General features: G+C 69.7%; 53 protein-coding genes, 4 tRNA genes, 1 other RNA gene and 1 pseudogene (1 of these 59 only partly in view). 25 read left to right on the plus strand and 34 right to left on the minus strand.

What is annotated here, in order from left to right:
- Nucleotides 1-322: 322 nt before the first annotated feature.
- From ACWD0A_RS22765 to ACWD0A_RS22775, 3 genes are all read right to left on the minus strand, one after another.
- Nucleotides 323-511, minus strand: coding sequence for a hypothetical protein (locus ACWD0A_RS22765; RefSeq protein ID WP_451300781.1), 189 nt, complete (start codon nt 509-511; stop codon nt 323-325).
- A 70-nt stretch (nt 512-581) separates the two neighbouring features.
- On the minus strand, nt 582-1,241 hold the full coding sequence (locus tag ACWD0A_RS22770) for an Eco29kI family restriction endonuclease (protein ID WP_451300783.1): 660 nt from the start codon (nt 1,239-1,241) through the stop codon (nt 582-584).
- A gap of 97 nt (nt 1,242-1,338) precedes the next feature.
- Nucleotides 1,339-2,178 carry a GIY-YIG nuclease family protein gene (locus tag ACWD0A_RS22775; protein WP_451300785.1) on the minus strand — a complete coding sequence of 280 codons (840 nt, stop codon included), beginning with the start codon at nt 2,176-2,178 and terminating at the stop codon, nt 1,339-1,341.
- A gap of 116 nt (nt 2,179-2,294) precedes the next feature.
- On the opposite strand from ACWD0A_RS22775, the gene ACWD0A_RS22780 reads away from it, so the two are divergent.
- From ACWD0A_RS22780 to ACWD0A_RS22795, 4 genes are all read left to right on the plus strand, one after another.
- On the plus strand, nt 2,295-3,611 hold the full coding sequence (locus ACWD0A_RS22780; protein ID WP_451300787.1) for a DNA cytosine methyltransferase: 1,317 nt from the start codon (nt 2,295-2,297) through the stop codon (nt 3,609-3,611).
- 215 nt (nt 3,612-3,826) lie between these two features.
- Nucleotides 3,827-4,402 (plus strand): very short patch repair endonuclease, encoded by a 576-nt coding sequence (locus ACWD0A_RS22785; RefSeq protein WP_451300789.1) that lies wholly within the window; start codon nt 3,827-3,829, stop codon nt 4,400-4,402.
- 119 nt (nt 4,403-4,521) lie between these two features.
- A complete protein-coding gene (locus ACWD0A_RS22790; RefSeq protein WP_451300791.1) occupies nt 4,522-5,364 on the plus strand; it encodes an Eco29kI family restriction endonuclease in 843 nt (280 codons plus the stop codon).
- A gap of 266 nt (nt 5,365-5,630) precedes the next feature.
- Entirely contained in the window at nt 5,631-6,473 is an 843-nt protein-coding gene (locus tag ACWD0A_RS22795; RefSeq protein WP_451300792.1) for a PE-PGRS family protein, read from the plus strand.
- On the opposite strand, the gene ACWD0A_RS22800 is transcribed toward ACWD0A_RS22795, so the two are convergent.
- The 12 genes from ACWD0A_RS22800 to ACWD0A_RS22855 form a co-directional block, all read right to left on the minus strand.
- Nucleotides 6,403-8,082: a PE-PGRS family protein gene (locus tag ACWD0A_RS22800; RefSeq protein WP_451300794.1), complete on the minus strand. Its 1,680-nt coding sequence runs from the start codon at nt 8,080-8,082 to the stop codon at nt 6,403-6,405. The genes ACWD0A_RS22795 and ACWD0A_RS22800 overlap by 71 nt on opposite strands.
- 156 nt (nt 8,083-8,238) lie before the next feature.
- Nucleotides 8,239-9,141: an aKG-HExxH-type peptide beta-hydroxylase gene (locus ACWD0A_RS22805; RefSeq protein ID WP_451300796.1), complete on the minus strand. Its 903-nt coding sequence runs from the start codon at nt 9,139-9,141 to the stop codon at nt 8,239-8,241.
- A gap of 56 nt (nt 9,142-9,197) precedes the next feature.
- A complete protein-coding gene (locus ACWD0A_RS22810; protein ID WP_362112289.1) occupies nt 9,198-9,359 on the minus strand; it encodes a hypothetical protein in 162 nt (53 codons plus the stop codon).
- 89 nt (nt 9,360-9,448) lie between these two features.
- Nucleotides 9,449-10,168 carry a 2OG-Fe(II) oxygenase gene (locus ACWD0A_RS22815; RefSeq protein WP_451300799.1) on the minus strand — a complete coding sequence of 240 codons (720 nt, stop codon included), beginning with the start codon at nt 10,166-10,168 and terminating at the stop codon, nt 9,449-9,451.
- On the minus strand, nt 10,165-12,024 hold the full coding sequence (locus ACWD0A_RS22820) for a radical SAM protein (protein WP_451300801.1): 1,860 nt from the start codon (nt 12,022-12,024) through the stop codon (nt 10,165-10,167). Before ACWD0A_RS22820 ends, ACWD0A_RS22815 begins: the two co-directional genes overlap by 4 nt.
- Nucleotides 12,025-12,054: 30 nt before the next feature.
- Entirely contained in the window at nt 12,055-12,921 is an 867-nt protein-coding gene (locus ACWD0A_RS22825; protein ID WP_451300803.1) for a hypothetical protein, read from the minus strand.
- Nucleotides 12,918-13,841 carry an NAD(P)-dependent oxidoreductase gene (locus ACWD0A_RS22830; RefSeq protein WP_451300805.1) on the minus strand — a complete coding sequence of 308 codons (924 nt, stop codon included), beginning with the start codon at nt 13,839-13,841 and terminating at the stop codon, nt 12,918-12,920. Before ACWD0A_RS22830 ends, ACWD0A_RS22825 begins: the two co-directional genes overlap by 4 nt.
- A complete protein-coding gene (locus ACWD0A_RS22835; RefSeq protein ID WP_451300807.1) occupies nt 13,838-14,503 on the minus strand; it encodes a TylF/MycF/NovP-related O-methyltransferase in 666 nt (221 codons plus the stop codon). Before ACWD0A_RS22835 ends, ACWD0A_RS22830 begins: the two co-directional genes overlap by 4 nt.
- A gap of 5 nt (nt 14,504-14,508) precedes the next feature.
- Nucleotides 14,509-14,979, minus strand: a complete 471-nt coding sequence (locus tag ACWD0A_RS22840) for an NUDIX domain-containing protein (RefSeq protein WP_451300809.1) — start codon at nt 14,977-14,979, stop codon at nt 14,509-14,511.
- The gene (locus ACWD0A_RS22845) at nt 14,970-15,839 is read right to left on the minus strand and encodes an isocitrate lyase/phosphoenolpyruvate mutase family protein (RefSeq protein ID WP_451300811.1); all 870 of its coding nucleotides are present in this window, start codon (nt 15,837-15,839) and stop codon (nt 14,970-14,972) included. Before ACWD0A_RS22845 ends, ACWD0A_RS22840 begins: the two co-directional genes overlap by 10 nt.
- Entirely contained in the window at nt 15,832-16,518 is a 687-nt protein-coding gene (locus tag ACWD0A_RS22850) for a dTMP kinase (RefSeq protein WP_451300812.1), read from the minus strand. The genes ACWD0A_RS22845 and ACWD0A_RS22850 overlap by 8 nt, the downstream gene beginning before the upstream one ends.
- Complete coding sequence (locus ACWD0A_RS22855) at nt 16,515-17,276, minus strand: hypothetical protein (protein WP_451300814.1); 762 nt, start codon at nt 17,274-17,276, stop codon at nt 16,515-16,517. The genes ACWD0A_RS22850 and ACWD0A_RS22855 overlap by 4 nt, the downstream gene beginning before the upstream one ends.
- A 306-nt stretch (nt 17,277-17,582) precedes the next feature.
- Between ACWD0A_RS22855 and ACWD0A_RS22860 the strand changes: the two genes are divergently transcribed.
- The 3 genes from ACWD0A_RS22860 to ACWD0A_RS22870 are packed head-to-tail and all read left to right on the plus strand — an operon-like array spanning nt 17,583 to nt 20,542.
- A complete protein-coding gene (locus tag ACWD0A_RS22860; protein WP_451300816.1) occupies nt 17,583-18,995 on the plus strand; it encodes a helix-turn-helix domain-containing protein in 1,413 nt (470 codons plus the stop codon).
- A gap of 59 nt (nt 18,996-19,054) precedes the next feature.
- Nucleotides 19,055-20,056, plus strand: a complete 1,002-nt coding sequence (locus ACWD0A_RS22865) for an asparaginase (RefSeq protein ID WP_451300818.1) — start codon at nt 19,055-19,057, stop codon at nt 20,054-20,056.
- A 27-nt stretch (nt 20,057-20,083) separates the two neighbouring features.
- A complete protein-coding gene (locus tag ACWD0A_RS22870) occupies nt 20,084-20,542 on the plus strand; it encodes a PPC domain-containing DNA-binding protein (protein WP_451300820.1) in 459 nt (152 codons plus the stop codon).
- On the opposite strand, the gene ACWD0A_RS22875 is transcribed toward ACWD0A_RS22870, so the two are convergent.
- Nucleotides 20,529-21,152 (minus strand): nucleotidyltransferase domain-containing protein, encoded by a 624-nt coding sequence (locus tag ACWD0A_RS22875; protein WP_451300822.1) that lies wholly within the window; start codon nt 21,150-21,152, stop codon nt 20,529-20,531. The two genes, ACWD0A_RS22870 and ACWD0A_RS22875, sit on opposite strands and share 14 nt — an antisense overlap.
- Nucleotides 21,153-21,479: 327 nt before the next feature.
- On the opposite strand from ACWD0A_RS22875, the gene ACWD0A_RS22880 reads away from it, so the two are divergent.
- Nucleotides 21,480-21,917, plus strand: coding sequence for an ATP-binding protein (locus tag ACWD0A_RS22880; RefSeq protein ID WP_451300824.1), 438 nt, complete (start codon nt 21,480-21,482; stop codon nt 21,915-21,917).
- 137 nt (nt 21,918-22,054) lie between these two features.
- Nucleotides 22,055-22,461: pseudogene (locus ACWD0A_RS22885) on the plus strand (NUDIX hydrolase).
- A gap of 205 nt (nt 22,462-22,666) precedes the next feature.
- Here ACWD0A_RS22885 and ACWD0A_RS22890 read toward each other — a convergent pair.
- Nucleotides 22,667-23,371, minus strand: a complete 705-nt coding sequence (locus ACWD0A_RS22890; RefSeq protein WP_451300826.1) for a nucleotidyltransferase domain-containing protein — start codon at nt 23,369-23,371, stop codon at nt 22,667-22,669.
- 190 nt (nt 23,372-23,561) lie between these two features.
- On the opposite strand from ACWD0A_RS22890, the gene ACWD0A_RS22895 reads away from it, so the two are divergent.
- Nucleotides 23,562-23,915 (plus strand): DUF317 domain-containing protein, encoded by a 354-nt coding sequence (locus tag ACWD0A_RS22895; protein WP_451300828.1) that lies wholly within the window; start codon nt 23,562-23,564, stop codon nt 23,913-23,915.
- Between the two features lie 180 nt (nt 23,916-24,095).
- Nucleotides 24,096-24,905, plus strand: coding sequence for a DUF317 domain-containing protein (locus tag ACWD0A_RS22900; protein WP_451300939.1), 810 nt, complete (start codon nt 24,096-24,098; stop codon nt 24,903-24,905).
- Between the two features lie 249 nt (nt 24,906-25,154).
- On the opposite strand, the gene ACWD0A_RS22905 is transcribed toward ACWD0A_RS22900, so the two are convergent.
- The 6 genes from ACWD0A_RS22905 to ACWD0A_RS22930 form a co-directional block, all read right to left on the minus strand.
- Nucleotides 25,155-25,541, minus strand: a complete 387-nt coding sequence (locus tag ACWD0A_RS22905) for a hypothetical protein (protein WP_451300830.1) — start codon at nt 25,539-25,541, stop codon at nt 25,155-25,157.
- A gap of 107 nt (nt 25,542-25,648) precedes the next feature.
- The gene (locus ACWD0A_RS22910; RefSeq protein WP_451300832.1) at nt 25,649-27,388 is read right to left on the minus strand and encodes a relaxase/mobilization nuclease domain-containing protein; all 1,740 of its coding nucleotides are present in this window, start codon (nt 27,386-27,388) and stop codon (nt 25,649-25,651) included.
- Nucleotides 27,385-27,726, minus strand: a complete 342-nt coding sequence (locus tag ACWD0A_RS22915) for a plasmid mobilization relaxosome protein MobC (protein WP_451300834.1) — start codon at nt 27,724-27,726, stop codon at nt 27,385-27,387. Before ACWD0A_RS22915 ends, ACWD0A_RS22910 begins: the two co-directional genes overlap by 4 nt.
- Nucleotides 27,727-28,017: 291 nt before the next feature.
- Nucleotides 28,018-29,232, minus strand: coding sequence for a hypothetical protein (locus ACWD0A_RS22920; RefSeq protein WP_451300836.1), 1,215 nt, complete (start codon nt 29,230-29,232; stop codon nt 28,018-28,020).
- A 316-nt stretch (nt 29,233-29,548) separates the two neighbouring features.
- The gene (locus ACWD0A_RS22925) at nt 29,549-30,247 is read right to left on the minus strand and encodes an ATP-binding protein (protein ID WP_451300941.1); all 699 of its coding nucleotides are present in this window, start codon (nt 30,245-30,247) and stop codon (nt 29,549-29,551) included.
- Nucleotides 30,244-31,173 (minus strand): hypothetical protein, encoded by a 930-nt coding sequence (locus ACWD0A_RS22930; protein WP_451300838.1) that lies wholly within the window; start codon nt 31,171-31,173, stop codon nt 30,244-30,246. Before ACWD0A_RS22930 ends, ACWD0A_RS22925 begins: the two co-directional genes overlap by 4 nt.
- An 865-nt stretch (nt 31,174-32,038) precedes the next feature.
- Here ACWD0A_RS22930 and ACWD0A_RS22935 point away from each other — a divergent pair.
- Both ACWD0A_RS22935 and ACWD0A_RS22940 read left to right on the plus strand, forming a co-directional pair.
- Entirely contained in the window at nt 32,039-32,338 is a 300-nt protein-coding gene (locus ACWD0A_RS22935) for a helix-turn-helix domain-containing protein (protein WP_451300840.1), read from the plus strand.
- Complete coding sequence (locus ACWD0A_RS22940) at nt 32,335-34,101, plus strand: tyrosine-type recombinase/integrase (protein ID WP_451300842.1); 1,767 nt, start codon at nt 32,335-32,337, stop codon at nt 34,099-34,101. Before ACWD0A_RS22935 ends, ACWD0A_RS22940 begins: the two co-directional genes overlap by 4 nt.
- Nucleotides 34,102-34,144: 43 nt before the next feature.
- On the opposite strand, the gene ACWD0A_RS22945 is transcribed toward ACWD0A_RS22940, so the two are convergent.
- The 7 genes from ACWD0A_RS22945 to ACWD0A_RS22975 form a co-directional block, all read right to left on the minus strand.
- Entirely contained in the window at nt 34,145-34,666 is a 522-nt protein-coding gene (locus ACWD0A_RS22945) for a hypothetical protein (RefSeq protein WP_451300844.1), read from the minus strand.
- Complete coding sequence (locus tag ACWD0A_RS22950) at nt 34,663-35,208, minus strand: hypothetical protein (protein ID WP_451300846.1); 546 nt, start codon at nt 35,206-35,208, stop codon at nt 34,663-34,665. Before ACWD0A_RS22950 ends, ACWD0A_RS22945 begins: the two co-directional genes overlap by 4 nt.
- A complete protein-coding gene (locus tag ACWD0A_RS22955; RefSeq protein WP_451300848.1) occupies nt 35,193-36,197 on the minus strand; it encodes an SMODS domain-containing nucleotidyltransferase in 1,005 nt (334 codons plus the stop codon). The genes ACWD0A_RS22950 and ACWD0A_RS22955 overlap by 16 nt, the downstream gene beginning before the upstream one ends.
- A 151-nt stretch (nt 36,198-36,348) precedes the next feature.
- Nucleotides 36,349-37,326, minus strand: a complete 978-nt coding sequence (locus tag ACWD0A_RS22960; RefSeq protein ID WP_451300850.1) for an ImmA/IrrE family metallo-endopeptidase — start codon at nt 37,324-37,326, stop codon at nt 36,349-36,351.
- Between the two features lie 44 nt (nt 37,327-37,370).
- Entirely contained in the window at nt 37,371-38,297 is a 927-nt protein-coding gene (locus ACWD0A_RS22965; RefSeq protein WP_451300852.1) for a hypothetical protein, read from the minus strand.
- Between the two features lie 67 nt (nt 38,298-38,364).
- Nucleotides 38,365-39,138: a hypothetical protein gene (locus ACWD0A_RS22970; protein ID WP_451300854.1), complete on the minus strand. Its 774-nt coding sequence runs from the start codon at nt 39,136-39,138 to the stop codon at nt 38,365-38,367.
- Between the two features lie 388 nt (nt 39,139-39,526).
- A tRNA-Ser gene (locus tag ACWD0A_RS22975) sits at nt 39,527-39,614 on the minus strand.
- A 97-nt stretch (nt 39,615-39,711) separates the two neighbouring features.
- On the opposite strand from ACWD0A_RS22975, the gene ffs reads away from it, so the two are divergent.
- The 6 genes from ffs (at nt 39,712) to ACWD0A_RS23005 (ending at nt 48,177) form a co-directional block, all read left to right on the plus strand.
- An RNA gene (gene ffs, locus ACWD0A_RS22980) (signal recognition particle sRNA small type) lies at nt 39,712-39,810 on the plus strand.
- Nucleotides 39,811-39,874: 64 nt separating this feature from the next.
- Nucleotides 39,875-42,145 (plus strand): DNA polymerase III subunit gamma and tau, encoded by a 2,271-nt coding sequence (locus ACWD0A_RS22985; RefSeq protein ID WP_451300856.1) that lies wholly within the window; start codon nt 39,875-39,877, stop codon nt 42,143-42,145.
- 61 nt (nt 42,146-42,206) lie between these two features.
- A complete protein-coding gene (purD, locus tag ACWD0A_RS22990; RefSeq protein WP_451300858.1) occupies nt 42,207-43,457 on the plus strand; it encodes a phosphoribosylamine--glycine ligase in 1,251 nt (416 codons plus the stop codon).
- A 416-nt stretch (nt 43,458-43,873) separates the two neighbouring features.
- Nucleotides 43,874-45,532 (plus strand): hypothetical protein, encoded by a 1,659-nt coding sequence (locus tag ACWD0A_RS22995; RefSeq protein ID WP_451300860.1) that lies wholly within the window; start codon nt 43,874-43,876, stop codon nt 45,530-45,532.
- Between the two features lie 191 nt (nt 45,533-45,723).
- Nucleotides 45,724-47,184, plus strand: a complete 1,461-nt coding sequence (locus tag ACWD0A_RS23000; protein WP_451300862.1) for a N,N-dimethylformamidase beta subunit family domain-containing protein — start codon at nt 45,724-45,726, stop codon at nt 47,182-47,184.
- A gap of 93 nt (nt 47,185-47,277) precedes the next feature.
- Nucleotides 47,278-48,177 (plus strand): phosphoribosylaminoimidazolesuccinocarboxamide synthase, encoded by a 900-nt coding sequence (locus ACWD0A_RS23005; RefSeq protein ID WP_451300864.1) that lies wholly within the window; start codon nt 47,278-47,280, stop codon nt 48,175-48,177.
- A 49-nt stretch (nt 48,178-48,226) separates the two neighbouring features.
- Here ACWD0A_RS23005 and ACWD0A_RS23010 read toward each other — a convergent pair.
- From ACWD0A_RS23010 to ACWD0A_RS23025, 4 genes are all read right to left on the minus strand, one after another.
- Nucleotides 48,227-48,299: transfer RNA gene (locus ACWD0A_RS23010), tRNA-Gly, on the minus strand.
- A 317-nt stretch (nt 48,300-48,616) separates the two neighbouring features.
- A tRNA-Gly gene (locus ACWD0A_RS23015) sits at nt 48,617-48,689 on the minus strand.
- Between the two features lie 81 nt (nt 48,690-48,770).
- A tRNA-Gly gene (locus ACWD0A_RS23020) sits at nt 48,771-48,842 on the minus strand.
- Between the two features lie 130 nt (nt 48,843-48,972).
- Nucleotides 48,973-49,308, minus strand: a complete 336-nt coding sequence (locus ACWD0A_RS23025; RefSeq protein ID WP_451300866.1) for a histone-like nucleoid-structuring protein Lsr2 — start codon at nt 49,306-49,308, stop codon at nt 48,973-48,975.
- Between the two features lie 279 nt (nt 49,309-49,587).
- On the opposite strand from ACWD0A_RS23025, the gene purS reads away from it, so the two are divergent.
- From purS to purF, 6 genes are all read left to right on the plus strand, one after another.
- Nucleotides 49,588-49,833 (plus strand): phosphoribosylformylglycinamidine synthase subunit PurS, encoded by a 246-nt coding sequence (purS, locus tag ACWD0A_RS23030; RefSeq protein WP_147987130.1) that lies wholly within the window; start codon nt 49,588-49,590, stop codon nt 49,831-49,833.
- Entirely contained in the window at nt 49,830-50,510 is a 681-nt protein-coding gene (gene purQ, locus ACWD0A_RS23035; RefSeq protein ID WP_451300869.1) for a phosphoribosylformylglycinamidine synthase subunit PurQ, read from the plus strand. The genes purS and purQ overlap by 4 nt, the downstream gene beginning before the upstream one ends.
- Nucleotides 50,507-52,756 carry a phosphoribosylformylglycinamidine synthase subunit PurL gene (gene purL / locus ACWD0A_RS23040; protein WP_451300871.1) on the plus strand — a complete coding sequence of 750 codons (2,250 nt, stop codon included), beginning with the start codon at nt 50,507-50,509 and terminating at the stop codon, nt 52,754-52,756. The genes purQ and purL overlap by 4 nt, the downstream gene beginning before the upstream one ends.
- A gap of 169 nt (nt 52,757-52,925) precedes the next feature.
- Entirely contained in the window at nt 52,926-53,714 is a 789-nt protein-coding gene (locus ACWD0A_RS23045) for a sterol carrier family protein (RefSeq protein WP_451300873.1), read from the plus strand.
- Nucleotides 53,715-53,761: 47 nt separating this feature from the next.
- Nucleotides 53,762-54,568: an META domain-containing protein gene (locus ACWD0A_RS23050; protein ID WP_451300875.1), complete on the plus strand. Its 807-nt coding sequence runs from the start codon at nt 53,762-53,764 to the stop codon at nt 54,566-54,568.
- A gap of 467 nt (nt 54,569-55,035) precedes the next feature.
- Nucleotides 55,036-55,824: the 5' portion of an amidophosphoribosyltransferase gene (gene purF / locus ACWD0A_RS23055; RefSeq protein WP_177153798.1), read on the plus strand. Its footprint extends 729 nt past the window's final position; only the first 789 of its 1,518 coding nucleotides appear in the window; it begins with the start codon at nt 55,036-55,038; its stop codon lies off the right edge, out of view.

Genomic DNA, 55,824 nt, shown 5'->3' on the forward strand with positions numbered 1-55,824 from the left:
GACGCTCGGCTGGGACACCCCAGCCGAGCGCTTCACCGGGCTACTGACGAACGACCCCAACACACCCCGTGTTGCGACGATTTGTTGAATCCGCCGAGCGGTGGGGCCCTTCGACATCGTGCCCGGTGAGGCACTGGCGGAGGATACGAGATTCGAACTCGTGAGGGGTTGCCCCCAACACGCTTTCCAAATGTTCGTATGGGGGTCCGGCGCGGGCCGTACCCGTCCTGACCTGCGGCGGAGGGTTCGGGGTGGCCCCGCCCGGATGGGGCTGGACGGGGGCGAATGCAACCAGAACTGCAACCACGCGGCCGCCGTTAGATCACAGCGAACCGTTCTCCAGCAGGTTGCGGATAGCGTCGTCCTTCCGACGGACAACGATGCGCCCGTCGCCGTCGCTGTACACGACGACTGCGGCTCCTGGCGACAGTCCGGCCTCCGCGAGTACCCCCAAGGGGATCTCGACGGTGCCCGCTTCGGAGACGGTGGTCTCGGCTGGTTCCCTGATCATTCGACCAGTGTGGCACCGGAGCTTTACGATCTACGCCCACCTGCGGGGGTGCGTATGAGAACAACCGTGATCAGATCACTCCGGGTGGCCGCCCGGACGCGCTCGACGGAGGCTTTCCGTGCAGCTTCAGGTGCTCCCGGACCGCTTCCCGGAGTGGCACGGGCCCCGAGGGTTGGGGTCGCATACCGTCGGCCCACGGAACGCCGGTGTGGACCTCATGCCACTTCGGCCGCATCTGCTCGGCCTGGCGGGGCCCTCCCTGGGGGTTTACGCCGAAGCCCTCGAGTATCACGTTCCAGACAGGCTGGAGATCTCTGATCATCAAGCGCTCGGCCATCGGCGTGAAGAGGTCGTCGGCCGGGAGGTAACGGACGTAGAACTCCTCCAGCTCGAAATCAGCGGCCGCTTTGAGCTTCCGCCGGTGGGTCGAGAGCCGCTTCCAGAGCGGCGTTCCCTCCCACGCTTCCGCCACCCCAACGCCCTTGCGGCCGCCCTCGGGGTCGGACTTGCCCACATAGATGGGCACCTCGAACGATCCGGAGATCGGAGCGTACAGCTCGTGGTCCCCCGCGTAGTAGATCGCGTAGATCCCACAGCCGTTGAACGACTGGACCTTGTCCATCCGAACCGGTTCCCCGGAGGTGAGTGCCCAGAGCACACTGCGTCCGAGGTTTTCCCGTCGAAGCGGGTCGTAGATGCTGTCGGCACCAGCCCTTGGTGGCTCTTCCACGGCGTCATCGAAGGGAAGTTGGGCTGGCACTGGGCTTCTCCGCTTCTTGCTCGGAATGGTTGGCTACGGGCTGTGGTGCTGGTCCGCGTTGGCTGGGTCAGTCATCTGCCGTTGGCGGATCGACTTCGATGTCCCCCGCCGGCTCAGCCTCGGGCACGGCGTTGACGCGTTGACCGGCGCGGTAGTACCGCCAAGCGCTCCTGTAGGTGTTGGGGCTGTCGTCGTACATGATCACGTAGCCCATGAGGGCCGTGACCTGCCACTTGGCCGGTATCTCCGCAGAGACCAGCTGGAAGACCTCGTCGGCCGTCATCTCAGCCGATGGCACATTGACGTTCCGGGCTTTGAACTCTGCCGACTTTCCGTACCTGAAGTTGTACGGGAGGCCGGTCTTGATCGTTTCCAGGAGTTCATGCAGCGTCGTCTCGCCAGCCTGCAGACCCTCGATCGGCCGGTCCAGGTCGATCGGGAACAGGACGTCGAAGTGGTTCCGCTTTAGGACCGTGCTGTCCCGCTGACGGCCGGGGTCCTTGTTGCCGAAGCCGTTGTTGTTCCAGGGGATGTCGCCCATGCCCTTGTGGTGCGTGATGAGCAGCTGTTCAGGGGCGAGGGCGGAGAAGTCCTCTGCCACGTACAGACACGAGAAGGCCATCTCGTCGAGGGATATGTTGCGACGCCCAGAGATCTTGCCGAGGTGGTTGCGGAGGCGGACCGGCAGCGACTTGTCGGCCTTGCCGACGTAGACGAACTTGCCGTTCAGGTAGAGCTGGTAGACCCCGGGCTTCTCTTTGAGTCGCGCGATGCTCTCATCGGCGAGAGGTGCCCGGTCCAGCTTCTTCAGCGCGTCCGCCAGCTGGTCGCCGAGCGCTTTGGTGATGCTCAGGGTGAAGTCCTCGTGGTACTGCGTCCCGTCCTCGGAGCCCACCACCGGCGCCATCCGTCCACTCCCTTGGTCGACATGATCTCGGAAACCCTATCGGCGACCTGTACACGTGGCCGAACCTTCACCTCGAAATGGCTTGAAGATCTGTAACTCCGCGGTATGCTTTTGGAATGGCTGAACTGCAAGAAGAATCAAAGAAGGACCGCACGGGCGTCGAACTCTTCGCTGGCGCTGGCGGTCTGGCCATGGCCGTCCACCGCGCCGGCTTCCGTCCTCTGCTCTTCAACGAGTTCGCCAAGCGGGCCTGCGAGACCCTCGAGGCCAACGGGGCCCAGCGGCTGCCCGACGGGCAGAAGCCGAACCGAGTCCCCGGACCCGACGAGAAGGTGCCCCTCGTCGCGGGCGATGTCCAAGACCTCGATCTGGACTACCTGGCGGGCAAGGTGGACGTGCTTGCTGGTGGTCCTCCCTGCCAGCCGTTCAGCCTCGGCGGCGTCGCCAAGGGCGACGAGGACAAGCGGAACATGTTCCCGCAGATGTTCAGGGCCGTTCGGCAGATCCAGCCTAAGGCCGTGATCTGTGAGAACGTGCGCGGCCTACTCAGGCCCTCGTTCCGCCGTTACTTCGACTACATCCAGCGCGAGCTGGAGCTGCCCTTCGAGGAGCGAGCCGAAGGTACTGATTGGGAGCAGCACTACGAGTACCTGTTGGAGCGGCGCGAGAAGGAGCCGGTCGACCCCAGGAAGCGGTACGACATCGTCATGATGCCGGTGAATGCCGCCGACTACGGTGTTCCTCAGATCCGCAACCGCGTGATCATCGTCGCGTTCCGCCGCGACTTGAACGTCGACATGGAGCTGTTCAAGAAGCTCGTGAAGCCGACGCACTCCGAGACCGCACTTTTCCGGTCCATGGAGGACGGGAGCTACTGGGAGCGGCACTCGACGGTGCCCAACCATGTGCGCGAGTGGGTCATGGCCCGCCTCCCGAAGACCATGCCCATGGAAGACGGCCTGCTCCCTTGGTACACCCTGCGCGACGCGATCGCCGGCATCGGCGACAACAAGCCGCTGCCGGACGTGCCGGACGAGTGGCTGGACCGCACTGAGCACTTTCTCGGCGGCTTCACTGAGCACATCGGCTGGCCCGGAGCGCGGATCTACGACGGTCACACGCCCAACGAACTCGACCGCCCGGCGAAGACTGTCAAGGCTGGCGTTCATGGTGTGCCCGGCGGCGAGTCGGTCATGCTCCTGGACGAGTTGGTGGCCGACAAGGCCGCTCAGGGCGGCGTCCGGTACAAGTACCGGTACATGACGGTCCGCGAAACCGCCCGCGTCATGACCTTCCCCGACACATGGGAGCTCAAAGGGCCGCGAGGGGAAAAGATGCGACAGCTCGGCAACGCCGTACCCGTCGTCCTGGGGGAGGTCTTCGCCAAGGCCGTCGCCACCGTCCTGGACGAGGCGGAGGAGCGTCAGAAATGACCGGGCCAACCAGCAGGGCGCAGAGTGGCTGGAAGCACGACTCACCGCCGGACCGAGCGTGGAAGGGGCGGCCCGGTAGGACCCGGGCGGCCATCGCGGCCGAACAGGACCGGGCCGCCGGCGGGCGCCACAGGCGCTCCGTAGATCTCGGCGAGGGGCGGTTCGCCCGGGCGTCGGTGGAGCTGAAGGTACTTCCCGACACACGACGCATTCGCGTGTACCTGCGCTGGTCCGACGGCGGTAAGTCTCCGGCCCGCTACCTCGGACAGGTCGAGCACGAAACCCGGGCAGCGAACCTCGCCGAGGGCTGGAAGATGGCCTGGGAGAAGGGCCTTCTCACCGAGGAACCGCCGACAGAGGGCTCCTGGGCTTCCTCGCCGTCGGTACGCGCGGTGATGCGGGCCAATCGGAGCAAGGACACCCGACCCGAGCTGAGGCTCCGTTCCCTGCTGCACAAGCAGGGGCTCCGCTATCGCGTGGCGGCACGGCCGTTGCCCGACCTGCGGCGAACCGCCGACCTGGTCTTTCCCAAGCCGAAGATCGCGGTCTTCGTCGACGGCTGCTATTGGCACGGGTGCCCGGAGCACCTTCGGGAGTCACACAAGAACGCCGAGTTCTGGCGAAGCAAGATCGAGGGCAACCAAATCAGGGACGCAGAGACGGATCGCCTCCTGCGAGAGGCAGGTTGGACGGTCGTCCGTATCTGGGAGCACGAGGACCCTGACGCGGCAGCCGCGAGGGTGATAAGTGCTGTGCGGGGTCTTTCGGTAAGTCATCCCGAATCGGGATGATGCGGCGCTTATTACGCATGGCTTGCCCGGATCGGCGGCGCTCGGCGTGGGGCCCGAACCTGACAGGCTGTCGGGCCCTGGAGCCCGGGGTGTCTTCGGCCGTGGGTAGGATCCCGCCCATGGCTCTCAGCCCGGTATCCCCACAGTTCAATCCGTTGGGCCTTGATTTGCTCGGCCGTAATCTCCGGGAGGAGATGGACGGGCGCCCAAGGGTGCCCCTGGACGAGGTAGAGCCGTTCCCGGGTGCCGGGCTCTATGCGCTCTACTACAAGGGCGACCTTGCGATCTACAAGGGTCTGAAGGGCGCCGATATTCCAATTTACGTAGGGAAGGCTTCGGCTGGTGATAGCAGCTACGGGGATCCGCCGAACCTGACTCAACGGAAACTGTTCGACCGGATAGCTGATCACCGTAGAAGCATCAAAGAGCCTTCCAATCTCCAAGCTTCGGATTTTGACGTCAGGTATCTGACCCTTGATGATATCTGGATCGTTTTGGGTGAACGGGCCCTTCTGCGCGCCTACAGCCCGGTCCTCTGGAATACCGTGATGACCGGATTTGGGGGGAACCCGCCAGGCCAGGGGCGGAGGAATGCTCGCTCGGTCTGGGACTCGGTCCATCCGGGGCGGAAGCGGGCAGCCGGGCTTCTCTGCAACCGCAGTTACAGCGATGCCGAAATGGAAAAGCTCATCCTAGACGGCATCGAAATCTCGCAGATGGATGCGGGTGAGCAGCGTGATGCGAAGCTGAAAGAGTTTCGGAGTCGTCCCGCTGAGATCATCTGGCAGGAAGCTAAAGGCCCTGGGAAGGGGCCCAAGCCTGTTCTGGTGTTCCGTAAGGATGTGTTCCTGGAGGAAAACAGCCGATTCGGGGTCGACCTCAGCGATATCGAATGGAAGTCGACTGACATCCCAGAGCAGAAAACTGTGGAGGAAGTTTTGCTCGACGCTCCCGAGGGATGACTTCGCGGTTCCGATTCCGCCAGGGGCTTCTGCTCCCCGGCGCTGTGCTTCGTAGCAGTCGGACCTGCTTCCCCATGAATCCCCATGGTCAAGCCCCGCCGGACTGAGCCGCAAACTTGCCAGGCTTCCTGCTCGTGCGGTTCGGCTGGCGGACTGACTTCCTGACGACCCGCGCACAGGTGGGCGGAGAGGAGGAGCGCAGTTCCATCAGCCTTGTTTCAGTGATGGCCGCTCCGTGAGGGCAACAGACCTGGCTCAATGGACACATGGAGTTGGGTGAGCACTGGGGCTTCCGAGCGAGGCCCAAGGAACTGAGCAGCACGGTTCGCCGGGTCGAGATCGTGCGCGTGGGTGGGCATGGCAGGACTGGTTGGCTTCATGTCCGGTTCCTCGAAGGCGATGACGCAGGGCTGCAGGAGTGGGTCAACCCAAGCTGCCTTGTGGCGCGTTGGGAGGACGTTGAGGCGTTTTGGGCGGACGATGCGAGTGAGCTCGCGCTGGCCGTAGCGTCGCGGGATGCACGGGGGAGCGCAGCCTTCGAAGCTGCCCGGATGGTCCTCGGATTCGTCCGTCCGAAGAACAAGCTGAGACTGCGCCGAGGTGTCTCGGACGCAGGGATCCTTGAACTGAGCCGCCTCGAAGAGGGGGCCCGGCTTGTTGGGATGGATGCTGCGGAGCTGCGAGGCGACCCGATGGTCTACGAGAACCGCGACGGCCTGTGCCTAGCCGGGTGGCCGGTCACTGAGCGCATCGCGCGCCTCGTGGCCGGGCGTCTTGCCGAGGACATCCTTCCGGAGGTGGACCGCAGGCAGCAGGCCATCGGCCAGGAGCGCACGCAGTCCTCCTGGTACTCCTACAGCCGCCGGGACGACCGCAAGCTGGACGCGGAGGCGGCCGTCCTGCGGACCGTCCGTGAGTGGTGTGGTCAGGACAAGGCCGAGCGTTACGACGAGCTGGTCGCCTTGCGCGAGGAGGTCGTCCGGCTCGGGAAGCTCGTGGAGAAGTCGGTGAAGGCCCTACGTGACCGCGGGCACGGCGTCATCGCCTCCACCATTGAGCGCGACCTTGGGGTCCATATCTCCAGCCTTGGTCCAGACGTTCGTCGGTGAAGCCGCGCCACCGCTCGGGTTCCTGCTTGGGCGGTTCGGCTTCCGCCTTAGGTTCTTCCTTCTTCGGTGGCTTCTCCTTCTCCGGCCGCTGCGGATGCCATCCGTCGAGGAAGGGCCGTAGCTGGTCGCCCGTGGGTTCCGCGTGGAGGCTGTGGGCGGTCAGGCTCCTGCCGGCCACGGTCGGGTCGATCTGGTCGGCCTCCGCCTTCCCCCACGCTGACCACTCGCGCAGTCGTCCGGCTTCGTGGGCGTCGTCCGAGGCGGAGGCGGCCTCATCGAGCGCGGCGCAGAAAGCCCGCATCTCCCCTGCGGCCCGCCACTGCGCCAAGGCGGTGCCGAACCGGTCAACCCGTACAGCGTCCACCGCCTTGATCGTCGCGACGCTGACCGCAGCTTCCCACTCCCGCCGCGTACGCTCCTTTTTCTCAGCCTCCCGCCGGCGGTGCTCCTCTTCTTCCTGGGCCTCTCGGAGGCGGCGTTCCTCCTCCTGCCGTTCCCGCCCCTCCCGCTGACGCCGCTGTTCCGCCTCCCACGCCAGCCGGGCCTGCTCCACTTGCTCCGCGTGGGCCTTCAGGGCTCGGAGGACGGCGTCGATCTGGTCCTCCAACGGCTTCTTTGCGCCGTCGGCCCATTCCTTCTTCCAGCCGTACCCCGAGCCTTGGCTCACGTGCAGTTCCAGCTCGCCGGATGGCTCGAACCGGTGCGCAGGGGTGACCCGCTGCCAGTCGTACCTCCGCCGGCCCGGCTGCGTGGGCACGTACCGGACCTGCTTCTGCCGTTCCTTGAAGCTGATCTCGTATGTCCTGCCGTGGACCTTGAGCAGCGGCCTCGGCTGCCTGCGCTTCTTCGACACCGCGATGTCGCCGTGCAGTGCCCGGGCCTGCTCGGCGAGGAGCCGAACGAGGGAGAGCACTCGTGGGAGTACTTCGTCTGAGATCTCGAAGGCGCTGTGGTCTGCGGTGACCGCCGTGATCACGTCCTCGATGTCGGTGATCACTCGGCTGCGGGCCAGGCGGATCCGGTTCCACTCGGTGTCATCCTCGCCTGTCACCCGGAGCAGGCCGAGGAAGAAGTCTCCCTTCGCCCGCCCGCTGTACTTCAGATGGAAGCCATCCGGAGCACACTGCCTCGCGGCGTCAAACGCCCGGCGATAGCGGGCCCGCTCCTCGTCGCTCGGGTCCGGGATCCGAAGGAATCGGTCGGCCTTCTGCACCTCCGCGATCAAGGCCGCGCCGATTTCCGCCGGCGACTGCCGTGGCGGCTTCGCAGGGTGCGCTGGCGCAGGCTTGGCCTCGAGCGGGGGCGTCGCCCGCTGGCGGGGAGGTGCCGCAGCCTCCGGCTTTGGTTCGGCAGTTACCGGTCGCTGCTTTCGCGAGGTCGGTTCAGGCCGGTCCGGATGATGGCCGTGTTCCAGGTAGAAGCGACCGTCATCGGTGATCTCCGCCTGCCACTTCCCACCATGCCTGGGCATGGTGATGAGGCCCCGGCTTTTGAGGGCGCGGGCGGTGTGGGCGAGTTCCGGGCTCGCGGAGGTGACGGGATCCGTTCCCGCTCCGATGCGGGTGAGCAAGGCCAGCTGTCGATCGTTGAGCGGCGACCATCGGTACATGGTGACCGTCGTACCGGTCCCGCCGAGCGCCTACAACCAGAATGGTGATGTTCCCGCATTCTTCTGCCCGAGCGTCTTTACGGCCGGACAGGAAGGTTGCCGCTCCCCGTGCTCGCCCCATGTTGGAGGGGCGTGCCCTGCGCCTCCCCGGTCAGCTCAGTCGGCAGAGCACATCGAAGTGACGACCTTGCCGACTGCGCGGCCGATGCGTTCACGGATTTCGTTTGCGGGCACGTACGAGAGGGCCTGCTCCAAGCACCCGGTAATGGCAGCGAACTTGACCGCCTGCTGGCGCAGATGGGTGTCGAGGAAGGGCACGACGGCGCCCGTGGCGCTGCGCCGCGCCTCCCGTACGTACAGCACGGTGAGGGAGAAGGCCCAGCACGCGTGGAGGAAGCCGAAGACGGAACGCCGCGTGCCTCGCCAGGGGGAGAAGAAGGTGACGTCGGCAGGGAGGCGCACGTCGTGCGCGGCCAGGGCGTCGTTGAGCCAGTTGTGGGCGGCCTCGTGGATCAGGTCGCGGGCCAGGACCTCTGGGTGGACGGTGTAGTCGGTAAAGACGGTGCCGGGGAGGCGGGTGAGGGCCCAGCTGTGGAGGGTCTCGTCGAGCCGGCGGCGGTTGAGCAAGCAGATGACGGGGGCGTGCTGGGTGAGCAGCGTGCCGAAGCCGTGCTCGGTGGCGGAGGCGAGGGCGGCATGCACGATCGCCTGGGCCTCGGGCGTGGCAGAGGCGGTGTCGGGGCCGACGAGGTAGTACGCGGTTTCGGAGATCTCCGAGCGCAGCATGTCCGCAGGGCGTGGGCTGAGCACGATGTGCGGGTCGACCGACAGGTGGGTCAGATCTCGCACCGTCGTATTGCGGTACCAGGCAAGGCGGTCCGCGTCCCGGGCGCTTGCGGCGTGTTCGGCGCCTTCGAGCAAGTGGTGGGCGGCGGCGTAGTCGAGGGCGGACGAGCCGAGGCGGTTGCCGAGTACGGAGGCGATACGGCTGGTCCGGAGGTGCTGGTGGCCAGCGATGCCGTCGAGGGTGACCAAGGCTTTCGGGAAGAGAGCGCTCATCTGGGGCTCCGGGGTGGAACGGGGCCGGACCGGGACGGGCCCGGCCCCGTGGCGGGTCAGGACTCGGTGGTGGGCTCAGCGGCGTCGGGCTGCACCGTGGTGGCCAGCCAGGTCTCGGTGGCCGCGTTGGAGGTGTGTGCGGTGGTGCGCACAGGGTCGCCGTCGCGCAGGGACGCGACTGCCTCCAGGAACTCGTCGAACGTCTTGTCTTCTGCCACTGCTCGCTCTCTCCTCTGGTCGGGGCGTGGGTTGGGGGAGGGGTGGCTGTGGGGCGGGCCGCGGGGGCCGGTCATGGCGGCGAAGCCTCCTACTCGGAGACGAAGAGCGTGAGGAACTTGCGAACGCGGCCAGCGCGGACAGGTTCGGTGCCATGGACGAGCTGGCTGCCGAAGACCACGAGCGTGCCGGGAGCGGGTGCGACGCTCCATCGGGTGCGGGGCATGGTGCGGAACCAGGGGGAGGACATGTCCGTCCCGTCGTGTGCGAAGCGCATTCCGTAGGCGTAACCCGACCCGGTCGGCGCTTCGTCGGCGGTCCAGACGGCGTCGCTGCCCGTGGTCTCCACGTAGAACGCGCCGCCGGTGTCGTGGATGTCTGTGAGCGTGACCGTCGCGGCGGCGATCTGGCGGGGACGGGTGAGGGGATCGGGGGCGATGCCGTCGGCATGCGGGGTGATGTATTGGCCGGAGCCGTATTCCAGGTAGATCCACGGCCGGTGGCCAGTGACCGACGGCAGGGTGCGCGTGATGGCGGCCATGTGCAGCCTCAGGGCCCGATCGAGGAGGGCGGTCGCCTCGTACGGGATCTCGGTTACCTCGATCCGGCCAGCCGGCTCGTAGACGTCCTGCGCCTCGGCGGGGGAGTGACCGGGGATCGCGTGGATGGTGGTGCGGCGGGCCGTGCCGTACCGGTCGCGTCCGAGGGAGTCGAGCGTGTCCTCCATGACGAGGTTGAGCCGCTCGATCTCGTCCGGCTTGAGGAAGCCCTCCACGGTACGGATGGACAGCGTCTCGGCGATGTGGATCACTGCTCGCCTCCGCAGGCACAGGGGGTGGACGGCGGAGCAGAGGCGGCTTGGGCCAGGGCCTCCGTGAGTACGTGCACGGCCTGGGCGAGGTCCTCGAAGTACTCGGCAGGCGTGGCGCCGCCAGCGGGTACGAGATGGAGGTCGAGCGTCGGGTACACCCGGCCGGTGGTGCGGCAGGTGAGCTCGCTGCGGCCGAGGACCAGGGAACAGGTCCCGGGCAGAGAGGGCTCGGCCCGGCCAGCGGCCCGGCACAGGCGCGCTGCCGTACGCGCGTGCTCGTCGCGGTCGCGCGGCAGGATGCCGACCGAGAGGAAGCGGGGCTCGGTTTCGGGGAGGCCGGCGTAGGTGTGGCCCTGGCAGCTGTCATAGGTGACTGCGTTCCAGCCCGCGGTGAGCGCGTCGACGACCGGGCGGACGCCGGGCTCGATGCCCTCGTACCACTGGGGGTGTTGCGGGTCGAGATCGTCTGCCTCGTGAATGCCGGGGAGGCCGACCGTGTTGATGTTGCCGTGGGCGCTGACCTGAAGGCGCGCGGGCGGGCGGGGCGCCGCCGGGTCGTCCCACCGGGCCAGGAACGCCGCGACGTGGTGCATGTCGTTGGGGCGGACGGGACGCCAGCGAAGCCGGGAACATGAGGCGCCGGGCGGGAGACTCGGCTGGGCGAGGAGGGCGGCGACGCCGTCGATCAGGCGCATGCGGTGGTCGCAGTACGCGTCTTCGTCGCCCGCGGCGGCGAAGCGGAGGCGGACCGCCGGGCAGCCCGCGCCGCAGGTGTCGCGGTAGTCGCAGGCCGTGCACTTCGTGACCAGGGAGCGTGCCTGGTGAAGCAAGGGAGAGCCGCCCTGGGCGCCGGCTATGTCCGCCTCGGCGTGTACATCGCCGAGTGCGGCGAGGCCGGCCTGCGGCCAGGGCAGCTCATCACAGCTTCCCAGGCGGTCGTCGGGATAAAGGGTGAGGACGTGGTCGCACTTCAAGTCGGAGAAGTGGCAGGAACGAGTCTGCAGACCCTTCAGACGGCGGATGACGGAGACGACGGGCTCCAGCTTGACGCGGCGGAACAGGCCGTCAGCGACCCAGTGGTGGGCGGCCTCCAACACGAAGTCGGCGTACTGACGAGGCGTGACGGCCCAGGCCGGGCCGGTGGGGCCGACGGCCCGCCGCTGGAGTGCCCGACTGGTCGGCGCACGGGATCCAGCCACAGTGGTCGACCGGGTGACCGACGCGTCGAAGCACGGCACCAGGCTGACCGTCGTCACGGCGGGAAAGGAGGCGAGGTGCTCCATGACCTCGGAGGCCCGGCCGAGGACATACGGAGTGACGGCACAGATGACGCCGACGCGGCGTTCCCGACGGCCGAGGAGTTCCAGGGCTTCGACCACCCGGGGGTACGTGGGGCGGCCGTCGTACCCGACGCGCCACGAGTTCCCAAGCGCGTCCCCGTCGAGGGAGATGCCGATCTCCAGCTCCGGCCAGTGCCGCTCGAACAGGTCCAGCCACGCGTCGTCGAGCTGGAGGCCGTTGGTCTGGAGGCTCACGCGGATGACGTTCGGCTGTGCGGCGAGCGCGTCCAGGATGTCCGCGATCCGTTCCGGGCCGGCGGTCAGGGGCTCCCCGCCGTGGAGTTCGATGCTGAGCGGGCGCCCGGAGAAGATCGAACCGAGGCGGTGGACCTGTGCCGCGTTGATCCGGGCGCCGCCCGGTGACTCCTTGCGCTTCTCGAAGCAGTACAGGCAGTCGATGTCGCAGGTCTCTCCCCGGAGCTTGAGGATGACGGAGACCGCCGTGTCCGGCCCGGTGCTCGACAACGGGGCGTAGAGACTCTCCAGGTCCGTGGGGGCGGTGCGGGTGACGGGCATCAGAAGCCTCCCGAGGGGGAAAGGCGCGGTCTACGCGCCATCGGTGGAGACCGCGGACAGCCACCCGAGAAGCTGTCCGCCGGTGATGGGGATGTGGACGTCGCCACGGCGAAGGAACCACCCGTCGGCGTACCGCTGGGGCAGCCAGCCGGCGTCTGGGGTGCCCAGACTGGGAGGCTTCCGCAGCGGGTCGTCGACGGGCCAGCAGCCCAGGAGCGCTCTGGCCACGCGTCGCTGAACCGGACGGAACCACTCCCACGTCTCCGCGCGAGCCGGGATGATCGACGGGCGGGGCGGCGCGCCGGCGAGCAGCGGCAGCCACTTGTCGCCCAGGACGGGATGGCCGGCCGCCGCGCAATCGAGCGCGGCGAGACAGGTCTCCAGCTTCCGGCATACGACGACGACCGATTCGGCCAGGCCGTCCTCGACGAGGCCGGTCAGGTCCTCGGCGAGACTCGCCGCCACCTCGGCCTGGTCGGCAACCGCCCACCATCGGTAGCCCTGGCGCTCCCCGGGAGTGAGCACCGGATTCCAGCGTCCGGAGCCGTAGGAGAGAGCGGTACGCAGACACATGAGGTCGTGCATCGAAGCGCGTACCCGGCGGAACGAGCCGAGGTCGTCGCGGCGGACGTCGAAGGAGCGGAGCAGGTGACGGAGTTCCTCCGCACGCTGCGGCGCCGTTGCCTGGAGGTCGACACGGACGCCGTCCACGATGCGGGACTCCCACGCCGGAAGGGTGCCATCCACGATGCCACGCAGGTCGATGTCGCTCGCCGCGTGGGCGAAGCCGCAGGCGAGGGCTCCCTCCAGCCAGACCTCACGAGCCTCGCCGGACGCGAGCAGAGCCTGGGCGACTCTGTCGGCGATCTCCCGGCGCAGTCGTGCCGATGGGTTCACCTGTGCCCTCCTTCGATCAGGATCTTGTCGGCGGCGTTGATCTCCTTGAGGAGGTCGATGGCCCATCGGTCGAGTGCGCCGCGCACGTCGGAGCGCTGGGCGCCAATGTGGGGCGAGGCCAGGAGGTTGAGCGGCGTCGTGGAGCCGGTGAGGAGCGGCAGGTGCTCCCGCTCGACCGGGTCGAGTGCGAGGCCCGAGAGCCTCCCGTCCGCCAGGGCCCGCAGGCAGGCCGCGACGTTGAGGGTCTCCAGCCGTCCTGCGCAGATGAGCAGAGGCCGCTGCGGAGCGACGCGTGCGAGGAAGTCCTCGCCGATCAGCTGTTCGGTCGTGGGGCGCAGCGGCAGAGCGATCACGTGTACCTGCGACTGCTCCATGAGGGCTGTCGGCGACAGCTCTCGCAGACCGGGAGAGTTCGACGGCCACGCGGCGAAGGCCGTGCGGCCCACGTAGGGGGCGAGGGCCCATTCGGCGGCCAGCCCGACCGGACCCGCGCCCCAGATACCTGCGGCCAGGGTGCCGAGTGACGCCCCCATGCACGCCTGCTTCTCGTGCTGGCCGAGCAGCAGCGCGTGCTGCCCCAAGGGGATCCGCCGGGCCAGGGCCAGGGCAGCGGCGAGCACCCACTCGCCCACGGCACCCGCGCCGGCCTCGGCGTTGCGGTGCAGCGTGATGCTGCGGTGCCGGAGGGCGCTCACGTCGATGTGGTCGGTGCCGGAGCCGGTCCGTACGACGTGCCGGAGGCCGGGGAGTGCGTCGAGCTCCCTCTCGCCGAGACGGACGCCGGAACGCAGGACGAGCACGGTCGTGTCGGCGGGCAGAGGCGAGTCCAGGTCCGGCAACTCGTGTACGAGGACATCGGGCAGGGTGCGGCGGATCGCGCTCACGTCCGCCGCACCGCGTAGCACCAGGACGGCGCTCATCCGAGGAACTCCGGCTTCTCGTACCGGCCGAAGGCGAGATCACCCTCGCCGACGACGACGGTCACGGGCGAAGGCGCGCCGAAGTACGCGTCGCAGGCGCGCTTCACCCCCGGGAGCCCGTCCCAGGCCCACGGATTGGCCGCCGTGTCCGCGTAGTCGTCGACGAGCAACACACCCGTCGGCACCAGGCGGGTGACGCAGTGCGTGAGTCCCGTGAGGGTCGAGTCGTAGAAGTCGCCGTCCAGGTAGGCGAACGCGATCTCGTCGGGCAGCTCCTTGGGAAGGGTCTTGTCGAACCATCCCGGGTGGATGACCGGCGCCGGCCTGGCCCAGGCCGCGTGCGTGGCGCGCACGTCGTCCGGGGATGACCGGAGCTCGCCCGCCGCCAGATGGTCCGAGTCCTCGGCGCCGGGCGCGGGCATGCCCTGGAAGGAGTCGTAGACGTGGATCTCGCGGTCGTGGTCGCCCAGCGAGTCGAGCACGCTACGGATCCAGAGGGCCATTGCGCCCCTGTAGCAGCCGAGTTCCACCACGGGTCCCGGCAGACCGCGAGCGGCCAGGTCGGCGAGCTCGTCGGCGATCACGCGGAGCCGGTCGGCACAGACCGTCCCGGAGTGCTCCCGCAGCAGCCACTCCCGCAGATCCTTCAGCTTCGGATCCATGAAGGTCACCACCTGTCCACGAAGGGGTCGGCGAGCTCCCCGTTCAACGCCGCCGACAGCGGGCGGTTGATCCGGGGCAGCAGGTAGACGTCGCCAAGACGTTCCAGCGGAACCCACTCGAAGCCCACCTGGATGGGGTCCGGCGGTTCCGGCATGCGCGGCTCGGCGTCGTCCACCTGCTCGGCGAGGAAGTTGAACTGAACCTTCTGCACGTCCCCGAACTCGCCCTGCCACGACTCGGGGACGTACTCGACGACGCACAGCAGACGCCGGGCCACGACTTGGAGGCCGGTCTCCTGTGCGACCTTGCGGTTCACGGCCTGGCGCAGGTCCTCGCCGACCTGGGCCTTGCCGCCGGGGAGGTTGTAGTGGAACCCGGCCTCGTCGTCGTACGACAGCAGCAGGACGGCGCCGTCGCGCACGATCGCCGCCTTCACGGAGACACTGATCCGAGTCAGCTCGGGCGTCAGAGGCACGACAGTGCCTCCGGTTCGCCGACGCGCATCAGGTCGCCGACCTCCGCGAGGGATCCCGCGACGGTGGAGCGGAAACTCCCTCCGCGCCGGAACTGACGAGCGGCGGTGCGCATGCCCGCGAGCGCGGCACGGCTCAGCTGGTTCGCGTAGATGCAGAGGCTGAAGCCGGCCTCGCCGAGTTCGGCGGCGCTCAGGTCGGGGAACGCCGTGGGTACGCTGACCAGCGGCACGCCGTGGTTCCACGCACGTCCGATGGCCCGCGCCTGATCACCGGTCGCGTCCTTGGAGTGGATGAGTACCGCATCCGCTCCGGCCTCGGCGTACGCCTCGGCGCGGGCGATCGCCGTGGCCATGTCCTCACCGGCGATCAGGGCCTCGGTGCGGGCCACGACCACGAGACCGTCACCGGCGACCTTCCGTATGCGCCCCACCTGCTCGCACAGCAGATCCCGGTCTGCGAGGTTCTGGGCCCGGTGGGCAGCGAAGCTGTTGCACTTCGGGTACGCGCTGTCCTCGACACACACCGCAGCGGCTCCGGCGCGCATCAGGTCGTACGCGAACCGCTCCGCCGTGCGCCCCGAGCCGCCCGCGTTGTCGATGTCCACGATGACGGGCAGATCGGTGACACGGCCGAGCGAGGCGACCACGTCGGACAGGTCCCGGGGACCCAGGACGTTGGCGTCAGGCAGCCCGGAGGCCGCCGATACCTCCAGACCGCTCACCCACAGGGCGTCGAAGCCCGCCTCCGCCGCGACGTGCGCGGCGAGTGCGTTCACCGCACCGATCGCCAGGAGAGGGTGCTTCCGCTCGCTGTCGTCGAGGGCCTCACGCAGATGCATTGCCTTCGTGCCGTCAGCCATGGGTCTCTCCTCCTTCCGCACGGGCGGCGAGCGACGGCACCAGCTGCCGTTCGCGCAGTACGTCCCAGGTGGCGAGCAGCACCTCGGACCGGGGCCGGCGGGCGTCCAGGCGGACCACATCGCCGAGGAGCGGGAACTCGTCGGGCTTCGAGACCACGGCCTCGTAGGTCTCGCGAACCCGGCTCTGGACGTCGTGCACGTCCCAGTCGGCCCGGACGGCGTCACCCTGGCGGGCCTGTGCCCGGCTCATCGAGGTGTCGGTCTCCAGGTCCAGGACGAGTGTGAGATCCGGGGCCGCGGTGAGCTGTGCGGCCAGCGCCTCGTACGTCTCCGACACCTTCATGCCGTGCTTCACGGCGAAGAAGGCCAGCTCGCTGAGGAGCCAGCGATCCGCGATCACGGGCCGGGCCGGCCGCTGGGGGAGCACGAGACGATCCAGCGTGGCCCGCTTGTCCGCCGCGATCGCGGACAGGTAGGCATCACGGTTCCCGGCGTTCGGCTGGTACTTGCCGGTGACGATGGCGGCGGCCTGGTCGGCGGCGAGGAAGTTGGTAGTGAGCATGCACAGCGGGGTGACTCCGTAGAGCCCCTCCCAGAGCCGGAACAGGCCCTTGCGCAGCGTCGTCTTGCCGGTGCCGTCGAGCCCCTCGATGACGATGAACGGATAGCGGTGGTTCATTCGACCTGCCCCGCCCCCGTGCCGCCGGCGTACTTGGTGAAGCGGCCCCGCCAGCGGGCCGTGGTGGACACCAAGTCCACGAGCCGGAGCTCCGCCAACTCGGCGATGAGGCGGGGCAGCTCGGGCTCGGCGCAGATGCCGAACTCGACGGCCCGGCAGTACGCGGCGCGGAGGGCCGGGTCGTCGTCGGAGTTACGCAGCGCCGCTTCCAGCACCCGTGTGGCCATGCCGTGGGCCGCGACACTCACCGCGGTTCCCAGGGCCTGCTCGTGGAGCGGGCTCGGGTGCGGCTCCAGCGTGATGTGGTGCACCCCGCGGTGGCGGATGACCGCGAAGAAGCCCACCCACCACGCGGCGGCGACGCTGACGGCGGTCACGGCGTCGCACCAGGCCGCCCCGGACTGCTCCGCGAGAAGGTTTTGGGCAGCGGTGTCGGCGGCGTGGTGGAGTGCCCCGCGCCGGTTCCGCGACTCCGCTCCGTGCCGCTGGGGCAGCTCCCACCAGAAGCCGAGCCCGGCGTCCTCCAGCAGCACCTTCACGGACTCGTCACCTGTCGGCAGTGGAGACGGGCGCTGGGCCAGCACGGAGACATCGGCGCCCGGCACGTCCGGCAGCGCCTTCTCCTCGGCGACGGCAGCCCGCCATTCGTCGAGATGGAGATGGAGCCGCTGCGTCAGCAGCCCGTCCGCCAGCGTCTGCCAGGCATGGGCCAGCGGTGGCGAACCGGGTGGCCGGGGCGGCAGGGTCAAGGAGGTCACAGGTCGGATCCTCACGTCCGGGGAGTCGCGGCACGCGGCTCCGGTCGGTGGTGCTCCACCACGATGGCCGCCACGAAGGCCCACGCTTATGAGCGTTTATGAGCCCCACGAGCGGACCGTGTCCGGGTGGTCGCAGAGCGAGGCAGAATGCCGACCATGGTCGACAGCGGACAGCGACGGTGTACGCGCTGCGGTGCCCTTCTCAGTCGCTTCAACGCCGGTACACGATGCGCCTCCTGCCAGGACGGGCCGGCCGCCCGACGGGCCGACCCGGCCTTCTGGCGTGATCCGACGGTCCGGCGTGCCGTGGCCGCATGGGAACTCGGCACCGTCGTGAAGCTGTTCAGGAAGCACACGGGCCTCTCCCAGGCCGGCGTGGCGCGGATGGTCAGCATCGACCAAGCCGAGGTCAGCAGACTCGAGCGCGGGCTCAAACAGATCCGCGACCGACGACAGTTCGTCCAGTGGACCGATGCACTGGGAGTTCCGGAAGAACTGCTCGGGCTCCTGCCCACGGCCGATCCGCACACCCCGGACGCCACGAGCCGACCAGGAACGGCGGACACCGGGGCCCGTGGGTACGTGGCGCTGCCCGAAGGCCCAGGCCAGCTTCTGTTACCCGCCGGCCGGTCCGTCTCGACGACGGTGCTGCCCGTGCTGACCCTTCCCGCGGCCTCCTTCATCGGGGACAGCCTGCGACTCGACTCCCGCCCGGAGCTGGACGCCTGGCGCACCATGCCGATGCGCGCGCTCGTCGTCGCGAACCGCACGGTGGACGGGGCGGTCCGGCAGTTCGTCACCGACGCCAGGCCGAGCGGCGTACGCGGCACCGCCTCCGACCCGGTCGACGTCCCGGCTGCGTACGAACTGGACGACCTGACTTACGGCATCCTGTGGGCCATGTCGGGATTCGAGGCGGCGCTGCTCGGCGACGACCAGGCCCTGCACACCTCGCTGGCTTCGCTCCCCGCTTCCCCAGGCTCGCCGCTCGCCTCCGACCACGGCCTGACCGAAGTGTCCACGATGTTGATCGGCTCGGAGACCGCGGCCCGGTACATTCTGGGCCACCGTGACCACCTGGGCGACGCACCCGTCTTCTGGACCAGGGAACAGCGCGGCGAGGAGGCCGCCACCTGGCTGTTCTTCCGGCACAAGTACCGCTACCTCGAACGAATGGCGCCCCGGCGTCCAGGCGGTACCAGCGGCCGGGGGTTCTGCGTCCCGGAGACGGCGGTCGCCTCCTCGCCGGCGTACGAGCGCGTTCTGATGTTCCTCGCCATCGCGCTCATGGAGTCCTTCGGTATCCGCACCTGGGTGACGGACGACGGAGGCTTCGCACACACCGACGGCTTCGCTCTCTCCCACGGGCGGCGAGCAGTGATCGCCTCATGGGTACGGACCGAGGGGGCGTCCCATCTCGCGGTCACCGCGCGGCCGGGTGCCCTACGGACGTTCGCCGACGTGACGGGCCACGTCAGCCACCACTCGGCCACGGCGGCTGAGCAGGCCGGACAACGCCTGGCGGCAACCGCAGAGTACCTCGGCCTCGATACGTCCTGGCTCGGTCGCAGGTGCGCACAGTTGTCGGCCGTCGGCACGGAGCGGCTGGCCCGGCCGCGCAGCCGGTTGCTCGGCCTCGAAGGGCTGGAGGCCGCCTGCCGGTTCGTGGCCGAACAGCTGGTGATCATTCCGCGTACCCGGACGGCGCCGACCCGATAGCCTGCGTGAACCACTCGCGAGGCAGCGCTCGGCGGCGTCCGGACAGGGGAGCAGGGGATATGACGGAGTCGGTCAGGAACGTGGCGGTCTTCTCCCTCGGCGGCACGATCGCCATGACCACCGATCCCACCACCGGAGGCGTCGTACCGGCGCTTTCGGCCCACGAACTCCTCGCCGCGGTACCCGCCCTGGCCACGAGCGGCATCGGCCTCAAGGTGCGGGACTTCCGACGCCTGCCCGGCGCCTCCCTGACCTTCGAGGACCTCACCGCACTGTCGGCCGCGATCACGGCGGAGCTGGAGACCGGAGACGTCGACGGCGTCGTCATCACCCAGGGCACCGACACCATCGAGGAGACCGCCTTCCTCCTCGACCTCTACCACGGCCACGAGCAGCCTCTCGTCGTCACCGGCGCCATGCGCAACCCCACCCTCCCCGGCGCCGACGGTCCGGCCAACCTCTACGCCGCGGTCCTGGCCGCCGCCGACCCTGGACTCAGGGGCGCCGGCTGCCTCGTCGTACTCGGCGACGAGATCCACTCGGCCCGGACCGTCCGCAAATCCCACACCACCAGCCCAGCCGCCTTCACCTCACCGTCGTGCGGACCGATCGCGCGGGTCGCGGAGAACCGGGTGCGGATGGCGGGCGGCCTACCGACCCGCGGGCCGCTGGTCGGCGCCCCCGGCCGTGAGGCGCGTGTCGGGCTCTACATCGTCACCCTTGGCGACGACGGTGCACTGCTCGACCTGTGGGACGGCAACTGCGACGGGCTTGTGGTCGCGGCCTTCGGTGTCGGCCACGTCCCGGAGCGTCTTGTGGAAGGGCTCACCAAGATCGCGTCCCGCATCCCCGTGGTCCTCGCCTCCCGCATCGGCAACGGCCCCGTCCTGTCCGACACGTACGGCTTCCCCGGCTCCGAGAAGGACCTCCTCGGACGAGGACTCATCGGCGCCGGCGACCTCGGCCCGTACCAGGCCCGGCTCCTGCTGCAGGCCCTGCTCGCCCAGGGCGCCGACGGGGCGGCGGTCCGAGAGACCTTCACCACCGCCTTCGCCCGCTGACCCCACCTCTTCAGGAGACACCCGCACATGCGTGCTCACGAGCTGACCGTAGGCCGTACCTTCGGCGTTACCTTCGACCACGGGGAGGACTTCTTCGAGGCGCTGTCCACCTTCTGCCGGGACAACGGCGTAAGGCAGGGCTACATCCCCTCGTTCATCGGGGCCTTCGCGGAGGCCGAGATCGTGGGTGCCTGCGAGAAGCTCGCCGACCCGGACGCACCGGTCTGGGCGAAGACGTACGTCACCAACGTCGAGGCGTTCGGCGCCGGCACCCTCGCCCATGACCCCGCCACCGGCGGGATACTCCCGCACATCCACGTCTCCGCCGGCCTGAAGGCCCAGTCGGCCGACGGCAGGACGAGCCACCTACTCCGCGCCAAGGTCCAGTTCCTCAGCGAGCTGCTGATCGTGGAGGTCACGTCGCCCACGATGACCCGGCCCCGGAACCCCGACCTCTACGACGTTCCGCTGCTCACGTTCGGCTGACCGGCAGGAGCCGGCGGAGCCAGTGATGGGTGGGCGCGATCACCTTGATCGCGTCTGCCAGCCAGGCGCGGGCCGGAGCGCCGAGCAGCGGCAGTACCGCTTCGAAGTCGGTCTCATCCTTGTCTCGGGTCGCCTTCGCCTTGTAGAAGAGCTGCACCTCGGGCGCGAGATACGGGATGCCCGTCTCACTCGTCCGCCCAAGTCGGTCGATCGGGAGCCGGATCTCCGGGGTGCGCCGCGAGACCCACTGAGTGCCCTCGGCCTCGTCCAGCATGAGCTGCACGGACCAGGGCGCCTCCGGCGTGCGGCGGCACCAGATGTCGTGGAGCGGCGGCCGTAGGACCTCTCCAGGACGCCACGGTCGCAATTCCCCCTGGCCGGGTGGGTCGGCCACGTACAGGTCCCAGTCGGCCAGGAGATCCCGTACGCGGGCCTGGTCACGCCGGAGGACGAGGACGTCGAGATCGCCGTGTGCGCGCAGCTCGCGGCCGACCGCGAGTTCGATCGCGTAGCCACCGGCGATCCACCATGGGAAGTCCGCCTTGGCGAAGACTGCGGCCACATCCTCGGGACGATCCGGCACCCAGCGTCCCAACACGTCAGCGCTCACCCGCCCATACTCCCAGTGACCAGGCGGGCGGAGGCGAAGGCCGACGGCGGGTCGGCGGTCTCGCTGGAGCGCCCTGGCGCCCGCTCGCACCCTGCGCTCATAAACGCCCATGAGCATCAGGCGCACCGGCAGCCATCTTTGAGCGAGTGACTCGCGACCGGCCTCGTGGCCGGGGGCATGAGCCACGACTCTCCCAGGGCCGGACACACTCGATGCCATGGTGCTTTCTGATGTTTCGTACGCCTTTCGGTGGCGTACGCAGTGCCTGACCCCTGCGGAGCCCTGGGAGGAGGCAACCGACGTCACTCACAGGAGGTCCGCCGCCCGATGATCAGTGCGCCGTCCACCGCCCTCGTGTACCGCTGGACCGACCACACCATCAACCCGACGGGCGAAGCCCGCTCGGTTCTGCGACGTGTTCTCGAAGATCTGGGCATGTCCGACGACGTCATCAGTGACGGAGTCCTGGCAGTCTCGGAGCTCGTGGCAAACGCGCACGAGCACGCGTGCGGCCCGTACGAGGTACACCTTCGCTCTGCTGCCGGGAGATACATCTGCGAGATCCACGACGGGAATCCTCTGCTTCCTCCGGACCTCTACCTGGCTGCCGTGCCCTTGCCGGAAGCCACCGCGTCGGAGGCAGTGAGCGGGCTACTCACTGAGCGCGGACGGGGCCTGCACATCGTGCACGAGCTGACTCAGGGACAGTGGGGATTCCAGGTCACGGACTGCGGAACCAAGGCTGCTTGGGTGGTGCTCGCCTAGGGTTCGGCTGCGATGGCAGCCCGAGGCGGCCCGACCTGACAGACGTGTCGATGCGGCAGCATGAAGATTGGTGTTTGGCCGAACGGCTGCGCGCGTAATGCGGTGCAGTTGGCGTTCAGGAAGGGATCTCCGTGACGATCGAGGCCGCGACAGCGGTTGCCGCCGCCGTCATCGTTCAGGGCGGGCGTGTCCTGCTCGTGCGGCGACGCGTCGCGGAAGGAGCGCTCTCCTGGCAGTTTCCGGCCGGCAAGGTCGAACAAGGCGAGACCCGCGAAGACGCCGCCGTGCGCGAGACGCAGGAGGAGACCGGTCTCACCGTGGCGGCTGTGAAGCTGCTCGGCGAACGGATCCACCCGACTACGGTCGGCTGATGTCGTATGTCGCGTGCGAGGTAGTGAGTGGCACCGCCCATATTGCGGCTCCCGAGGAGCTGGCGGAGCTTGCTTGGGTGATCCAGAGCGAGATCTCCCAGTACGTGCCGTACGGGCTCTTCACGCCCGTGCAGGAGTACCTCGACGGGGCGCTGCCATCCTCACAGCCCTGAGGCAACTAAGGCCGGCGACCAGGAGCAAATTCCGACCGTCGGTTGTGGGGCGCTGACGAGGGGGTCCTGGCTGTTTTCCGGACGTGCGTGGAGGCGTCCAGCTCGCAGCGCGCAAGAATTTCTGCTCCTCACACCGGTCGGGCCAAGCAAGCGGCGCGGTTGTCGGCCAAGGCGGTGGGAGGGGCTGGCCTCGCCCCGGGGAGGTTCATGAAGTTCCACCTCGCTTGTAGCCGACCCACAACCGACCACCGGCCTGCTCGATCACCTCGTCGACAGCGGCTACGAGGGGTTCTACCCGCCCCTCCAATACTTCCCGCAGGCCACGGTGCAGGCGCAAGCTGAGCCCCGGTGAGGTCGTCTCCAGACGGCGTGCGAGCCACTTTCCACCCCCGCCCCACGAGCCTCCGATGGCTAGTGCCAACTCGCCCGTCCGTCGAACCAGTTCGGTGGCAATGAACAGTCGCTCGCTCTGGTCGCTGCTCCCTGCGAGGTCGTCGAGAAGGTCGGTGATCGCGTAGCGGCGATCATCGATCTCGTCGGCCGACACCATGGATGGCCCTGCGGCGGTCAGCTTTCGGGCCTCAGCTGCGATGCGCGCTCCGACTCCGTCAGCGTCGAAGAGCAGCTCACCGTCGGCGCACATCCAGAGCAACGGCGACCGGCGCTTGCGTACTTCCCGCTCAACGTACGCGTACCACGTCGCTTCGGTGTGCACGAACATCTCCACCGGCCAATCGTCACTCCGGAGGCTTGCTCGGTACGGGGCCGGGGCTCCGTGGAGCAGGACCACGATGTCGAGGTCCGACATTGCCGTCCGGCGGCCCGTCACGACGCTGCCTCCCAAGAAGGCAGCCCGGGCGTCGGGGTGGTGTTCATCTACAACGGCATGTGCGGCCTCGATCGCGTCCATGCGGCAACTATCAGCATTCTGCCCACCACGCGCACGCCGTTTCTCCGGCATACGACAGTGCTGTCTCACGCCTCGTCGCAGTTCGCCCGGGGCAGACAGCAAAGATCCCTGAACGACTGGCCAACGCTGCAATGGCATGTCAACGTGGACGACCTTCTTGCAAACCACCAGGTCAAAGAGGTGATCGCCTGTGACTCCGGAACCCCCGAGTTCCGGATTCTCCACCACCATCGAGGCCCTGCGGTTGCGTAAGTGGCAGCTCGGCCCGGGCCAGCCCACGCTCGTAATGGATCAGTTCTGCGCCGAAGACTTCAACCTGGTCGTCGACGACCGCGCGGACGTACACGTCAACTCCAAGGACGGCTCCTTCTATCTCGGATGGTTCCCGTCCGGCCGCCCTGGCACCGACAGCGAGGGATGGAAGATCGCCATTACCGGTACGGCCAAGGTACGCGGCTACCAGATGTCCTTCGACACCGAGACGCCGGCCGATATCGTCGCCGCCGCAGTCGCTCGCGCGCTGGAGACCTCCCAGCATCTGTGACAGCAGAGGCACGGTTCGGAACTCCTCGGGCGGCCCGTCGTCTCCCTGGCGCAGGGGAGGCGCGGGGACACGCAGCTTGGCCACCTGCCACCCGAGACCGCCGCAAACCCGGCCTGGCACTCCCCTCTATCCCCGCGCGTTGCTGGCGGTACGAAGACCCCCAAGCCTTCGGAGGCGCACCTGTATCCCGACTTCCCGTTCGGCCCACCTAGTCCGACGAGCGTCCCGTCCGCGTACTGGGTTGGTCCCCGTCACCTGGCCGGTGACGACGGACGTCTCTACGACGCCGTCGCCGACACACTCGCGGGCCTGGGCTGGACGAGCCTGGCGATCGTTCGTGGTCGCCAGGAGCCGGATGAGGCGCCGGAGGACCGTCAGGTCCTGCGCAGCACCGTCCTGCACATCAGTCCCGACTCGCTGCGGTGGGCGCAGTGGGTTCTGCCGGACGAGCCGTTCCACCTGGGAAACCTGCCGATCGTCTGGCAGGTCTCCGCTCGCACGGACCTGAGCAGTCCGCTCGCCCAGTGGTCGGCCTACTTCACGCCCGAAGTCCCGGGGGAGGTCCTCGCCGACTTCCTCGCCGCTCTCGACGCCCGCGATCAGCCCGGTGTGCCACTCGGCGGCGCAGAGCTGGTCCTCGACGCCGTTGCGGCGCACGGTTGGCTGCGTGACATCGACGAGCCTCGCGCGGGGGCGATGGACCCGACCTTCGCCTCCCACGTCCACCTTGGCCAGGTGCCGCCCCTCATTCAGGACGCCGACCCGCTAGCCCTCGTGGCCGAGCCTGACGAGGCGGCTCTGGCTGGGTGGCAGGCATGGGCCGAGCCGGTGCCCGGCACAGGCTATCTGTGGGCCGCGTCGTTCAGCGCCAGCGTGCCGCACGATCTCGTCGCCGCATTCGCCGGTTCGCTCAGTTCCAGCGCGCCTGTGCTGCGCCGGGTACTGCCGGAGACCACACGCGACCGGCTCCTGCGCGCTCCAGCCAGCTGAGTGCTTCCCACGCATCGAAGCCGGGCCTCCCTCGTTGAGGAGGCCCGGCTTCGTGCTGCGGTGCCTTGTCCCGGCGTCTTCCGGCGCGTCACGGCCCGCGATTACTGGGGCGATCCCCCCTGGCCGGCGCCTCGTTCGACGTAGCGAGTCAGCGCGGCCTCGGACGCCGCACGTCTCGGTGTCAGATGGTGGCATCCATCCCAGGGAGCCGGTCGCATCCTCACGCTTGCCGCTGGCGACCGGCCCTCGTCAGAAGGCGTACGGGGCGAACGGACGAACCGGGTCTATTACGAGGCGGAGCAGTCGATCGAACTCGGTCCTGTCGTCCTCGCTCATGAGCTGGACGGCATTGCCGAGGTTCTTCTCGGTGAGCTGTTCCATGAACGGGGCGAGGAAGCGCTGAAAGGCTTCCGGCGCTTCTTCCGTTGCGCGCAGGTACTCCCGATAGCGGGCGAGCTGTTCGTTCACCTCTTCGAGTTCGACTCGGGTGGCGGTGAAGACGAGGGCCTGTTCCTCCTTGCTGAACGGGCGTCCGTCGCGGTGGGTCCATGTGTTGGTGTCACGTCGGCGCTTGAAGTCGGCGTCGCAGAGCAGAGCGACGATGTCTGGGCGGGGTCGGATCTCGGTCTTGGGCATACGGGTGCTCCTCACAGGAGTTTGGGTGGGTGCAGGCATCAATGGTCTGGAGGATCGCCGGTTTGCCCAACCGGCGATCGTCGGCTATGTTCCGCCCGCCTTGCCGGTTAGCGCCGACGGCTGGAGTCGTTCGCTGCGCTGGGCGCCGGCTGTGTGGAGGGCGCCGGGGACACGGTGCGCCGACTGCCTTGGGTCGGGGTGCCGTGGGGGCTTTCGGGTAGGGCGGGCAGGTGGGCGCTGCGTCGCAGGCGCCAGACGAGGACGTCGCTGACGGACGTGGCGGTGTCGAGCTCGCGCCGTCGGGTGGCTTCGGCAAGCAGGGCGGCCGGGTCATGGCCAGCTCTCTGGACGTCGTCGAGGGTGGCGGCCAGGGCGGGCCAGCCGGGCTCGGCCCGGATTCGTTCGGCCAGTTCTGGCAGCACCTGGTGGAGAAGGTCTGCTTGCCGCTGCCGGACACGCGGGGCCAGACGCTGGCCTCGCTGGCGCAGGATGGCCATGGGCTGGCCGGCGGCGGCTTGGTAGGCGGCGCGGAGGTGTTGGGCGGCTTGTTCGGCGGCGGCTGCCTGCTGGCTGTGGTGCTTCCTGGCGTGCCAGTTCGCCGCGGCGATGGCGAGGAAGAAGGCCATGTCGATGAGCATGGCGGTGGTGGCGCCGTCTTCGCCGCGGCCGAGGGCGGGCCCGCTGTGGACGAGATCGCGGGCGGCCTGGCGAAGGGCGCGGTCGTGCCCGCGTACGGCCTTCACGTGGGAGCGGCTGGCCCGCTCGAACACGAAGGCCGCCTCGCGGAGTTCAGCGCGGGTGTGGGCGGCGGAGGTCTGGGCGAGCGCGTCGAGGATCTCCCCGGCTGCGGCGATCTGGGCTGCTGCCGTGCCGTCGTCACTGGTGTCGATGATCAGCAGGGCCTGCCAGGTGGCGGCGGTGGCCCGGCGCCGCGCGAAGGCGGGACCAGTCACGTGCGGCAGGGCGGGTTGCTCCGGCCTGGAGCCGTCCGCCGAGGTGGCAGCCTCCGCGGGAAGGGGCCAGCGTTCGCGGATGCGGGGCAGGGACAGATCGGGTGCGAGCGTGGAGCCCGCGTAGAACACCGACTCCTTCTCACCGTTGCGGTCATCAGGCAGCGCGACCTTGTAGCCGAGCAGGTCGCCGGAGGGCGCGATGCGCTTGCGGATCAGAAGACCGGCGGCGGCCAGCCGGTCGAAGAACTCCTCCTCGCTCGTCGCGCCGGCCACCGCACGCCGTACGGTTTCCCGCAGTTCCTCGCGCGCCGGTCGCTCTCTGCCTTGGCGTTCGGCTTTGTGGTGTTCGGCGCTGGTGGGGCGCTTGGCGGCGGTGCCATCGCCGGGCGCGACGCGGCGCAGGCCGTAGTCGGCCTCGATGGCGCGGGCCTCGGCTTGGGCGCGGCGGGCCTCGTTGTGCAGGCGGGGCCGTCGGCCGTCGTCACGGACCAGGGTGGCGATGATGTGGATGTGGTCGTCGGCGTGCCGGACGGCGGCCCACCGGCACGCGGCATCGTCGCCGTCGGCAGCGATGCCGGTGGCGGCGACCATGCGACGGGCAATGGCCGCCCAGTCCTCGTCGGGCAGGACCGGATCCTCCGGGCTGGCCCGCACGGACAGGTGCCACACGTGCTTCTTCGGGCGCCGGCCGGCGGGCAGGGCGTTGACGGGCTGGTCGAGCAGCCGCTGAAGCTGCCCGTAGGTGGCCTGCGGGTCGCGGCCGGGGTCGGGGGTGAGCGGGTCGAAGGCGTCCACCAGATGCGGGTCGGTGTGCTCCTCATGGCTGCCAGGGCCGTACAGATAGCGGATCAGCCCAATCGTCTCGCTGCCACGCTTGTGAATGCTGGGGATCACGCAGCGGCACCACCGTCACGATGGGCAAGCAGAGCATCGGCGGCATCCTCCATCCGGCGGGCCGCGCTCCGGACGGCCTTGGTCGCGGCGTCCAGGTGGGGTGCCTCGGCACCGGAGTTGAGGGCCTTGGTGACCTGGTTGAACAGACCGTGCATCCGGCCCAGGTGCCGGCGGGCAGCGAACAGCTCGTCGATGACCTCCCGCTCGGTGGCGATCTCGGCGGCGGTGCGGGTCAGGTCGCGGGCGGCCTTGTCGACGGCGTAGGCGAGGAAGGCGGCGTTGGTCATCTGGCACTGGGCGGCTGCGTCGGTGAAGCGCTTGTACTCGGCGTCGTTCATGCGGCAGCTGGGCTGCTTCAGGCGCTTGCGCTTCTTCGGCTGTCGGGCGCGCTGACGGCGCCGCGGAAGGGATTCGGCCTGCCGTCCCCCACCAGGCTGCGGTCCGCCCTCGGTCGCTGCCTGCCGGTCCAGCGCCCCCTGGCGCTGGACCGTCCCTGCCACCCCTGGGGCAGGGACTCCGGGAGCATTGCTCCCGGGACAACTTGCTCGCGCTGGGGAAGGGGTGGTTGGTAGGGCATTGTCGCTGGTGGTGGGGTCTTCTCGGTGTGGGTCGTGCATCGAGCCTCCGTCTCAGGGTGGTGGCTGTGGGAGCGGCTGGCTGTGGGGATCAGGGAGCGGGGTCGCTGGGCGCGGCCTTGAGTTTGTTTTGAATTCGCGGACGACGCGTCCGGCGTCGTCGCTGGAGACGGTGTAGCCGGCGTCGCGGAGGGCGTCCTCTACCCGGTCGCGGCCGATGCGGCCGGTCTCCTCGTACACGCGGCGGGCGAACTTGCGGATGACCTCGTCGGAGGCGCGCGGTTTGCGGTCCTCCTGTTTTTGCCGGGCAGCCGGTTTTCGCTTGCGCCTGCCCGGGGCGCCGGATGTGTCGCTGCCCGTATGCGGTGCGCCGTCTTCGGGTTCCGCCCGGCGTGTGGGCAGTCCTGGCGTCGGGCGGGCAGGTCGCGGGCGGGCCGTTGGGCGCGCCTGGGGGTCGCCCGAGTGCGGTGGATGCGGGCGGGCAGTCTCCTCTGCCCGCTGACCTGGGTCCGGGCGGGCGGAGGGCGGTTGGCTGCTCTGCCCGGAGTAGCGAGCGGTGTACGAGGTCGGGGTGTGCCAGCGCGGCGGCAGTGCGACGGTAGCGAGGCCGAGAGCCTGCTTGCGGGTGGCGAGCTTGCGCAGCAGCAACTCGTCTTGGAGTGGGTCTCCGTCGACGTCGGCCCGCTCCAGCGCCTCGTGCAGACGATCGGACAGGCGCCGGCCCCGCAGTGTGCCGCGCTGCTTGTCGGTCATCGATTCGATGCGGAGGATCAGGGTGACGGCGTCGCTCAGCGCACGCTCGCGGATGAGCCGGGCGGCGTCCGCGTCCTGGTCGGCGATGCCTAGCCGGGCCAGCAGCCGTTCACGCATCTGCCGGACGAGGACGGCGGCCAGACCGCGCGAGGCGGCCTGCGGTGTGCGGTGGCGCAGCTCGATGCCCATGGCCAGGTGCCACAGCATCGCGGCCATGACCGGGCCTACGAAAGCGCGCACGGTGCCGCCGACGAGTCCGAACTCGGCGTAGGCGGGGATGATCTGCACTCCGGTGAGCACCCACACGAGGACGCCTGGCACGCCCGGCGCGCGTGCGGGCCCGTTGAGGTTCTGGCGTGCCATCAGCGCGGTGGCGAACAGGGCCAGCTCGGCGGTGGCGAACATGAAGGCGCGCTCGACGGTGCTGCCCATGTCCAGGTAGTCGGCGGCGAACCGCCAGCTGGTGTCCGCGCTGTAGGCGGTGCAGCCGAGCGCGGCTATGGCGGCGACCGGCATTGCGACGGTCCCGCGCCAGCGGTTTGCGCCGGGCGGCTGACGGCGCTGCTGGCGGAGCATCCATCCGGCGAGCACGAGCAAGGCGAGCAGTACCGCTGTCGTTACGGGGGAGGTGACCCAGTCCGGGAGGAGCGGGATGCTGGCGCTCTGGGCAGCCAGGCGCGTGAGGGCGGGGGAGGGCAGGGCGGGGCTCCAAAGGTTGGGGGAAAAATGAAGGGCGGGAGTGGCCGCTTGGCTCGGTCTCCGGGGGGGCGCCGCCAAGGGCAGGGTGTGGTGATGCGAGGCAGGGCGGGGGAGGGGCACGCGTACGGGCCGATCAGGCGGTGGGCGCGCTCCGGCGGCGTCGGTCGGGGCCGGTGAGGATGACGCGTTCTGTCATCTCAGCGAGGCGGGAGGCGACGCGGTCACCGAGCGCGGTGCGCAGCTCGGGGGTCGGCAGGTTGGTGGTGATGAGGGTGGGGAGCATGCGCTCGTACCGGTGGTTGATGAGCCGGTAGGTCAGCTCCTCGGTCCACTCGCTGGTCTTGGCCGCGCCGAGGTCGTCCAGGAGGAGCAGCGGGCTGCGGGCCAGCGTCTGGAGGTCCCGTTCGGCATCGTGGCCGGCGCGGGGGCGGAGCCGCGCGTGCAGGTCGGCGGAGGTGGTGGCTTCCCAGCGCAGGCGGACGCCTCGGGTGAGGAGCGCGCGGAGGGCGCCGTACGCCTGGTGGGTCTTGCCCGTTCCGGTGGGGCCGACGATCAGCAGCGACGGGCCCTCGGCGATGCCGGGTCCGCCGGGTCCGGGGCGCCCGGCACCGGCCACCTGGTCGGCCCAGGCGGTGATCTGCGGGTGGTCGGCCAGGGCTCGGCGGTAGCGGGCGGGGATACGGGCGTCGGCGAGCTCCAGTGCCGTGACCGGCTCGGCTGGCGGTTCCTCGGTCGCGGCACCGGGTTCGATGCCCCGGCTGGCCAGGATCGTGTTGAGCCGGTCGGCGAGCGGGCCGACGCGGCGGGGCTCTCGGGTGAGGGTGGCGGTCAGAGTTCACCTCCATAGGCGGCGTCGACGTCGCTGGGATTCGTCCATGCCCTGTGGGCGACTGGTGCGGGCGTGGCGTTCATGGCCTCGTGGACGAGGCTCGCCAGGGTGCTGGGGTGCAGACCCTTGGCTCGGTGGCGCTCGAGTCCGGCCCGGATGTGGGCGGGGGCGATGCCCTCGTCGAGCAGCTTGCGCACCTCCCGGCCGAGGTGGCCCAGGACGCCCGCTGGCGGGCGGTGGGCACATGCGGCGACGTACTCGCGGATCAGCTGATCGGTCGAGACGGTGTCGGGCGCGTGGGCGCTCGCACCCCCCGAAGGGGTAGTTCCTAGATCCATGATCCTAGGTCCTAGATCCGGACCGTGAGGCGTCACTGTCCCCGCAGCGAGCCCTCCGGCATCCTTCACGGAGTACTCCGTGAAATGCCTCTGACCTGCGGGTTCGTCGTCAGTGCCCAGGTTCACCGTGTGCTCCGGCACTTCGCCGGAGGCTTCACGGAGGGTTCCGTGAGACGACGGTGCGGGCACCGTGAAGCTGCCTCCCACGGCGCGCTCGGCGACGATCGGCATCGCGCCGGTCGGGGTGTCGTGGTGCGGGCAGCCGGGGAGGCGGCTCTTGCTCGGCCGGTTGATCTTCTGGTGCTCTCGCCAGGTGACGATGTGCAGGTAGCGCTTGTGGTCCGCCCCCTGGTAGCGGCAGATCAGGCCGGCGTCGGCGAGCTGGGCGAGGTCATCCTCGACATCGGCGGGGGTGTGGTCGGGGCGTAGGACCCAGAGCTGTCCGGTGATGATCGCGGCGTGGTCGCGGTGACGGCCCTGGTCGTCGGCCTGGGTGAGCAGGCCGAAGAAGGTGCGCTCGGCGGTCAGGGTGACGACGGCCAGGGACTCGGAGACGAAGGCTTCGGGCTTAATGGTGCGGATTCGTGCCAAGAGGGTGCGGTCCTCACTCGGTTGCCGGCGGGCGTGCAGCCGCGGCTCACCGTCGGTCGGGGCGGAGTGGGCGTAAGAGCAGGCCGGGGATCGGTTGTTCGCGCGGGCGCGCGGAGAACCGGTCGCGTTTCCTGGGGTGTCGTCAACACAGCCACACCCAGGTCGTACAAGTCCAGCCCAATGCGGCCGAATCTCTGACGGCAGAAAGGCTGCCGAGAATCGGGTGAAGAGGGCGGTGCGAAAACGGTAGGGCACGATCGACGGTTGACCAAATAGTTGCCCGGGATGCCGAGCCAGAAGCATCACATCGCCAAGCCGTTGACCGGCTCCCGACGGGAAGTTACAACACAACACCCCACGTCAGAGCGCCATCTGCGTGTCGAATGGCATTACGGAACCCGGACTCCGCAGATCGGTGAATCCCCCCGTGTCTTAACCGTGCGCGGCGCAACATAGACCACGATCGCCGGTTAACCAAACCGGCGAATGCGCGCTACAACTGGATTCATGGCAGCACGATCAATTGAAATCGGCAGCGCAGGAATGCGAGCCGCCCGAACCATCACACTCCTCCATGCCGAACGCGGCGTCGCCTAGCACGAGTTGGCTGCACAGGTGACCGCCCTCGCCCATCCCATGTCCAGCACGGTGCTGTCCTGCATCGAATGCGTTTTGCGCTGCTGTGACGTGGCCGAGCGGGTACAGCGCGAACGCGAAGCCAGCGGCTGGAGGACAGTCACGCGGCCGACCAAGTAGGCCGAGGTCAGCCTCCGCCGGGTTCGACACCGCACAACCCCATCCCTGAACGATCAACCGGCCAGCGCGGGATCCGCCGTCCCATGCCTGGCCAGAGAAGGACCTCTCCTTGCCCGGAAACGAACTTCCCCTCGCCCAGATAGCTCGGCTCCTGGATGTTCCCGAGGGGGCCCTGCGCACGCTCGTGACCCAGCGCCGCCCCGCCGACGGTGACACCACGCTCGTCGCGCTCACGGTTGAGGAGGCTGCCCGCCGCCTCGGCATTGGCCGCACCAAGCTGTACGAATACGTCTCCACCGGAGAGATCGCCTCGGTCAAGATCGGGAGCCTCCGGCGCATCCCAACGGAGGCGGTGAACGACTTCCTGACCCGCCAGCTCGGTGCGTCGGACTTCGGGGCGGCCGCGTGACCAAGTCCTTTCCCGCCAAGACCCGCCAGCCCAACGGTGCCTCCTCGATCTTCCAGGGCAAGGACGGTCGTTGGCACGGCTACGTCACCGTCGGCGTCAAAGATGACGGCACCCCGGACCGGCGCCACGTCAGCCGCAAGACCCGCCCCGAGGTCACCAAGGTCGTCCGCGACCTGGAGCGCCAGCGCGACAAGGGCACCGTCCGCAAGGCCGGCCAGTCCTGGACCGTGAAGACCTGGCTCACCCACTGGGTCGAGAACATCGCCGCCGCGCACGTCTCGGAGAACACGATCGACGGCTACCGGGTGGCGGTCTACCACCACCTCATCCCCGGCATCGGCGCCCACCGCCTGGAGAAGCTCGAACCCGAGCATCTGGAGCGCTTCTACAAGAAGATGCAGGACAACGGCAGCGCCGCCGGCACCGCCCACCAGGCGCACCGCACGATCCGCACGGCGCTGAACGAGGCCGTGCGCCGCCAGCACCTCACCTCGAACCCGGCCTCCATCGCCAAGGCCCCCAAGGTCGAAGAGGAGGAGGTCGAGCCGTACACGGTCGAGGAGGTCCAACGCCTCCTCGCCGAAGCGGGCAAGCACCGCAACACCGCCCGCTGGGTCATCGCGCTGGCCCTGGGCCTGCGCCAGGGCGAGGTCCTCGGCATGCAGTGGGACGACGTCGACTTCGAGCTCGGCGTCATCCGCGTACGCCGTGGTCGGCTGCGGCCCCGCTACAAGCACGGCTGCGGAGACCGCTGCGGACGCAAGCCCGGCTTCTGCCCCCAGAAGATCAACACCCGCCGCGAGACGAAGAACGCCAAGTCCCGCGCCGGCCAGCGACCCATTGGCGCCCCGGACGAGCTGCTCCAGCTCCTCCGGCAGCACCGCGAGGAGCAGGCCCGCGAGCGTGCCCGGGCTCGTGACTTGTGGACGGAGAAGGGGTACGTGTTCACGTCGCCCACCGGCGAGCCCCTGAACCCGAACACGGACTATCACAAGTGGAAGGAGCTGCTGAAGGCCGCTGGCGTCCGCGATGCGCGCCTCCACGATGCCCGCCACACCGCGGCGACGGTCCTGCTCATCCTCGGCGTCTCCGACGCGGTCGTCGACGCCATCATGGGCTGGGAGCCCGGCAAGTCCGCCCGGATGCGCCGCCGCTACCAGCACCTGACCAGCCGCGTCCTCAAGGACACCGCCGCCAAGGTCGGCGGCCTCCTGTGGGGCACGGACCAGACGGCGGGAGGTGCTGAGCCGGTAGTCGACCAGAGCCCCGTCCCCGCCGAGCTGGTGGTGCACGTCGCACGCCTCGGCGAGCGGCGCGTTCCCTTCCTCCACCGCGAGCACGCCGACGAGGTCGTCGAACGGTGGAGTGAGGACTGGCCCGACCACGCCGCCGAGGTCGAGCAGTGGGACCGCTGGCGCTGGGAACACCAGGGCCCCGGCGGCGCAAGCGCCATCCGCGACCGGGTGCCCGATCGGGCCGTGGTCTTCCATGCCCGAGCCCTGTTCCTCCCTGGCGGCGAGCGCGCGGAGGCTGGCGTCCCCGAACAGTGGTCGGTGCCGGCCTGGGAGTTCGAGACCGACCGCTACACCGGCCGCGCCTCGGCCTGGCGCACGGCCCGGCGCCCCGGCGCGGGCCAGGAGGTCGAGGCCCAGGTGCGGGGCACGGACAAGACCGCCGTGGAGGCGGCCTTCGCCGAGGCTTGTGCACAGGCTGTGGACCGCGCCCGGAACCCGGGGAAGTACGGCGACACCGACGAGTGGTAGCGCGCCGACGCCCTCCTGTTGAGGCCCCGAAAGCGGGGGGTTGCTAGGGCAGGAGTCCGCTCCTCCTAAGGAGACGACGGAGGAGCCAGGAGGGTATGAGGCGTCGAAGCCCGAAGCGGTAGGCAAGAGCGCGCTCCATCGTGGTGGCGACGTGCTGCTGGTTACCCATCCCGAAGCCGCCCAGGTTCATGCCAGCGGCTGTGGTGACGGGAGCCGCGTTCCAGGCGTCAGCGCAAGCCTGCTTGAACGGGGTATCGAGCTGCGTAAGGCAGTGGTCGAAGACCTCGCTGAGCACCGTGCTTTCCGTTGCGATCCAGGCGCGGGTCTCGGCGAGGCTTTCTTGGAGGTCGTGTCCAGCGGCGGCCAGAGTGGTGAGGACCTCGGGCTCGTCGCTGGTGCGGCGGCGTATCCGGTAGGGGTATTCGATGCGGGCGACGAGGAGTTTGACGGCGGCGGCATAGCGGTCGCGGCGGCTGGTGGCGCCGGTGCGCAAGCCGGTGAGGACGTGTCCGAGGGCTGCTGCGACCACGGAAGAGCCTAGGACGAGGAGGAGGACGCTCGTCATTGTTGTGGACGTCGCTGCCGGTGCGGTGAGGGGTGCCGAGCCCATCGGCGAGCCTCCTGCTCTGTCTCGGGGGTGCGCAGCGGGTGGCTGCCGTGGGCGGGTTGACCGTGCGGGGCGTCCTCAGCCGGCCAGGTGCCGGTACGACGCCAAGCCTCTTCGTATAGCAGATGCCGGTGGACGAGCGTGATCAATGGCTCCAGACCGTCCTCGGGAATCCATCGCAGGGCTGCATCGTCGCCGGGGTACTGCAGACACAGGTCCTGCAGAGGTGGCGGGTTGCGGTGTTTGAAGGCTCGGTTGGCGGAGTCGAGGGGGAAGGCGTGGACGGTGTGGTCGGGACGGATGACCACGCGTACGCGCTCGACCGGATAGTTCTCCCGTTCCAGGGCCGGGAGCGGGCGCAGAGCGAATTCGAGCAAAGCGGCTCCGCCGGGGCCGGTACGGCCGATCGCCTGCTCTACGCCGTAGATGGTGCTGGCGTGGAGCAGGTGGTTTGCGGCTGCGGCAGGGGCGGCGAGAACCTGATTCAGCGGGTACGCCATGACCGGACCGGACGGGAAGGCTGCTGTCCGCGCGGCGAGGGCACGGCGCGGCCGGTGGAGGTGATGCTGCCGGCCGCCAGGGCACGCAGGGCATCGGCGGCACTCTGAGTCTCGGCGGCCGGGAACGGGGTGCCGAGCAGGTCGTGCCAGATCTCGATGGCAGCGGCGTGTTGGCCGTCCTCTTCCAGACGCCGTGCCTCGGCCGCCCGGCGAGCAGCGGTGGCCAGGGCGGTGGCGTAGGCCGTGCGCTGCGCGATCGTCCAGTCGGCGGTGAGGTCGTCGACGCCGGTGGGGTCGAGTACCGGGCGCGTGACCGCTTGGGCAGCGTGGGCGAGAGTTACGGCCAGGGCCTGGGAGTGTTCGAGCGGGCCGGTGACGGCGTCGTAGGCGAGGGCTTCCCACAGAAGACCGCAGGTGTCGCCGAGGATGGCATGGTCCTTCTTGTAGGACTTCAGCATGCGGACCTGGTGGACGAATCGCCCGCCAGTGGCCTGGTTACGAGTGCTGGTGATCCTATTGAGCGTACGGGTGTTGCACCACTCCCAGATGTCATTCTCCCGGTCGGCGATGTAGACGATCTCGCCGGCATCCTCGTCGAGCGCGGGTACCAGGTCGAAGGTGAAGTCGAGATCGGGGAAGGTGACCTGGAGGGCGTGGGCGGGAGCGTCGTCCACGTCGAACTGGGCTTCGGGGTATTCGTCGGCAAGGGCCTCACGGATGAGGTGCATCGCATGGGCAGGTCCACCGGGCCGACGCAGGATCTCCTTCAGCCGCGGGTGCATCCGGATGACCATGTCGACGTCCTTGAGCGGCTTCAGCATCGTCTTGCGAGCGAAGCTGCCCTGCAGGAAGGTGCCGATGGCCAGACCGGCGCTCACCAGGAGGTCGGTGATGTCGTTGTGTCGCTCCTGGGCGCTCATGCGTTCGCGGGCGTCGAGGTTGAGTTCCTCGTCGAAGGCGTCGAATGCGCCCTTTGTGCTGCTGTTCATAGTGCCGTCGTGCTCGTTTCTACCGGCCTCAGAGATGGTGGTGCCCGGTGCCGGCGCCGGGTCCCGCAAGTTGTGGTGCGCCCGGTGCGGGCGCTTTCACTGAGGACAGACGACGTAACTCGGCAGTAGCGGGATGCGTGGGGCCGATGGTTCAGTCGCAGTCGCGGCAGCGTGCACTGGCACCGTCGAACATGGCCAGAGGGTGTACGACGAAGCAGGCGGTGCACTGCCGCTCGGAAACCTTGCGGTCGCAGCCACATCGACGGCAGTCGGGGCACGGGGCGGACTCGCAGCGGGCGCAGGCGGGGGCGTAGGAGGTGAAGTCCTCCCCACAGTGAGCGCAGGTGTACTCGGTGGGCTCGGGCCCGGTCTGCCGGGCGGAGGGCGCAAATGATTTCCAGGGGGCGAGGTCGGTGACGGCGATGGTGAGGAGGTAGCCGCCCATTTCTGCGGTCTGTAGGTACAGCTCCTCGCCGAGGATCCCGTCGCGGTAGGCAAGTCGTCCCCGTCCCTCGGTACGGCCGCCGCCGGACAGGGCAGTACGGAGAACGGGAACGTGACTCTGGTCACTGCCGCGGCGCAGTGGGGGCAGCCCGTGGGAGGCAGCGAAGGCCAGGGCTCCGTCAGAGTCGATAAGCAGGACATGGCCGGGGGCGGGGAGACGTTCGCTGGCTTTGACGCATGTCGCCATGCGGGAGGCGTTGCTGGACCGCCACAAGGCGACAGCGGCGTCGGCCGTAGGTCCGGCCTCAGTGATGTGCTGATCGGCGAGCGTCTGGGGCAGGAGGATGTCGGCGGCGAAGGCGTCGCACGCCGATTCCTCCAGGGTGGTGCCACCGTCGGGCTGGTCGAGCAGGACGTCCATGAGTTCCACCATGGTCTGCTGCAGGTGGTGGCCAAGCTCGTGGAGCGCGGTGAAATCGCGGCGGGCCAGGCTCGCGGAGGCGGCGACCGCGAGGACAGCAGGAGTACCGGCGAAATAAGCGCCGGAGACGCTGCATCCGTTGCCGGATCGCGCGTCGGGTATCTCCCTGACCTCCAGACCGGGCCACTGGCGCAGCTCGTGCAGGGCGCTGGCGCCCAGCCGCTGCATGGCATCGGCGTGGTCGCGACGCAAGACGGTCAGCATGGCCTCGGCCTGAGCTCGTGCTGCGGCGCGACGGAGATAATTCACTATTGACCCCCTCGACTGAGGTGGACGTCGAAAAAGCGGTCCACACGGGCGGGCCAGTCGGCCTCGGCAGGGCGTTCTTGCCTCGCTGCCAGGGCAAGGGTGGCAAAGAGCGCCTGCTTGCGAGCGTCGTCTTCAGTGGTGTTGGTGAGCTGCGCGAGGTGACGGATCTGCGCACGCCGAGCCGGACGGCTCAGCTCGTGCACCAGACGATCAGGAAGTGGCGGATTGGCGGCCAGAACGTCGTCCAGAGGAAGCCCCAGGACCGGTGCGAGGAGGCTGGCCTCGTGCGGGGTGAGCGGTGTCCTCGCACGTAGAAGGGCGAGGGCGCGGGGCGGCTCAATGCCCAGGTGCTCGATCAGGTCGGCGGGTCCCAGGCCGTGCTGCTTCAGCAGCACGGCCAGGTCGCCGCTGCCCTGTGGTGCCCAGTGCGCCGAAGTTAGCACTTCCATGACGTCAGCCAGGACGGCGCGGAATTCGGACGCCTGCGCTGCTGCGCTGGGGATGGGGCTGCCGTAGCGATACTCGGTCGGGGTCGGGGTCGGGGTCGGGGTTGGAGAGCCTTTGGCGTCCAGCGGGACGGACAGCTGGCTGACTTGCCGGTCCAGGACACACCAAGGAAGGCGGCTGCCCAGGCCGCACCACAACGCCAAGGGCTGTTTCAGGGTGGAGGCTGAGGCTGGCAGCAGCAATGTTTGCGAGTCGTGGAAGTGGGTCTCCAATGAGACCGGAAGGCCAAAGACGGCGGTGGCATCTACCGCAGTGACGGCCACGATCTCGACGACGTCGTCCCATACGGCACGCCAGATCTGTCCTGGACGAGGGTCGCCAGGGGTGGCCGCTGCTGTGGCGCGGACCTCTTGGGGAACGGCCAGCCGGGCTGTCGCAGCGCGCAGCCGCTCGTATGCGCTGCTCGATGGCTGACTCATCGGGCGGCCCCCAATCCCTCATGGCGGTCTGTTTCCACTATGGACAAACGACGTCACTCGCCGGACGTCAGGGGGGTTCCTCGCCCCGGCGCAGCAACGCTGCGACGACGTCGCCCGGGTTACTTCCGTCACTTGTCAGCGCCAGCCTGAGCTTTTCACGCAAGGCGTCCATGATCACTGACGCCTGGTTGCGTCCGAGCCCCAGCAGATTGGCGACCTCCGTTGGATTGTCGTCAAGGTGAGGCAGCAGTCGGCGTTCCTGTTGGGACATCGCTTCCCAGATTTCCCCCGCCACCGTCTCTGCCGCCACCGGATCGGCGTCCGTAGCCGAGTCGGCGACGGAGTCGATGAGGATGCCCTCGTCCGCGTAGAGGGGGGTGAACTGGGGAGGCGTGAGCAACTCGAAGCGGGCTTCGAGAACCTTGGCGAGATCCTCCTCCCGGACCGCTCCGCCGGCGGCCTCAAGGATCGCAACGAGTACCGTCATCAGGGCATGCTCGGTTTGCTTCGGGGTGGGCCCGGAGCGATTCCACGCGTTGATCCAAACCCCGTGTACGCCCCAAGCGGCCTGGACCAGTTCGTCGAGATCGCCCTGCCAGACGGCGTCGGGCGAATGCGAGACCAGGGTCCAGCGAGGCGAAGCGCCAGGTACCGCGCGGAACCGGTCGTCCTCGCCAAGGCGCGAGGCGAACCGTCGACGCAGTTTCCCTCGCTCGGTGCCCTTCGCCTGATCGATCAGGAAGTACCTGATCGACGTGAAGAACATCTTCTCCAGGGACGTGTCGTCGACCGTCTTCAGGAAGCAGTTCAAAAGGAACTGCTCCTCCTTCTTGCTGATCATCTCGAACAAGAGCTCGTCGACGGCCTCGTCGGTCCATGAGTTGTGCCCGTCGGGCGGTGGGAACCCCTGAGTCCGTGCCACTTGCCGGCCCACGCGCCGCAGCAGCTCAAGGCCAAGATCGCCTAGCTGGCCAAGTCGCGCCAGCTCCTCATGTGCCCCGCCCGCCATCAACCACCCGGCCTGATCTCGCGGACGCCTCGTCCGCACAGGCTTTACCCATACACCCTCTCCCGCTCAGCGGTAACCCGCCGCGCCAGGGGCCAGCGGCACGGCTTCACACCGCACCGGGCGCTCACCAGCAGGAACTGCAACCAAAACTGCAACCACGCACGAAGAAGGGCCCCACCGCGAACGGTGGGGCCCTTCGACATCGTGCCCGGTGAGGCACTGGCGGAGGATACGAGATTCGAACTCGTGAGGGGTTGCCCCCAACACGCTTTCCAAGCGTGCGCCCTAGGCCTCTAGGCGAATCCTCCGCCGGAAACATTACATGACGCAGAGGAGTGCTCGCGAACCCGTTCCCATCGGCCCGGAACCGGGGTCCGACCACCCCCCTGCATCGGGTAACCTGGGCGCAGCCCCTCACGTGGCGCTATCTGACTGAACTCCCCCAGGGCCGGAAGGCAGCAAGGGTAGGTCGGCTCTGGCGGGTGCGTGAGGGGCGCTTGCGTTGTGCGGGGACCTCGGGGTCTCGGGGCGGCTTCGATTGTCGGCGGGCCCCGATAACCTCGTAAGCGTGTCGTCCCTTGCGCTGTACCGCCGCTATCGCCCCGAGTCGTTCGCCGAGGTCATCGGGCAGGAGCATGTCACCGACCCGTTGCAGCAGGCCCTGCGGAACAACCGGGTCAATCACGCGTACCTGTTCAGCGGGCCGCGCGGCTGCGGCAAGACGACCAGTGCCCGCATCCTCGCCCGCTGTCTGAACTGCGAGAAGGGCCCGACGCCGACGCCCTGCGGTGAGTGCCAGTCCTGCCGCGATCTCGCGCGCAACGGGCCGGGGTCGATCGACGTCATCGAGATCGACGCCGCGTCGCACGGAGGCGTGGACGACGCCCGTGACCTGCGCGAAAAGGCGTTCTTCGGGCCGGCGAGCAGCCGCTACAAGATCTACATCATCGACGAGGCCCACATGGTCACCTCGGCGGGCTTCAACGCTCTGCTGAAAGTGGTCGAGGAGCCCCCGGAGCATCTGAAGTTCATCTTCGCGACCACCGAGCCCGAGAAGGTCATCGGGACCATCCGGTCCAGGACGCACCACTACCCGTTCCGTCTCGTGCCGCCGGGCACGCTCCGGGAGTACCTGGCGGAGGTGTGCGGACGCGAGGGCATCCCCGTCGAGGACGGGGTGCTGCCGCTCGTCGTGCGCGCCGGGGCCGGGTCCGTTCGTGACTCCATGTCCGTCATGGACCAGCTGCTCGCCGGCGCGGCCGAGGACGGTGTGACGTATGCCATGGCCACCTCCCTCCTCGGATACACGGACGCGTCGCTGCTCGACTCGATCGTGGACGCCTTCGCCTCAGGCGACGGCGCCGCGGCCTTCGAGGTCGTGGACCGCGTCATCGAGGGCGGGAACGACCCGCGCAGGTTCGTCGCCGATCTCCTGGAGCGGCTGCGGGACCTGGTGATCCTCGCCGCCGTTCCGGACGCGGGCACCAAGGGCCTGATCGACGCGCCCGCCGACGTCGTGGAGCGCATGCAGGCGCAGGCGTCCGTCTTCGGCGCCGCCGAGCTCAGCCGCGCGGCCGACCTGGTGAACACCGGACTGACCGAGATGCGCGGCGCCACGTCCCCGCGGCTCCAGCTGGAGCTGATCTGCGCCCGCGTGCTGCTGCCCGCCGCCTTCGACGACGAGCGGTCCGTGCAGGCCCGGCTCGACCGGCTGGAGCGCGGCGCGACGTTCTCGGCGGGCGGGCCGGCGCCCGCCATGGGATACGTCCCCGGTCCCGAGGCGCAGGCGCACGCCCCGGTGCCGCCCGGTGGCGGTCCCGCGGCGGCGCGCGCCGCCGTACGGCTCGAGGCGGCTCCGCCCGCACCGGCACCCGCCGCTCCGGTGGCCGCGCCCGCACCGCCGCCCGCAGCCGCGCCCGAGCCCGCCGCCCCTCAGGCGCCGCCAGCCGCCGAGCCCGCGCCTGCCCGTCCCGGCGCCTGGCCGGGCGCGACCGGTGGCGGCGGAGCCCCGGAGGCGCCGCGGCGGCCCGGCGGCTGGCCCACCGCCTCGGCCCCCGGCCAGGGCACATCCCCCGCCGCCTCTCAGCCACCGCGGACCCCGGAGCCCGCGCCCCCCGGCCCCGCCGCTGCCGCGCCCGCACCGGGCCCTGTCATGTCCCAGGGCGCCGGCCAGGTACGGAACATGTGGCCGGACATCCTGGAGGCCGTGAAGAACCGGCGCCGCTTCACCTGGATCCTCCTCAGCCAGAACGCGCAGGTGGCGGGCTTCGACGGCACCACGCTCCAGCTCGGCTTCATCAATGCCGGCGCCCGGGACAACTTCGCGAGCAGTGGCAGCGAGGACGTCCTGAAGCAGGCGCTCGCCGAGCAGTTCAACGTGCAGTGGAAGGTCGAGGCGATCGTCGATCCGTCCGGCGGCGCGGGCGGAGGGCCCGGCGGTGGCCAGTCCGGCTCCGGCGGTTACGGCGGCCAGTCCTCGGGCGGGTCGGGAGGCTACGGCGGGCAGTCCGGTGCCGGCGGCGGTTACGGCGGGCAGGGCGGCTACGGACAGAGCAGGCCACCCGCCGCCGCTCCGGCCCCGCCCGCCCCGGCGGCGCCCGCACCCCGGCCCGCCCCGTCGACTCCGTCCACGCCTCCTGCGGCGGCCGCGCCGCAGTCGGCCCCCGAGCCGGTCCGCCCGGCGGAGACGTACAGTCCGCCGCCGCCCCCACCGGTCTCGCCGGAGGACGACGTCCCGGAGGAGGACGACCCGGATCTCGTCGACTCGGCGCTCTCCGGGCACGATCTGATCGTGCGCGAGCTCGGCGCCACGGTCGTGGAGGAATATACGAACGAGTAGCGGGCCTGCCCTCGGAGGCCCGTACGACGCCGTGGGGCGCACGGCGGTTAGGCTTGCGCCCGTGAAGGTCCTCGTCATCGGCGGCGGCGCCCGCGAACACGCCCTGTGCCGCTCTCTGTCCCTCGATCCCGACGTCACCGCTCTGTACTGCGCGCCCGGAAACGCCGGTATCGCCGAGGTCGCCGAGCTGCACCCGGTCGACCCGCTGGACGGCCCGGCCGTCGCGCGGCTCGCCACCGTCCTCGGCGCCGAACTCGTCGTGGTCGGCCCGGAGGCGCCGCTCGTCGCCGGTGTCGCCGACCAGGTCCGCGCCGCGGGGATCCCGTGCTTCGGCCCGTCGGGCGCCGCGGCGCAGCTGGAGGGCTCCAAGGCCTTCGCCAAGGACGTGATGGCCGGGGCGGGAGTGCCCACGGCCCGCAGCTACGTCTGCACCACTCCTGAGGAGATCGACGAGGCGCTCGACGCCTTCGGCGCCCCGTACGTGGTCAAGGACGACGGGCTCGCCGCCGGCAAGGGTGTCGTGGTCACGAGTGACCTGGAGCAGGCCCGCGAACACGCGCTCGCGTGCGGCCGGGTCGTCATCGAGGAGTACCTCGACGGCCCCGAGGTCTCGCTCTTCGCCGTCACCGACGGCGAGACCGTCGTGCCCCTGAGGCCCGCCCAGGACTTCAAGCGCGCGCTCGACGGTGACGAGGGCCCGAACACGGGCGGCATGGGCGCGTACTCGCCGCTGCCGTGGGCCGACCCCAAGCTGGTCGACGAGGTCATGGACACCGTCCTCCAGCCGACGGTCGACGAGATGCGCCGCCGCGGCACGCCCTTCTCCGGGCTGCTGTACGCGGGTCTCGCGATCACGTCGCGCGGTGTGCGGGTCATCGAGTTCAACGCGCGCTTCGGCGACCCGGAGACGCAGGTCGTGCTCGCCCGGCTGAAGACGCCGCTGGCCGGAGTCCTGCTCGCCTCGGCGAACGGCACACTGGACACCCTCCCTCCGCTCACATGGCGTGACGACGCGGCCGTGACCGTCGTCATCGCGTCCCACAACTACCCGGGCACGCCGCGCACCGGCGACCCGATCGAGGGCCTCGACGAGGTCGCCGCCGAGGACGCGCCGCACGCGTACGTCCTGCACGCCGGTACCAAGCGCGACGGCGACGCGATCGTGAGCGCCGGCGGCCGGGTGCTGTCGGTGACGGCGACGGGCAAGGACCTGGCCGAGGCGCGCGAGCGCGCGTACCGCGCGGTGTCGCGCATCCGCCTGGAGGGCTCCCAGCACCGGACGGACATCGCCCGCGCCGCCGCGGAGGGCTGACCGGCGGGGCCGTTCCGGCTCCCGTACACGAGCGCACCTTCTTCCCGGACGGGGCCCGGCGCACAGCGCGCCGGTCCCCGTCCGTATGCCGGATCCAGTCGAACCGTGCGCGCCCGGCTCCGTCGAGCCATCGCCTCGTGCGGGAAACCGCCGGCCCCGCGCGTACGCCCGGTAACACCCGCTCGACCTGCGCTTCCACACCCCAGTCCGCTGCCGTCCGCCGCGTCCGATGCATTGCCCAAAGCCATTCCATCGAGTGATGGCTGAGCCATCCGGATGACGGTCGCCGAAGCCCCAACTAGGGTGCGGCGCAGGGGTTCCGGCACTTGGCCCACCGGCATTGCGATGTCAGTGGGCGGTGCCACAGTGGGGGAGTGACCAACACCGTCGCAGGGCAGAGGGGGTGACGTCCGGTCGTGACCGGTACCGCTATCGGGGAGTCGGTGGGCGCTCGTGGCGCCCGTTCCAAGGCCTTCGCCGTGCTGCGTGTCCGCGGTTGGGCGGCGGCCGTGGCGCTGCTCCCCGCGGCCGTCGCCGTGATTCTGCTGGCCGGCGGTGCGACGGGGAGGATGAGCGGTGGGGGCTGGGACACCGCGCGCTGGACGGTGACCGTGTGCGCTGTGGTCGTGCTGCTCGCGGCCTCTGCCGTCGCCGCGGTGATCGCCCGGGCCGCCCCCGCGCTCAGCCCGACCGTGGAGCTCCCGGAGCGCTCGGCCCCCGATCTGTACCGGCTGGTCCACGACCTGGCCGAGCGCCTCGACGTGCCCGCGCCGTCCGCGCTCGCGCTCACCCCCGACTGCGACAGCTGGCTCGAGGACCGTACGCACCCGGCGCACGCGATATCCGGGGCCAGGCGGCGCCCGGGCGAGGCGCCGGTCCTGGTCATCGGCTCGCCGTTCCTGTGGTGGATGCGGGTCGCCGAGCTGCGGGCGGTGCTCGGCCCGGTCGTCGCGGGCACCAGCCTCGCCGCCGACCCCGACATAGCCGCCGCCCGCCGGTTCGTGCGGGGCCTGGACGCGGCGGTCGCCGACGCGGCCGGCCCCGGGGGATGGTCCATACGCAGGCCGCTGTCCCTCGTGACCGGCCGGATAGCCCGGCTTCTGCTGCGCGGCTGTCAGATGCACGCGGCCGAGATGGAGCGCTGGGTCGCGGCCGCCGCGTCCGAGCGGGCACAGGGTGTGGACTATGGTCTGCGGATCGTCGCCCAGGAGCAGGTGGGCCTCGCCTACGCGGGCTGGGACCGGCTGCTGACCCGGGTCGCCCTGCCCGCCTGGCACATGGGCCGCTGGCCCTCGCGGCTGGACGCGGGCGTCGTGGCGGCGCTGACCGAGCTCTCCCGGCGTGACCGTCTCGCCGAGGGCTTCACCTCGCGGCTGGGCGAGCGTCCCGCCTGCGACCTGCTGGAGGAGCCCGGCACCGTGGACGAGGCGGCGTCGCTGCTGGCGGCGCGGCTGTTCCACGGCGGTCCCGCCGAGGGGCCCGACTGGTCCCCGGTGGACTGGCAGCACTATCCGCGCGAAGTCGTCGACCGCAAGTGGCGTACGGAAGCGGCCCGTATCCACCGGGTCCTCGACGAGCTGGGGGTGCCGCCCGCGACCGGGCCCGAGGGGCCGACCCTCGCCCGCGTGATCGAGCATCTGTCGCAGCGGCCCGGCGGTGCGGCGAGCGACGATCTCGCGGCCGCGCTCACCGCCCGTACGGCCCGCGAGGAGGCGGCACGTGAGCCGACGCGGGCCCAGGGCCGGCCGGCGGCCGCCCTGGACGGCGCGGGCGACGTGCTGGCCCTGTGGGGCGGGGACCCGCTGCCGCTGTTCCCGCTCCAGCCGCCGCGCAGCGGCCGTGACCTGCTCGCCGACCATGTCGTCGCGATGGTGTGCTGCACGGCGATCGACACCGTGGGGGCGGCGCCCGGCCTGGACTGGCTGGACGGCCCGGCGCTGCTGATCGACGGCCAGCGGCGGGCCGACCTCATGGCGCCCGTGCTGAGCCTGGTGGAGGACGGCGACGCGCAGCCGCTGCGCGTCTGGCTGGGTTCCCTCGGCGTCCGGCCGGAGAAGCCGGTGCGCCTCGGCTGAGCCGCGTCGGCGGCCTGCCACCCATGGCTTGCTCCGGCCCGTGGACCCCCTCATACGGAACGATCTCTTCTCCTTCACGTCTATTCGCGACGAACGGTGACGGAGTGCGTGCGTTATGTGATGTGCTGGAGACCGGCGCTGAACAGGTCGGCGCATCGACGATGTACCGGGGCACCGAGGGAGGGCGCAGCATGGGGGCGGAGCAGATCCGGCGATGGGAATCGGGCGCTCTCGCCCACGCCGTCAGCGATCCCTTCGGCCAGGGCCCGCTGCCCTGGCTGCGCGGCGGTGAGCACTACTTCGGCGACACCGGCCAGGTCGTCCCCTGGTACGCCGACCCGGCGCTGGCGCGCGGCGGCTCCGGACGCCCGCGCACCGCCGACGACGTACGCCGCCAGATCAAGGGCTTCGTGTCGCCCGGGGCCGCCGCGCCCGGCGAGGCGATCGATTTCCACATCACCGTGGACCCGCCGCAGCAGTTCTCGGTCGACATCTACCGCATCGGTCACTACGGCGGCGACGGCGCCGCCAAGATCACCACGAGTCCGCGGCTGTCCGGCATCGTCCAGCCGCCCCCGCTCACCGCCGACCGCACGGTCTCGTGCCATCACTGGTGGCTCTCGTGGCGGCTGCAGATCCCCTCGTACTGGTCGATCGGCGCGTACGTCGCCGTGCTGACCACCCTCGACGGCCACCGCTCCCACATCCCTTTCACGGTCCGCGACGACCACCCGGCCGACCTGCTGCTGCTCCTGCCCGACATCACGTGGCAGGCGTACAACCTCTATCCGGAGGACGGCCGCACCGGCGCGAGCCTGTATCACGCGTGGGACGAGAACGGCCGGCTCCTCGGCGAGGAGGACGCCGCCGTCACCGTCTCCTTCGACCGCCCCTACGCAGGGGCCGGCCTGCCCCTCCACGTCGGCCACGCCTATGACTTCATCCGCTGGGCCGAGCGGTACGGCTACGACCTCGCCTACGCCGACACCCGCGATCTGCACGCGGGCCGCATCGATCCCTCCCGCTACCGCGGCCTGGTCTTCCCCGGCCACGACGAGTACTGGTCGGCGCCCATGCGCCGCGCTGCCGAGACCGCCCGCGACCGCGGCACCTCGCTGGTCTTCCTCTCGGCCAACACCATGTACTGGCAGGTCGAACTCGCTTCCTCTCCGTCCGGTATGCCCGAGCGCCTGCTGACCTGCCGCAAGCGCCGCGGCCCCGGCAAACCGGCCCTGTGGCGCGAGGTCGACCGGTCCGAGCAGCTGCTGCTGGGCATCCAGTACGCGGGCCGGGTCCCGGAGCCCTCCCCCCTCGTCGTGCGCAACGCGGACCACTGGCTGTGGGAGGCGACCGGCGCGGGAGAGGGCGACGAACTGCCCGGTCTGGTCGCGGGCGAGGCCGATCGCTACTTCCCGCGCACCGCGCTCCCGGAGCACGTCAGCCGCATCCTCCTCGCGCACTCGCCGTACGAGGACGGCGACGGCGTGGTGCGCCACCAGGAGACGTCGCTGTACCGGGCTCCCTCCGGCGCTCTGGTCTTCGCGTCGGGGACCTTCGCCTGGTCACCGGCCCTGGACCGGCCCGGCCACGTGGACCCCCGCATCCAGCGCGCGACGGCCAACCTCCTCGACCGCATCTGCAAACGCGACTAGCGACGATCCGGCGCGTCCGGCACCCCTGCTCAGGAGACTCCCACCCGCATACGGGACAATCGGAGCCGTTGTACGTAACCACGGGGAGGAACCGTGTCCGGATTCGTCGAAAAGCCCGAGCCGATCCAGGTGCCCGGCCTGATGCACGTGCACACCGGCAAGGTGCGCGACCTGTACCGGAACGAGGCGGGCGACCTCGTGATGGTCGCCAGTGACCGCATGTCCGCCTACGACTGGGTGCTCCCCACGGAGATCCCCGACAAGGGCCGGGTGCTCACCCGTCTGTCCCTGTGGTGGTTCGAGCAGTTGCAGGACCTCGTCCCGAACCATGTGCTGTCCACCGGCCTGCCCGCCGGCGCCCCCGCCGACTGGGAGGGCCGCACCCTGATCTGCAAGTCGCTGAACATGGTCCCGGTCGAGTGCGTGGCCCGCGGCTATCTGACCGGCTCCGGCCTCGCCGAGTACGAGCAGACCCGTACGGTCTGCGGGCTGGCGCTCCCCGAGGGCCTGGTCGACGGCTCCGAGCTGCCGGCCCCGATCTTCACGCCGGCCACCAAGGCGGCCGTCGGCGACCACGACGAGAACGTCAGCTACGAGGAGGTCGTCCGCCAGGTCGGTGCGGAGACGGCCGCCCACCTGCGCCGCACGACGCTCGACGTGTACGCGCGCGCCCGCGACATCGCCCGTGAGCGGGGCATCATCCTGGCCGACACGAAGTTCGAGTTCGGCTTCGACGGGGAGACCCTGGTCATCGCGGACGAGGTGCTGACCCCGGACTCCTCCCGCTTCTGGCCCGCGGCTTCCTGGGAGCCCGGCCACGCGCAGCCGTCGTACGACAAGCAGTACGTGCGTGACTGGCTGACGTCCCCGGCCTCCGGCTGGGACCGCAGGAGCGAGCAGCCGCCGCCCGCGCTGCCGCAGGACGTCGTGGACGCGACCCGGTCCAAGTACCTGGAGGCGTACGAGCTGCTGACCGGGACGGCCTGGCAGTAACGGCACACGAAGAAGCCCCCGGCGAGATCGCCGGGGGCTTCTTCATCTGAGCGGACGACGAGATTCGAACTCGCGACCCTCACCTTGGCAAGGTGATGCTCTACCAACTGAGCCACGTCCGCATGCGCCGTAGCGCGGAGACCACTATACCCAAACTCGCGGCCGGGTGAGACATACGGCCGTACGGATCTCCGGCCAGTACCTCGCCGGACTCGCCTGAGGGGTGGACCGGTCGGCGGTGCCGGGGTCACGGGCGGGCCCAAGTGCCGGTCTCCGGACGACCGGAGGCGGTCACTCGGCGCCAGGGGCACGGTCGAGGGGTGCTGGGCGCTGAAGTCCCCTGTACGCCGATTTCTATGGCGACCGTCACACGGGAAGTCGCCCCGAATCGGAGAACGACGAAGGCCCTGGTCATATCGACCAGGGCCTTCGCTCTCTGAGCGGACGACGAGATTCGAACTCGCGACCCTCACCTTGGCAAGGTGATGCTCTACCAACTGAGCCACGTCCGCATTGCTGCCGCTCGGCTCTCACCGGGCGGTGCGTTCACCACTGTACCTGATCCACATCGGTGGACGGTAATAGTGGTGCAGAGCGGGTGACAGGAATTGCACACTGCGCCTTCCCCCTGGAAGGGGGATGTTCTGCTACTGAACTACACCCGCATGCTCGGTGGGCCGGACCTTTTCGGCCTTGCCCCTCGGCGTGCTCCAGACTCTAGCCGATCACCAGGGGTGCAGTGCAACTCGCTGCGCCGGCGCCCGCGTCCGGGCGCCGGCCTCCCGGGCCGACGGCTCAACTGGCCTCGCGGAACGCCTCATAGACGCGCTTGGGGATGCGACCCCGGGCCGGCACGTCCATCTTGCGCGACTGTGCCCAGGCGCGGACGGCGGCCGGGGACGGCTCGAGCGAGGTGTGCCGGTACGAGATGCGCGACTTGTCGCGCTTGGTGACGTTCGTCATCTTCCGGCCCGCTGCCACGTACGGGGCCAGGGCCTTGCGCAGTTTCTTTGCGTTGGACGTATTGAGGTCGATCTCGTACGACTTCCCGTCGAGGCCGAACATGACCGTTTCCGCCGCTTCTCCCCCGTCGATGTCGTCGGAGAGCGTGACCACTACTCGCTGAGCCACGGATATCGGTCCTTTCGCTGCGGTATCACCGGTTCTGACGTGCGGTGATACCGGCTTTTCGGCTACCGAGGGGCAATGCTGCTTTCCTCTGTATTCCTTTGTACAGCGCATGGCCACGCATTGTGAAGCCCCGGCAATTTTCTGCGCGTGTCCGCCACAAAGGCGTCAGGGATTCTTATCCCGGATTTCGCTGGGGGGTCCTGAGGTATCTACTCGCGTAGATTTTCTGGCCGGGTACGCTGAGGGAACCGCCCTCGCAACACACCACCGGGAGTGCCCGTGGCTCGCGTCGTAGTCGACGTCATGCTCAAGCCCGAGATCCTCGACCCCCAGGGACAGGCGGTGCAGCGTGCACTGCCCCGGCTGGGATTCGACGGGATCGCGGACGTCCGTCAGGGAAAGCGCTTCGAGCTGGAGGTGGACGGGCCGGTCGACGACGCCGCCCTCGCCCGCATCCATGAGATGGCCGAAACGTTCCTCGCCAACACCGTCATCGAGGACTTCGTCGTGAAGGTGGAGTCGTGACCACTCGTATCGGAGTCGTCACCTTTCCCGGGACGCTCGACGACCGGGACGCGCTGCGTGCCGTGCGCCTCGCGGGCGCCGAGCCGGTCTCGCTGTGGCACCGTGACAAGGACCTCAAGCAGGTCGACGCGGTCGTCCTCGCCGGCGGTTTCTCCTACGGCGACTATCTGCGCGCGGGCGCCATCTCCCGGTTCTCGCCGGTGATGGAGACGATCATCGAGCAGGCGAAGGCCGGTATGCCGGTGCTGGGCATCTGCAACGGCTTCCAGATCCTCACCGAGTCGCATCTGCTGCCGGGCGCGATGCTGCGCAACAACCATCTGCACTTCATCTGCCGCGACCAGAAGCTGCGGGTGGAGAACGCGGACAGCGCGTGGACCGCCGACTACGAGGCGGGGCAGGAGATCTCCGTACCGCTGAAGAACATCGACGGCCGTTACGTCGCCGATGAGCGCACGCTCGACGAGCTGGAGGCAGAGGGCCGTGTCGCCTTCCGCTACCTCGACGGCAACCCGAACGGTTCGCTGCGTGACATCGCCGGCATCACGAACGCCGCGGGCAATGTGGTCGGTCTGATGCCGCACCCGGAGCACGCAGTGGAGCCGTTGATCGGTACGGGCCGTACCGACGGGCTCGGATTCTTCACCTCGATCCTGAAGAAGTTGGTCGCAGCATGACCCTCGACACCGTCAAGCACGCAACCGAGACCCCCGAGGCCGACCAGCCCTGGAAGGAGCTCGGCCTCAAGGAGGACGAGTACGCGCGCATCCGCGAGATCCTCGGCCGCCGTCCGACGGGCGCCGAGCTCGCGATGTACTCCGTGATGTGGTCGGAGCACTGCTCGTACAAGAGCAGCAAGGTGCATCTGAAGCAGTTCGGCGAGAAGACGCCGGAGAACGACGCCATGCTCGTCGGGATCGGCGAGAACGCGGGCGTCGTGGACGTCGGCCAGGGTTACGCGGTCACCTTCAAGGTGGAGTCGCACAATCACCCCTCGTACATCGAGCCGTACCAGGGTGCGGCGACGGGTGTGGGCGGCATCGTCCGCGACATCCTGGCGATGGGCGCCCGCCCGGTCGCGGTGGTGGACCCGCTGCGGTTCGGTGCGGCGGACCACCCGGACACGAAGCGGGTGCTGCCGGGCGTCGTCGCCGGCATCGGCGGCTACGGCAACTGCCTGGGCCTGCCGAACATCGGCGGCGAGGTCGTCTTCGACGAGTGCTACCAGGGCAATCCGCTGGTCAACGCCGGATGCATCGGCGTGATGAAGCACGAGGACATCCACCTCGCCAAGGCGTCCGGCCCCGGCAACAAGGTGATCCTGTACGGCGCCCGCACCGGCGGTGACGGCATCGGCGGCGTCTCGGTCCTCGCGTCCGAGACCTTCGACGACACGAAGCCCACCAAGCGCCCCGCGGTGCAGGTGGGTGACCCGTTCCAGGAGAAGCTCCTGATCGAGTGCACGCTCGAGATCTTCAAGGAGAAGCTCGTCGCGGGCATCCAGGACCTCGGCGGCGCGGGTCTGTCCTGCGCCACGAGCGAGCTCGCCTCCGCCGGCAGCGGCGGTATGCGGGTCGAGCTGGACACCGTGCCGCTGCGTGATGCGACGCTCTCGCCGGAGGAGATCCTCATGAGCGAGTCGCAGGAGCGGATGTGCGCGATCGTCGAGCCGCAGCACGTCGAGCGGTTCCTGGAGATCTGCGAGAAGTGGGACGTCATCGCCACCGTCATCGGTGAGGTGACCGAGGGCGACCACCTGGAGATCTTCTGGCACGGCGAGCTGATCGTGGACGTGCCGCCGGGCACCGTCGCGCACGAGGGCCCGACGTACCACCGCCCCTACGCCCGCCCGTCCTGGCAGGACGCGCTGCAGGCCGACGACGCGAACAAGCTGCCCCGCCCGCAGGACGCGGAGGAACTGCGCGCGCAGGTCCTGAAGTTGGTGGCCTCCCCGAACCAGGCGTCGAAGGCGTGGATCACGGACCAGTACGACCGGTTCGTGCAGGGCAACACCGTGCTCGCCCAGCCCGAGGACGCCGGCATGGTCCGCATCGACGAGGAGTCGAACCTCGGTGTGGCGATGGCGACGGACGGCAACGGCCGCTACGCCAAGCTCGACCCCTACACGGGCGCGCAGCTCGCGCTGGCGGAGGCCTACCGCAATGTCGCCGCCTCCGGTGCCAAGCCGCTCGCGATCTCGGACTGCCTGAACTTCGGCTCCCCCGAGGACCCGGACGTGATGTGGCAGTTCGCCGAGGCCACTCGCGGTCTCGCGGACGGCTGTCTGCAGCTGGGCACGCCGGTCACCGGCGGCAACGTCTCGCTCTACAACCAGACCGGCGAGACCGCGATCCACCCCACCCCGGTGGTGGCGGTGCTGGGCGTGATCGACGACGTCAACCGCCGCACCCCGATCGCGTTCGCCGAGGAGGGGCAGCTGCTCTACCTCCTCGGAGACACCCGCGAGGAGTTCGGCGGCTCCGCCTGGTCCCAGGTCGTGCACAACCACCTCGGCGGGCTGCCCCCGCAGGTGGACCTGGACCGGGAGAAGCTGCTGGCGGAGATCCTGATCTCGGCCTCCCGCGACGGCATGATCGACGCGGCGCACGACCTGTCCGACGGCGGCCTGGTCCAGGCCGTGGTGGAGTCCTGCCTGCGCGGAGGCAAGGGCGCCCGCCTGGTCGTCCCCGACGGACTGGACGCCTTCACGTTCCTGCTCAGCGAGTCGGCCGGCCGCGCGGTCGTCGCCGTCCCGCGCAGCGAGGAACTCCGCTTCACCGACATGTGCGGCGCCCGCGGCCTGCCCGCCACCCGCATCGGCGTCGTCGACGGCGACACGGTCGAGGTCCAGGGCCAGTTCAGCATCCCGCTGAACGAACTCCGCACCGCGCACGAGGAGACCATTCCGGGTCTGCTCGTCTGAGACGCGTGCCCCGAAGCCCCCGCCCGGTCCGACCGGGCGGGGGCTTCTGCGGTGCCTGCTCGAGGGAAGGCCGCTCGCCCAGTGCGGCGCGGGGCAGGTGTGCGCGGCGATGGCCAGGAGTGCACCGTCGAACGGCCCCGTGTCGTACCCACCCCGTAAGGTCGGCGTCATGCCACCGGCCAAGAAGCGTCTGCGTACGTACGACTCCGCCAAGGTCCGGGCCGCCGTGCTGGCCCAGTTCGGGCATGTCCGGGACGCCGCGGCGGTGCTGACGCCCCAGCAGCTGGAGCTGCCCACCCGGCTCGGGGACTGGACCGTACGGGAGCTCGTCGCACACCTCGCCATGGCGGTCGGCGCCGTTCCCCACTACCTCGCGCTGCCCGAGCCGGCCCGGCAGGACGTCGCGCTGCTCGACTGGCCGTTCGCGACGGTGACGGCCGCGGGGCAGGTCGACCTGGACACCCGGGAGCTGGCCGGCGGTGACCTCGGCGAGCTGTACGCGCGCACGGCCGAGCGCGTCGGCGAGGTGCTGCCGCTCGTGTCGGACGAGCGGCTGGTGCCGACGCGGTTCGGGGCCATGCGGCTCGGGGACTTCCTCGTCACCCGCACCGTCGAGCTGGTCGTCCACACCGACGACCTGGCCGACGCGACCGGCCTGGACGTCCCGTACGACCGGCAGGCGCTCGCCGCCTGCACCCGCCTGCTCGCCGACGCGCTCGCGGTCAAGGCGCCCGGGGCGTCGACGGAGGTGCGGATTCCGCCGTTCGCCGTCGTCCAGTGCGTGGAGGGCCCCCGGCACACGCGGGGGACGCCGCCCAATGTCGTCGAGACCGACCCGCTGACCTGGATCCGGCTCGCCACCGGGCGCACGGGCTGGCGGGAGGCGCTGGAGACCGCGCAGGTCAGCGCGAGCGGGGAGCGCGCGGACCTCGGGGGGCTCCTGCCGATCCTCGCCTGACCGGCGGTCCGGCGGAACCGGCCACGGGGCAGCCCCGTCCCAGGGATATGCGCTACCAGCTGAGCATTCCTGTCACCGCCCTGGCCCTTCTGGCCCTGGCCGCCTGCGGCACGGAGCAGGGAGGCGGGGCCGGCAGCGGCGACACCGTGGCACCCGACGTTCCTCTCACCGGCGTGCGCTGGTCCGTGGAGAGCGTGAGCGTCGACGGCACGAAGACCGCTTCCCCGTCCGACGCCTATGTGGAGATCACCGACGCGGGCCGGGCGCAGGGCAACTACGGCTGCAACCACTTCGGCGCCGACATCACGGTCGAGGGCGACACCGTGACGGTCGGCCCCGGCGAGGTGACCGAGATGGCCTGCGACAAGAAGATCCAGGGCTTCGAGGACGCCCTGCGCGCCGCGTTCTCCGGCAAGCTCAAGGCGAAACTCACCGACGGCAGGCTCACCCTCACGACCGAGAAGGGCGACACGATCGCACTGACCGCCGAGCGGCCCTCCCCGCTGATCGGCACCAAGTGGACCGTGGACTCCCTGGTGGCGGACGAGACGGCCACCTCCCTGCCCGCCGGCACCGAGGGCAAGGCGCATCTGACCATCGCCGAGGACGGGACCGTCGGCGGCAGCCTCGGCTGCAACCGTTTCACCAGCACTGCGAAGGTCTCCGGGGACTCGATCACCTTCGGCCGCCTCGCCTCCACGCGGAAGCTGTGTCCTGGCCCGGTGATGGATCTGGAGCGCGAGCTGGTCCAGGTCCTGAAGCAGGGGACGGTGAAGTACGAGGTGAAGCACCGCGCCCTGACCCTCACCGCGTCCAACGGCAAGGGTCTGGCGGCGTACGCGGACATGCGCTGATCGGCCGGATCGCGCCGGACAGCAGACACGGGGCATATCCGTCACAACCGGGCGTCGACGGGGTGCCGGGAAGGGCGGGAGAGGGGCCGGGCGGCGCCCGGAATGTCGGAGAATGCTCCCCGCTGTCAGCGGGGAGCGATGTGAACTAGCGCACGCGGCCACAGGTGGCGCTCGCGACACCGGCCAGTTCGGCGTGGCGGCACTCCACGCGTGGGACCACACGGTCACCGCCGGGCTGCACGGCCCAGGAGCTCGGCCGTGACCGGCCAGGTGCGTCAACGATCGTCCCGGCATGCGGACGCCGGAATGGACGATTTGGCGATCTTCTCAAGCCGCCCCGACGGCGGTACGGGACTGCGGATTCCTGCCTCCGGCGCTGCGTGGAGGCCGCTCGGCGGACTCCCGGAATGGGGTTGCGAGGCATCCCCAATTCGGACCAGTGGTCGATCTCGCCTACACTCGGTTGCGTGCCACGTGGTGACGGACGACTCAACCACGACCTGCTCCCCGGTGAGAAGGGCCCCCAGGACGCTTGCGGCGTCTTCGGTGTCTGGGCTCCGGGTGAAGAGGTCGCGAAGCTCACTTACTTCGGGCTCTACGCCCTCCAACATCGAGGCCAGGAATCCGCGGGAATCGCGGTCAGCAACGGCTCTCAGATCCTCGTCTTCAAGGACATGGGCCTCGTGTCCCAGGTCTTCGACGAGACCTCTCTCGGCTCCCTGACCGGTCATATCGCGGTCGGTCACGCCCGCTACTCGACCACGGGCGCCTCCGTGTGGGAGAACGCGCAGCCGACCTTCCGGGCCACGGCCCACGGCTCGATCGCGCTCGGCCACAACGGAAACCTGGTCAACACGGCGCAGCTGGCCGAGATGGTCGCCGAGCTTCCCAAGGAGAACGGCCGGGCCACCCAGGTCGCCGCGACCAACGACACCGATCTGGTCACGGCTCTGCTCGCCGGACAGGTCGACGAGGACGGCAAGCCGCTGACGATCGAGGAGGCGGCCGCCAAGGTCCTTCCCGACGTCCGGGGCGCCTTCTCGCTCGTCTTCATGGACGAGGGCACCCTCTACGCGGCCCGTGACCCCCAGGGCATCCGCCCGCTGGTCCTCGGCCGTCTCGACCGCGGCTGGGTCGTCGCCTCGGAGAGCGCCGCTCTCGACATCTGCGGCGCGAGCTTCGTCCGCGAGATCGAGCCCGGCGAGCTCATCGCCATCGACGAGAACGGCATCCGCACCTCTCGCTTCGCAGAAGCG

This window comes from Streptomyces sp. NPDC002867 (genome assembly GCF_053591895.1).

What these genes read in the sequence shown, in the direction of transcription:
- ACWD0A_RS22765 (WP_451300781.1), bottom strand. Translation starts at nt 511, where the DNA reads ATGATCAGGGAACCAGCCGAGACCACCGTCTCCGAAGCGGGCACCGTC.
- ACWD0A_RS22775 (WP_451300785.1), bottom strand. Translation starts at nt 2,178, where the DNA reads ATGGCGCCGGTGGTGGGCTCCGAGGACGGGACGCAGTACCACGAGGAC.
- ACWD0A_RS22780 (WP_451300787.1), top strand. Translation starts at nt 2,295, where the DNA reads ATGGCTGAACTGCAAGAAGAATCAAAGAAGGACCGCACGGGCGTCGAA.
- ACWD0A_RS22790 (WP_451300791.1), top strand. Translation starts at nt 4,522, where the DNA reads ATGGCTCTCAGCCCGGTATCCCCACAGTTCAATCCGTTGGGCCTTGAT.
- ACWD0A_RS22795 (WP_451300792.1), top strand. Translation starts at nt 5,631, where the DNA reads ATGGAGTTGGGTGAGCACTGGGGCTTCCGAGCGAGGCCCAAGGAACTG.
- ACWD0A_RS22800 (WP_451300794.1), bottom strand. Translation starts at nt 8,082, where the DNA reads ATGTACCGATGGTCGCCGCTCAACGATCGACAGCTGGCCTTGCTCACC.
- ACWD0A_RS22805 (WP_451300796.1), bottom strand. Translation starts at nt 9,141, where the DNA reads ATGAGCGCTCTCTTCCCGAAAGCCTTGGTCACCCTCGACGGCATCGCT.
- ACWD0A_RS22820 (WP_451300801.1), bottom strand. Translation starts at nt 12,024, where the DNA reads ATGCCCGTCACCCGCACCGCCCCCACGGACCTGGAGAGTCTCTACGCC.
- ACWD0A_RS22830 (WP_451300805.1), bottom strand. Translation starts at nt 13,841, where the DNA reads ATGAGCGCCGTCCTGGTGCTACGCGGTGCGGCGGACGTGAGCGCGATC.
- ACWD0A_RS22835 (WP_451300807.1), bottom strand. Translation starts at nt 14,503, where the DNA reads ATGGATCCGAAGCTGAAGGATCTGCGGGAGTGGCTGCTGCGGGAGCAC.
- ACWD0A_RS22845 (WP_451300811.1), bottom strand. Translation starts at nt 15,839, where the DNA reads ATGGCTGACGGCACGAAGGCAATGCATCTGCGTGAGGCCCTCGACGAC.
- ACWD0A_RS22850 (WP_451300812.1), bottom strand. Translation starts at nt 16,518, where the DNA reads ATGAACCACCGCTATCCGTTCATCGTCATCGAGGGGCTCGACGGCACC.
- ACWD0A_RS22865 (WP_451300818.1), top strand. Translation starts at nt 19,055, where the DNA reads ATGACGGAGTCGGTCAGGAACGTGGCGGTCTTCTCCCTCGGCGGCACG.
- ACWD0A_RS22870 (WP_451300820.1), top strand. Translation starts at nt 20,084, where the DNA reads ATGCGTGCTCACGAGCTGACCGTAGGCCGTACCTTCGGCGTTACCTTC.
- ACWD0A_RS22880 (WP_451300824.1), top strand. Translation starts at nt 21,480, where the DNA reads ATGATCAGTGCGCCGTCCACCGCCCTCGTGTACCGCTGGACCGACCAC.
- ACWD0A_RS22890 (WP_451300826.1), bottom strand. Translation starts at nt 23,371, where the DNA reads ATGGACGCGATCGAGGCCGCACATGCCGTTGTAGATGAACACCACCCC.
- ACWD0A_RS22905 (WP_451300830.1), bottom strand. Translation starts at nt 25,541, where the DNA reads ATGCCCAAGACCGAGATCCGACCCCGCCCAGACATCGTCGCTCTGCTC.
- ACWD0A_RS22915 (WP_451300834.1), bottom strand. Translation starts at nt 27,726, where the DNA reads ATGAACGACGCCGAGTACAAGCGCTTCACCGACGCAGCCGCCCAGTGC.
- ACWD0A_RS22920 (WP_451300836.1), bottom strand. Translation starts at nt 29,232, where the DNA reads ATGCCGGTCGCCGCCATAGCCGCGCTCGGCTGCACCGCCTACAGCGCG.
- ACWD0A_RS22945 (WP_451300844.1), bottom strand. Translation starts at nt 34,666, where the DNA reads ATGACGAGCGTCCTCCTCCTCGTCCTAGGCTCTTCCGTGGTCGCAGCA.
- ACWD0A_RS22950 (WP_451300846.1), bottom strand. Translation starts at nt 35,208, where the DNA reads ATGGCGTACCCGCTGAATCAGGTTCTCGCCGCCCCTGCCGCAGCCGCA.
- ACWD0A_RS22955 (WP_451300848.1), bottom strand. Translation starts at nt 36,197, where the DNA reads ATGAACAGCAGCACAAAGGGCGCATTCGACGCCTTCGACGAGGAACTC.
- ACWD0A_RS22960 (WP_451300850.1), bottom strand. Translation starts at nt 37,326, where the DNA reads ATGCTGACCGTCTTGCGTCGCGACCACGCCGATGCCATGCAGCGGCTG.
- ACWD0A_RS22965 (WP_451300852.1), bottom strand. Translation starts at nt 38,297, where the DNA reads ATGAGTCAGCCATCGAGCAGCGCATACGAGCGGCTGCGCGCTGCGACA.
- ACWD0A_RS22970 (WP_451300854.1), bottom strand. Translation starts at nt 39,138, where the DNA reads ATGATCAGCAAGAAGGAGGAGCAGTTCCTTTTGAACTGCTTCCTGAAG.
- ACWD0A_RS23000 (WP_451300862.1), top strand. Translation starts at nt 45,724, where the DNA reads ATGGGGGCGGAGCAGATCCGGCGATGGGAATCGGGCGCTCTCGCCCAC.
- purL (WP_451300871.1), top strand. Translation starts at nt 50,507, where the DNA reads ATGACCCTCGACACCGTCAAGCACGCAACCGAGACCCCCGAGGCCGAC.
- ACWD0A_RS23045 (WP_451300873.1), top strand. Translation starts at nt 52,926, where the DNA reads ATGCCACCGGCCAAGAAGCGTCTGCGTACGTACGACTCCGCCAAGGTC.
- ACWD0A_RS23050 (WP_451300875.1), top strand. Translation starts at nt 53,762, where the DNA reads ATGCGCTACCAGCTGAGCATTCCTGTCACCGCCCTGGCCCTTCTGGCC.